Source organism: Kitasatospora sp. NPDC096128, assembly GCF_040303105.1.
GTDB lineage: Bacteria > Actinomycetota > Actinomycetes > Streptomycetales > Streptomycetaceae > Kitasatospora.
Map to the genome: position 1 here is coordinate 173,015 of NZ_JBEOSP010000013.1, position 42,098 is coordinate 215,112.

The 42,098-nt window shown below is 73.3% G+C and carries 35 protein-coding genes, 1 tRNA gene and 1 pseudogene (1 of these 37 cut by a window edge); 9 read left to right on the plus strand and 28 right to left on the minus strand.

The features are described 5' to 3' along the window. The 3 genes from srmL to ABTY61_RS17120 all read right to left on the minus strand — a co-directional run. Positions 1-109, minus strand: the beginning of a protein-coding gene (gene srmL / locus ABTY61_RS17110; RefSeq protein ID WP_350505797.1) for a PheS-related mystery ligase SrmL. Its footprint begins 1,019 nt before the window's first position; only the first 109 of its 1,128 coding nucleotides appear in the window; it begins with the start codon at positions 107-109; its stop codon lies off the left edge, out of view. A 485-nt stretch (positions 110-594) separates the two neighbouring features. After that, complete coding sequence (locus tag ABTY61_RS17115; protein ID WP_350505798.1) at positions 595-2,469, minus strand: FG-GAP-like repeat-containing protein; 1,875 nt, start codon at positions 2,467-2,469, stop codon at positions 595-597. Positions 2,470-2,545: 76 nt separating this feature from the next. Then, positions 2,546-3,268, minus strand: a complete 723-nt coding sequence (locus ABTY61_RS17120; RefSeq protein WP_350505799.1) for a hypothetical protein — start codon at positions 3,266-3,268, stop codon at positions 2,546-2,548. Positions 3,269-3,585: 317 nt separating this feature from the next. Here ABTY61_RS17120 and ABTY61_RS17125 point away from each other — a divergent pair, with 317 nt between their 5' ends. Both ABTY61_RS17125 and ABTY61_RS17130 read left to right on the plus strand, forming a co-directional pair. Further along, positions 3,586-4,731 carry a hypothetical protein gene (locus ABTY61_RS17125; RefSeq protein WP_350505800.1) on the plus strand — a complete coding sequence of 382 codons (1,146 nt, stop codon included), beginning with the start codon at positions 3,586-3,588 and terminating at the stop codon, positions 4,729-4,731. A 43-nt stretch (positions 4,732-4,774) separates the two neighbouring features. Further along, entirely contained in the window at positions 4,775-5,305 is a 531-nt protein-coding gene (locus ABTY61_RS17130) for a hypothetical protein (RefSeq protein ID WP_350505801.1), read from the plus strand. Between the two features lie 80 nt (positions 5,306-5,385). On the opposite strand, the gene ABTY61_RS17135 is transcribed toward ABTY61_RS17130, so the two are convergent. From ABTY61_RS17135 to ABTY61_RS17150, 4 genes are all read right to left on the minus strand, one after another. Further along, positions 5,386-6,912, minus strand: coding sequence for an NHL domain-containing protein (locus ABTY61_RS17135; protein WP_350505802.1), 1,527 nt, complete (start codon positions 6,910-6,912; stop codon positions 5,386-5,388). A gap of 58 nt (positions 6,913-6,970) precedes the next feature. Continuing rightward, positions 6,971-8,497, minus strand: coding sequence for an NHL domain-containing protein (locus tag ABTY61_RS17140; RefSeq protein WP_350505803.1), 1,527 nt, complete (start codon positions 8,495-8,497; stop codon positions 6,971-6,973). Positions 8,498-8,794: 297 nt separating this feature from the next. Beyond that, the gene (locus ABTY61_RS17145) at positions 8,795-8,920 is read right to left on the minus strand and encodes a hypothetical protein (RefSeq protein WP_350505804.1); all 126 of its coding nucleotides are present in this window, start codon (positions 8,918-8,920) and stop codon (positions 8,795-8,797) included. Positions 8,921-9,059: 139 nt separating this feature from the next. Further along, positions 9,060-9,353, minus strand: a complete 294-nt coding sequence (locus tag ABTY61_RS17150) for a hypothetical protein (protein WP_350505805.1) — start codon at positions 9,351-9,353, stop codon at positions 9,060-9,062. Here ABTY61_RS17150 and ABTY61_RS17155 point away from each other — a divergent pair. Further along, positions 9,328-9,576: a hypothetical protein gene (locus tag ABTY61_RS17155; protein ID WP_350505806.1), complete on the plus strand. Its 249-nt coding sequence runs from the start codon at positions 9,328-9,330 to the stop codon at positions 9,574-9,576. The two genes, ABTY61_RS17150 and ABTY61_RS17155, sit on opposite strands and share 26 nt — an antisense overlap. A 95-nt stretch (positions 9,577-9,671) precedes the next feature. On the opposite strand, the gene ABTY61_RS17160 is transcribed toward ABTY61_RS17155, so the two are convergent. The 7 genes and pseudogenes from ABTY61_RS17160 to ABTY61_RS17190 form a co-directional block, all read right to left on the minus strand. Then, a tRNA-Pro gene (locus ABTY61_RS17160) sits at positions 9,672-9,745 on the minus strand. A 150-nt stretch (positions 9,746-9,895) separates the two neighbouring features. Beyond that, positions 9,896-11,254: an MFS transporter gene (locus ABTY61_RS17165; RefSeq protein WP_350505807.1), complete on the minus strand. Its 1,359-nt coding sequence runs from the start codon at positions 11,252-11,254 to the stop codon at positions 9,896-9,898. Between the two features lie 170 nt (positions 11,255-11,424). Continuing rightward, positions 11,425-12,213 carry a DUF1684 domain-containing protein gene (locus ABTY61_RS17170; RefSeq protein ID WP_350505808.1) on the minus strand — a complete coding sequence of 263 codons (789 nt, stop codon included), beginning with the start codon at positions 12,211-12,213 and terminating at the stop codon, positions 11,425-11,427. 192 nt (positions 12,214-12,405) lie between these two features. Next, positions 12,406-13,266 carry an acyl-CoA thioesterase gene (locus ABTY61_RS17175; RefSeq protein ID WP_350505809.1) on the minus strand — a complete coding sequence of 287 codons (861 nt, stop codon included), beginning with the start codon at positions 13,264-13,266 and terminating at the stop codon, positions 12,406-12,408. A 160-nt stretch (positions 13,267-13,426) separates the two neighbouring features. Beyond that, entirely contained in the window at positions 13,427-14,074 is a 648-nt protein-coding gene (locus ABTY61_RS17180; RefSeq protein WP_350505833.1) for an alpha-ketoglutarate-dependent dioxygenase AlkB family protein, read from the minus strand. Between the two features lie 186 nt (positions 14,075-14,260). Next, positions 14,261-14,668 (minus strand): annotated as a pseudogene (locus ABTY61_RS17185) (transglycosylase family protein); the annotation flags it as partial. Positions 14,669-14,766: 98 nt separating this feature from the next. Continuing rightward, positions 14,767-15,546: a transglycosylase family protein gene (locus tag ABTY61_RS17190; RefSeq protein WP_350505810.1), complete on the minus strand. Its 780-nt coding sequence runs from the start codon at positions 15,544-15,546 to the stop codon at positions 14,767-14,769. A 593-nt stretch (positions 15,547-16,139) separates the two neighbouring features. On the opposite strand from ABTY61_RS17190, the gene ABTY61_RS17195 reads away from it, so the two are divergent. Together ABTY61_RS17195 and ABTY61_RS17200 are read left to right on the plus strand one after the other, a co-directional pair. Continuing rightward, positions 16,140-17,060, plus strand: coding sequence for a DUF8842 C-terminal domain-containing protein (locus ABTY61_RS17195; RefSeq protein WP_350505811.1), 921 nt, complete (start codon positions 16,140-16,142; stop codon positions 17,058-17,060). A 115-nt stretch (positions 17,061-17,175) separates the two neighbouring features. After that, complete coding sequence (locus ABTY61_RS17200; RefSeq protein ID WP_350505836.1) at positions 17,176-17,904, plus strand: hypothetical protein; 729 nt, start codon at positions 17,176-17,178, stop codon at positions 17,902-17,904. A gap of 115 nt (positions 17,905-18,019) precedes the next feature. On the opposite strand, the gene der is transcribed toward ABTY61_RS17200, so the two are convergent. The 4 genes from der to ABTY61_RS17220 form a co-directional block, all read right to left on the minus strand. Next, positions 18,020-19,471 carry a ribosome biogenesis GTPase Der gene (gene der / locus ABTY61_RS17205; RefSeq protein ID WP_350505812.1) on the minus strand — a complete coding sequence of 484 codons (1,452 nt, stop codon included), beginning with the start codon at positions 19,469-19,471 and terminating at the stop codon, positions 18,020-18,022. 236 nt (positions 19,472-19,707) lie between these two features. Then, entirely contained in the window at positions 19,708-20,421 is a 714-nt protein-coding gene (cmk, locus tag ABTY61_RS17210) for a (d)CMP kinase (RefSeq protein WP_350505813.1), read from the minus strand. Positions 20,422-20,618: 197 nt separating this feature from the next. Further along, a complete protein-coding gene (locus tag ABTY61_RS17215) occupies positions 20,619-21,794 on the minus strand; it encodes a DUF4419 domain-containing protein (RefSeq protein WP_350505814.1) in 1,176 nt (391 codons plus the stop codon). A 76-nt stretch (positions 21,795-21,870) separates the two neighbouring features. Beyond that, positions 21,871-22,956 carry a prephenate dehydrogenase gene (locus tag ABTY61_RS17220; protein ID WP_350505815.1) on the minus strand — a complete coding sequence of 362 codons (1,086 nt, stop codon included), beginning with the start codon at positions 22,954-22,956 and terminating at the stop codon, positions 21,871-21,873. Between the two features lie 341 nt (positions 22,957-23,297). Between ABTY61_RS17220 and ABTY61_RS17225 the strand changes: the two genes are divergently transcribed. Genes ABTY61_RS17225 through ABTY61_RS17235 form a run of 3 tightly spaced genes read left to right on the plus strand, consistent with a single transcriptional unit; the run spans position 23,298 to position 27,563 of the window. After that, entirely contained in the window at positions 23,298-25,547 is a 2,250-nt protein-coding gene (locus tag ABTY61_RS17225; RefSeq protein ID WP_350505816.1) for a DUF4139 domain-containing protein, read from the plus strand. A 3-nt stretch (positions 25,548-25,550) separates the two neighbouring features. Next, positions 25,551-27,146, plus strand: a complete 1,596-nt coding sequence (locus tag ABTY61_RS17230) for a DUF4139 domain-containing protein (RefSeq protein WP_350505817.1) — start codon at positions 25,551-25,553, stop codon at positions 27,144-27,146. Between the two features lie 54 nt (positions 27,147-27,200). Beyond that, the gene (locus ABTY61_RS17235; protein WP_350505818.1) at positions 27,201-27,563 is read left to right on the plus strand and encodes a DUF952 domain-containing protein; all 363 of its coding nucleotides are present in this window, start codon (positions 27,201-27,203) and stop codon (positions 27,561-27,563) included. 58 nt (positions 27,564-27,621) lie between these two features. On the opposite strand, the gene ABTY61_RS17240 is transcribed toward ABTY61_RS17235, so the two are convergent. From ABTY61_RS17240 to pyrG, 10 genes are all read right to left on the minus strand, one after another. Beyond that, positions 27,622-28,629 (minus strand): helix-turn-helix domain-containing protein, encoded by a 1,008-nt coding sequence (locus tag ABTY61_RS17240; RefSeq protein WP_350505819.1) that lies wholly within the window; start codon positions 28,627-28,629, stop codon positions 27,622-27,624. A 225-nt stretch (positions 28,630-28,854) separates the two neighbouring features. Then, complete coding sequence (locus ABTY61_RS17245) at positions 28,855-30,222, minus strand: pseudouridine synthase (protein ID WP_350505820.1); 1,368 nt, start codon at positions 30,220-30,222, stop codon at positions 28,855-28,857. A gap of 64 nt (positions 30,223-30,286) precedes the next feature. Continuing rightward, positions 30,287-30,880 (minus strand): SMC-Scp complex subunit ScpB, encoded by a 594-nt coding sequence (gene scpB, locus ABTY61_RS17250; RefSeq protein WP_502895340.1) that lies wholly within the window; start codon positions 30,878-30,880, stop codon positions 30,287-30,289. 296 nt (positions 30,881-31,176) lie between these two features. Beyond that, complete coding sequence (locus ABTY61_RS17255; RefSeq protein WP_350505821.1) at positions 31,177-32,055, minus strand: segregation and condensation protein A; 879 nt, start codon at positions 32,053-32,055, stop codon at positions 31,177-31,179. A 141-nt stretch (positions 32,056-32,196) separates the two neighbouring features. Next, positions 32,197-32,721 (minus strand): hypothetical protein, encoded by a 525-nt coding sequence (locus ABTY61_RS17260; protein WP_502895341.1) that lies wholly within the window; start codon positions 32,719-32,721, stop codon positions 32,197-32,199. A gap of 41 nt (positions 32,722-32,762) precedes the next feature. Beyond that, entirely contained in the window at positions 32,763-33,830 is a 1,068-nt protein-coding gene (locus ABTY61_RS17265) for a ParA family protein (RefSeq protein WP_030245868.1), read from the minus strand. Positions 33,831-34,266: 436 nt separating this feature from the next. Next, positions 34,267-35,382: an alanine dehydrogenase gene (gene ald, locus ABTY61_RS17270; protein ID WP_350505823.1), complete on the minus strand. Its 1,116-nt coding sequence runs from the start codon at positions 35,380-35,382 to the stop codon at positions 34,267-34,269. A 261-nt stretch (positions 35,383-35,643) separates the two neighbouring features. Next, positions 35,644-37,809 carry a tetratricopeptide repeat protein gene (locus ABTY61_RS17275; protein ID WP_350505824.1) on the minus strand — a complete coding sequence of 722 codons (2,166 nt, stop codon included), beginning with the start codon at positions 37,807-37,809 and terminating at the stop codon, positions 35,644-35,646. 202 nt (positions 37,810-38,011) lie between these two features. Next, positions 38,012-38,659 carry an NUDIX domain-containing protein gene (locus ABTY61_RS17280; RefSeq protein WP_350505825.1) on the minus strand — a complete coding sequence of 216 codons (648 nt, stop codon included), beginning with the start codon at positions 38,657-38,659 and terminating at the stop codon, positions 38,012-38,014. A 106-nt stretch (positions 38,660-38,765) separates the two neighbouring features. Further along, positions 38,766-40,448, minus strand: a complete 1,683-nt coding sequence (gene pyrG, locus ABTY61_RS17285; RefSeq protein ID WP_502895338.1) for a CTP synthase — start codon at positions 40,446-40,448, stop codon at positions 38,766-38,768. 718 nt (positions 40,449-41,166) lie between these two features. On the opposite strand from pyrG, the gene ABTY61_RS17290 reads away from it, so the two are divergent. Next, on the plus strand, positions 41,167-42,098 hold a 932-nt coding region (locus ABTY61_RS17290), incomplete at its 3' end, for a glycoside hydrolase family 15 protein (RefSeq protein WP_350505826.1).

Sequence of the window (42,098 nt, forward strand, 5' to 3'; positions counted from 1 at the left end):
CGGCATGGTTGAGGACGAGTTGGAGAGCGTGTGGTCCAGCGGCGGGGTCGCTGAGGTCCCGGACGGACAGGTCACGGGCGAGCTGGTCGGCGGAAAGGTGCGCGGGCATGTCGGCCTCCTGGCCAGGAGCAGTGTCGGGGTTTCGGAAACCCCCCAGCCCCTGGGCCTGGCCGCACGGTGGGATCGGTCAGCCGGCTCAGTTCTGGAGACGTGGCGAAGGCCGACCCCTGCGGCACCCTTCGGGGGCCAGGGGGCCGGTAAATCGGCGAGAAATCGCTACGGCGGCCACACCAGGAGCCTAGCCGACCCGACAGAACGACGGCAAGCAACGTCCACCGTTCGAACTCCGCCGGGGTGGGCCGAACTTGCGCGACGACGGCCTGGACGCCGCCGCGGTCAAACGTGACGGCGCCGGGGTGAGCGTCGTCGCCGTCCAGGCGCCGCCTCCGGGAGCACCACGCGGCCGAAGTCGCGCGGGTCCCGGACCGGACCGGGGACGGCGTGGCTTGCAGGTCAGCAGGGAAGCCGACCACCCACTCGATCCTCCGGCCCGGTCCGGCCGCGTCGACGGCTCCTCCCAGGTCCGCGGCGGCGCTAGCGGGTCCGGAAGCGGCGGTGGAGGTTCCGGGCCACGTACACCCCCGGGCCGCCGAAGCCGACGAGGTCGACGCGCCCGTCGCCGGTGATGTCGGCGACGAAGCGGGGGTGCCGATCGACCCGCCAGGCGCCCGAGTCGTCGTTGTACCCGAAGCCGCGGCACACCAACTGGGCCTGCTCGAAACGGCCTTCACCGAGGCCGTGGGACACCCAGACGCCCTCGTCGCCGAAGCCGACGATGTCCGGGACGCCGTTGCCGGTGACGTCCGCGAGGAAGCGGAGGTGCTTCCTGGGCGTCCAGCCCTGCGCCGTCCCGAAGTCGTTCAGGACGAGCTTCGCGGGCTCGAAGGTGCCGTCGCCGCGCCCGCGGGCCACCGCGACGCCCTGCGGGCCGAAGCCGACCAGGTCCACGTGACCGTCGGCGGTGGTCCTGACCAGGAACCGGGGATGCTTCGCGACCGACTTCCAGCCCTGCGCGGTCCCGAAGTCGCCGAGGACAAGCTCGGGTTCGCCGAACGTACCGGACGTGCCGGACGCGCCCTCTCCGGCCTGGCGGGAGATCCAGACGCCCTCGTCGTGACAGCCGACGAGGTCGAGCCGGCCGTCACCGGTGGTGTCGACGAGGAACCGGGGATGCTTATCGAGGAGCCAGCCACCCGCCTCCACGCCACAGCCGAAGGCCTTGAGCACCGGCGCGTCGGGGAGTTCGGCGAACTTGCCGTCCTCGTCCTGGTGGGAAACCCAGACGCCGCCGTCATGGCAGCCGACGAGGTCGAGCCGGCCGTCACCGGTGGTGTCGACGAGGAACCGGGGGTGCCGGTCGGCGAGCCAACCGCCGGCCTTCAGGTCGCTCCCGAAGGCCTTGAGGACCAGCTTCCCGGTGGCGGGCGCGAACTTGCCCTCCTCGCCCTGGCGGGACACCCGGACGCCGTCGGCGGCCAGCACCACGATGTCGGGCTTGCCGCTGCCCGTGGTGTCCGCGAGGGTCCACAGGTCGGCGGGTGCCAGAGCGGGGCCGGTCTTGAGCAGGGGCTGCTCGTCGTCGAAGGTGCCGTCGCCCCGGCTGGACGAGGTCACGGCTCCCTTGGCGGGCTTGAGCCCCACGATGTCGTGCCGCCCCGCCCCCGTGAGGTCGGCGAGGAACCGCGCACCGGGCCCGGCCCACCAACCCGGCTGCCCGGGAACGCGGTTGAGTCCCCCGCCGGTCCACTCCCCGGCGGCCTTGCCGCTGCCGAACTGCTCCAGGACCAGCAGCATGTCGCTGAACGAGGGCGTCGCACCGGGTGCCGTCCGCAGTGCGGTCGACCGGACCAGCGGCCAGGACCGGCGGCCGTTCCAGTGGTCCCGGTGGGCGAAGCGCAGCACGAGGTCGCTGGTGCGCTCGGGTCCGGCGGTGACGAACCGCCAGCGCTGGGTCTTCGAGCCGTCGTCGTACGCGCGCAGGACGACCCGGGTCTCGGCTTCCGGCTCGTCGTCCTCGTCGCGGTCGGGGAGGTCGAGGACGACGCCGTCGGTCGCGCTCTCGATGAAGTAGAGGCCCGCCTCGCCCTCGATGGGGACGACGTGCCACTGCTGGTTCTTCTTGCCCGCGGCGGCGGCCGCTTGGCGCAGGGCCCGGTCCTTGCCGCCGGGGTCGTCGAGCACCTTGCCGCCGACCGCGTTGCGGATCACATAGCCCTGGTCGTCCTGTTCGAACCCGCCCTGCGCGGTCTTCACAGGGGCGAGCTGCCACTGTTCCCGGCTCGGGCCGTCCTTGGCGAGGTCGCGGACGACCAGCGTCCCGTCCGTGTTCGGGACCAGGGGGGTGCCGAGGGTCTTCCCCGTGGCGGCGTTGACGATCTCCAGTTTCAGTTCTTGCGTGGGCACGGGCATCGTGGTGCCTCTTCCAACTCTTCCGGACGGTTCGGGCGTTAGCCCGGGACGGGGGCGGCGCGGCGGTGGTCGCGACTCACGTGAAGACGTGGTGGTAGGGCACGTTCCACTCGTTGGGCAGCCGCGGGTAGAAGGTGTTGATGATCGTCCCGGTGAAGTCCCCGCCCCAGTTGTAGGTGAGGCGTGCCTCGTTCTCGGGCGTCACCGCGTAGTCCTTGAAGCCGAGGATGGCATCGGGGTGGGTGATCGGCACGAAGGTGATCCCGCCCCACGGCGTCACCGTGACGACCCAGAGCTGGGTGTCCTCGGGCGCGCCGTTCCTGCCGCGCCACTTGTCGCCGACTTTGTCGGGCAGGCCCACCTGCACGGTGTCGGCGGTCGCGGCCTTCGGGGCGTCCTGGTGGACGCTGATGCGCCGGCGCTGGGGCTTCGGGGTGCCGTCGTCACCGCGGCCGACGGCGGTGCCGGCCGGGTCGACGGGCTTGGGGGTCACCTGGCCGGCGGCGCTCTCCAGGAAGTAGAGCGGCCGCTGCCCGAAGAAGCCGCCGGGGGTGATGTACCAGAGGTGGCCCTTGGCCTCCTTGGTGTCCGGGTCGAGCGTGGTGGCCAGCTTGACCCCCTTGTCGTGGACCGAGTCCTTCAGGTCGACGGGCCGCAGGTAGCCGCCGTTGAAAGCGTGCACGAGCATGACCGGCCGGTTCTCGACCAGCGCCGCCACGATCGCGTTGTCGTAGCTGTTCACCGACACCGGGCCGCCGACCACCAAATTCGCCATCGCGGTGCGTTCTTGGGTGTACATAGCGGAAACATCACCTGTTCTGAAGCGGGAGTGTTCTGGGATAGGGAGAACAATGCGTCGGGCACCCAGTTCACGGGCATGGCCCGGAATTGCCGAGTTGCCAGGGTGCCACACTCTCCAACTCATGCGCAGAGTACGGTACTTGCTTCACCCGATCGAGTGTCATGCCCGCAACGGCCACTCCGGGGAGTTGGGGCCGTGATAGCTTCCATCGCCGGAACGTGCACAGAATTCCGTTCCCAACCCACCGAATTCGCCGAATTCATCCGAGCGCGGTTCGGCCGCATCAATTCGAGGACATCATCCGAGGACGGGGAATGCCTTCCAACGCGTACAACCTGGATCGGGCCAAGCGCCAGCCGCTGACCAAGAAGAACCTGCGGGAACTGGGCATCGAGCAGACCTGGCAAGCCATCCTGGAGCACCCCAGCCTGGTCTACGTCGACGAGTACGGCGTGCAGCACAAACCCGTCGGCTTCTCCGTCAACAAGGCGAGCTTCGGCACCTTCCCCGGTACGGCCCACCAACTCGGCTGGCTTGCCTACATGAACCTCGGCGAGCCGCTGATCGAGGAGCGGCGCGACATCCAGCAGCCACCGCCCGACATGTTCTCCTCGCGCAACTACGTCAACCGCAGCCTGACGTCCGACATGAGCTTCACCGACACGGTCGACTTCACCGTCTCGAACGCCGTCACCTGGTCGCTCCAGGGGTCGTCCCAGCTGACCTTCGGCGGCAACGTCAGCGCGCAACTCCAGTTGCAGTTGCAGAACCAGCTCCAACTGAGCCTCCAGGGACAACTCCAGGGACAACTCCAGGACCAGCTCAGTGCCCAGCTGCAGAACGCCACGGCCAACAAGTGCACCACCACGGTGACCAACAAGAACAGCAAGGACAACATCGGGGTGGACAACGCGAACGCCACCGAGAACGGCGTGACCAACACGATGTCCAATACGGCGCAGGCCTCCGCCACAGCCTCCGCGACATCCTCGATCACGGACTCGGTGGCGTTCACGACCACGGGCAGCGCCACCGGGAGCGCGCAGCTCAACGCCCAGTTGATGCAGGGCATCACCGCCTCCGTCGGCGGCACCCTGACCACCAGCTGGAAGTCCACCTCGCAGATCTCCGGCACGGTCCCGCCGACCACCCGGATGGCGACCCTGGTCAGCCAGCGGCGCACCCGCAAGCAGTACTCCTACGAGATCCCGGTGACCTTCTCCGGGCTGCTCGCGGTGCAGTACGACGTGCCGGTGGCGGTGCTGTCGCCGCCGCAGGCCGGGGACTACCCCGGCCTCGACCGGCTGGTGGCGCGCGACATCGCCGACCTCGACCTGGCGGGCGGCGGCTTCCGGATGAAGGGGCTGGCCGAGGTGGTCTCCGCCCTGGAGGTCCAGCACACGATGTTCGACGGCGAGAGCCTGACCGACAGCGAACGAGAGCTGTTCAAGAAGCCCTGAAACCGGGCGGGCGGCGCCACCACGACGACCAGAGGTGACAACCATGGTGTTCGGCAACATCTTCGACTCCGCGGGCAAGGGCGCGGGGCTGTTCTCGGTGATCACCGGCGACGGAAAGCCCGTGCCGGGGGCGGACGTCGACTTCGAGGACTCCGACGACGACACGTACGACGACACGACCACGAGCCTGTACACCAGCGGGATCCACGGGGCCAACAACCGCGCGAAGATCGTGCAGGAGCAGTCGCCCGAGGCACGGGCGATCCTCGGCTTCCTCGGCTCCTTCGTCCGGACCACACAGGCGTCGGCCGGGACGCAGGCGCAGTACTCCCAGGACCCCGGCTCGGTCTCCACGGCGGCGGCCGGCGGCATGCGGGCGTCCAGCCCGACGGTGGCGGAGCACAGCGGTCTCCAGAAGGACCCGGACCTGGAGAGCAGGCCGAGGAAGAGCGACTACACCAAGCCGCCCAAGCCGGCCAAGCCGACCGTGGAGGCCCCCGACGCCCCCGCGGCGCCCGAGGCCGCCAAGCCGACTGCCGACAAACCGACCACCGACACACCGCCGCGCTCGTAGCGGCGAACACTTGGCGAAGGGGGGTCAGGGACGCTGCCGTCCCTGCCCCCCCTTCTCCGTGTCTCGGACTTCTCCGTGCCTCAGACGGGGAGCAGCTGCCACTGCCGGTTGCGCTGGTCGCCGTCCGACTCCTGCTGCTTCACCGCCGCGGGGGCGGTGGCGTCGACGCGCAGGAGCAGGCCGCTGTGCCGGTTGGCGATCTCGTACGTCCGCGGGCTGTCGGTCGCGGGGCCCACCGGGATCAGCCGCCACTGCTGGTGGTGCGCGTCACTGCCCTGGTAGGCGCGTTGCGCCGCCACCGCCCCGGCCGCCTCCTCCCCGTCGACGATCTCCAGTACCTTGCCGCTGCGCAGGTTCTCGATCGTGTAGAGGACCTCGCCTCCGCTCTGGCCCGCCACGACCAGCCGCCACCGCTGGTGCTCCCGGGGAACGGCGAGGGACTGGTGGATCTCGGCCCCGTCCTTGGTGGACTCCCGCTGCACGCCCATCCGCAGCCCGCTGCGGACGTTGGCCCAGGAGACGACCGTGCCGGACTTCGGAAGGCCGGCCATCAACGGTGAGGCGATCCGCCGGATCCGGTTGTTGATGTGGTCGGCGATGTAGAGGGTGTCCACGGAGTCCACCGCGACCGCGGCCGGATTGTTCAACTGGGCCTTCACGGGCTGGCCGTTGTCGCCGCTGAAGCCCGCGGTGCCGACGCCGGCGACGGTGCTGATCCGGCCGTCCGTGGCGATCTTCCGGACCCGGTTGTTGTAGTAGTCGGCGAAGTAGACGGCGCCGGTGCTGTCCACCGCCATCCCCATGGCGAGGTTCAGTTGGGCCTTGTCGGCCGGGCCGCCGTCGCCCCCGAAGCCGGCCACACCGGTGCCGGCGACGGTGCTGATCCGCCCGTCCGCCGCGACCTTCCGGACCCGGTTGTTGCCGCCGTCGGCGAAGTAGAGGGTGCCTGCGGCGTCCACCGCGAGTCCGCGCGGGTAGTTCAGTTGGGCCTTGTCGGCCGGGCCGCCGTCGCCCCCGAAGCCGACCGCACCGGTGCCGGCGACGGTGCTGATCCGCCCGTCGGTCGTGATCTTCCGGATCCGGTTGTTGTTGTAGTCGGAGAAGTAGACGACGCCGGCGCTGTCCACCGCCACCGCCAACGGGTAGTTCAGTTGTGCCGAGGCCGCCGCGGCGCCGTTGCCGCTGAAACCCGCGACGCCCGTGCCGGCGAGGGTGGTGATCCTGCCGTCCTTGGTGATCCTGCGGATCCGGTGGTTTGCGGCATCGGCGATGTAGAGGGTGCCCGCGCTGTCCACCGCCAGCCCGCGCACCTGGTTCAACTGCGCCAGCACGGCGAGGCCGTTGTCACCGCTGAATCCCGCGGCGCCGGTACCGGCGAGGGTGCCGATCCTGCCGTCCGTGGTGACCTTCCGGACCCGGTGGTTGTTGCAGTCGGCGATGAGGAGCGTACCGGCGCCGTCCATCGCCAGCCCGATCGGGCGGTTGAGCTGTGCCGCGACGGCAGGTCCGTTGTCCCCGGCGAACGCCGCCGGCCCGGTCCCCGCGACCGTGGTGATCGGAGGGGCGGTCTGCTGGCCCGGAGTCGTCGTCTTGTCGGGAGTGGTCATCGTCGTTCCTTCGCTCGTGGTGCCCGGTCGTCGAGGGTGAGCGGTTGCTCCTGGTGCGTCATACGGGGAGCAGCTGCCACTGCCGGTTGCGATGGTCGCCGTCCGCGCCTTGCTGCGTGACGGCCGCAGGCGTGGTGGCGTCGACGCGCAGGAGCAGGCCGCTGTGCCGGTTGGCGATCTCGTACACCCGGGGGCTGTCGGTCGCCGGGCCCATGGGGATCAGCCGCCACTGCTGGTGGTGCGCGTCGGTGCCCGCGTAGGCGCGCTGCGCGACCACCGTCCCGTGCACCTTGAGCGCTTCGGGAACCTCCAGTACCTTGCCGCTGCGCAGGTTCTCGAACGTGTAGAGCACCTCGCCGCCCTCCTGGCCCGCCACCACCAGGCGCCAGCGCTGGTGTTCCCTGGGCGCGGCGAGGACCTGGTGGATCTCGGCCCCGTCCTTGGTGGACTCCCGCAGGGCGCCCATCCGCAGCCTGCTGCGGACGTTAGCCCAGGAGACCACCGTGCCCGACTCGGGCAGCCCGGCCGTGGTCGGCGAGGCGATCCTACGGATCCGTTGTCCGCTGTACTCGGTGATGTAGAGGGTGTCGACGCAGTCCACAGCGAGTCCCACGGGGTTGTTCAGCTCGGCCTTGTCCCCAGGGCCGCCATCGCCGGTGGAACCCTCGGTGCCGGTGCCGGCGAGAGTGCTGATCGTCCCGTCGACCGTAACCTTCCGGACCCGGTGGTTGCTGTACTCGGCGATGTGGAGGACACCGGCACCATCCACCACCACCCCCGTCGGGACGTTCAGTTGGGCCTCGGCCGCCGGGCCGCCATCACCGGCGAAGCCCGCGGTTCCGGTGCCGGCGACGGTGCTGATCGTCCCGTCCGCGGTGACCTTCCGGACCCGGTGGTTGAGGCTGTCGGCAATGTAGAAGGTGCCCGCGCCGTCCAGCGCCAGCCCGTGCGGGCGGTTCAGTTGGGCCTCGACCGCCGGACCGCCGTCACCGCCGAAACCCGCCGCGCCGGTGCCGGCGACGGTGCTGATCGTCCCGTCCGCCGCGACCTTCCGGACCCGGTCGTTGCTGTAGTCGGCGATGTAGAGGACACCGGCGCCGTCCACCACCACCCAGAACGGACTGTCCAGTTGGGCCTTGATCGCCGGACCGCCGTCACCACCAAAGCCCGCGGTTCCGGTGCCGGCGACCGTGCTGATCGTCCCATCGGCCGTAACCTTTCGGATTCGGTGGTTGCCGGCGTCGGCGATGTAGAGGGTGCCCGCTCCATCCACCGCCACCCCGCGCGGGTAGTTCAGTTGGGCCTTGGCCGTCGGGCCGCCGTCGCCGCCGAAGCCCGCCGTGCCCGTCCCAGCGACCGTACTGATCCGCCCGTCTGTCGTGATCTTCCGGACCCGGTGGTTGTCGCGGTCGGCGAGGTAGAGGGTGCCGGTGTGGTCCACCACGATCCCGAACGGACGGTTCAACTCAGCAGAGATTGCAGGGCCGTTGTCCCCCTTGCGGCCCGCGGACCCGGTCCCCGCGATCGTGCTGATCGGAGGGGCGGGACTCTCACTGCCTGTCGTTGCTTGCGGGGCGGTGCTCATCGTGATCCCTTCGCCGTTCACTGGCCGCCTGTTGCTCATCTCAGGTGACTGTCGGTTGATTCCAGCAAGTCAGAAGGGCAGGAACATGGCAATTGCCCGTACGAGTGCATTCCAGCGCAACAGGTTGACGGGACCTTTGCGTGAACCCGGCCGCAGCCTGGAATGCCCGACTTCACCGGGGGATGGCCATGGACGCCCTCGGCCTCCATGGACCCACCGACCTCACCCGGCTCCCGAGCACCTGCCGCAATGCCGGGCCAGGTTTCCGATCGAGACCCAGGCCCGCTGCGCGCCCGGCTACTTGTACATGGCCTCGACCGTGGCGACGTCGCCGTCGGACAACTCCGTGGCCTCACCCAGGATGACTCCCGCGGGGAGCTTCTGCTTCGGCGTGATGGTGTCCCTGCCGTTCTTGGAGACCACCCGGCCCCGGAGGGGAACCGAGAGCGTGGAATCACCGTTCCCGACGATGCGTCAGGATGGCGCGCAGCCGGGCGCGCAGCCGGGCGCGGTGCCGGGCGCGGTGCCGGGCAGCGACCGGAGGTGCAGTACCAATGACCCGCTACAGCGTCGACCCCGAACGGCACGCGCTGATCGCGACCTGGGGAACGGGCGAGGGCGATCTCGCCACCCGTATCGCGCTGCCCTGGTCGAATCCGCCCACCGCGCCGGCCGCGCCCTGCACGCCATCGGCAACGCGGACCTCACCGACGCCGTCCTCGCCGAAGTCGGCGCCGAGCTCGCCGCCGTGGAGAACGCCGAACTCGGCGGCCTCACCGGCCGCGCCCGACAGGCCGTCCTCCTCAGCCGCGAAGGCGCCTCCCCCGATCGTGTCCAGGACGCTGCGCCACCGCACCCTGTCGACCCCGGCGAACATCTACAGCCACCTCACCCGCCAGGCAGCCCGCGGAGCCGTCGACGCCATCGCCCGCCTCCTCGACAGCGCCGAACTCGCCCTCTACGCCACCCAACGCGCAGACCGGCCACGGAACCTGATCGACCAGTTCCGCGACCACCTCACGAACCGCCGGCGCAGGACCCGCCGCGAACACGCAGCTCAGGCCCCCATCCCGCTGTAACTGGCGCGACCACCATGCGACCACCAGCTGCCCAAACGCCAGAAAGGCCGCTCCCGCCAGAAGCGGAAACGGCCTACGACCTGCAGTTTTGCAAGTCGGGACGACAGGATTTGAACCTGCGACCCCTTGACCCCCAGTCAAGTGCGCTACCAAGCTGCGCCACGTCCCGTGGTCTGGATGCCTTGCGGTGGGGCCTGGGGGGCCTTTCCGGTTGGCTTCTCGACCTTGTCTCCGGTTGTTGTCCCGGCGACGTGGAAAACAATACAGCACGTCGGGGGGTGCTCGCTGCCAGGTTTCGGGGGTGGGGCGGAGTGGGGGGTCAGGGGGTGGGGTGGCGGGCGTCGTAGGTGAGGAAGGCGGGGCGGCGGGCGGCGAGGAGGAGGACGCAGGCGACGCAGGCGAGGCCGCCGGTGATGACGGAGGTGGCGGGGTTGCTGAGGGCGGCGACGGCGCCGGATTCGAAGTCGCCGAGGCGGGGGCCGCCGGCCACGACGACGATGAAGATGCCCTGGAGGCGGCCGCGCATCTCGTCGGGGGCCGCGGTCTGCATCATCGTGTTGCGGAAGATCATGCTGACGGTGTCCGCGCAGCCGGCCACCGCGAGCAGGAGGAGGCCGAGCCAGAGGTTGTGGAGGGCGCCGAAGGCGGCGATGGCGAGGCCCCAGGCGGAGACGGCGGCGAGGATCGCGACGCCTTGGCGGCGGACCCGGCCGACCCAGCCGGAGAAGAGCGCGCCGATCAGGGCTCCGACGGCCGGGGCGGAGACGAGCAGGCCGACGGTGCGGGCGTCCCCGGCGTAGAAGGTGACGGCGATCGCCGGGAAGAGGGCGCGGGGCATGCCGAAGATCATCGCGGCGAGGTCGGCGAGGAAGCTGGTGCGCAGGTTGGGCTGCTCGCGCAGGAAGCGCAGGCCGTCGAGGACGGAGGCGCGGCCCTTGCGTTCGCCCTCCGGCCGCATGGCGGGCAGGCGCCACACGGCGTAGAGGGTGCCGGTGAAGGCGACGGTGTCGACGAGGTAGGCGGTCTGGGCGCCGAAGGCGCCGATCAGGACGCCGCCGAGCATCGGGCCGACGGTGAGGCCGAGGTTCATGCTGACGGTGTTCAGGGCGTTCGCCGCCGGGAGCTGGTGGGCGGGGACCAGCCGGGGGATCATCGCCGAGCGGGCGGGCGAGCTGAGCGCGAAGAACCCGGCTTGGAGAGCGACGGCGGCGTAGAGGAGCGCCACCAGGCTGAGCCCGGCGAGGGCCTGGGCGGCGAGCAGGGCGGAGACGGCGGCCAGGCCGGCCGAGCCGATCAGGCCCAGTTTGCGGCGGTCGACGGTGTCGGCGATCGCGCCGCCGTACAGGCCGAAGGCGACCAGCGGGACGAGCGAGAACAGGCCCACCAGGCCGGTCGCGAAGGCGGAGCCCGTCAGGTCGTAGACCTGGACGGAGACGGCCACCGCGGTCATCTGCTGGCCTATGGAGGACACCGCCTGCCCGGACCAGACCCGGCGGTAGTCGGCGTTCTCGCGCAGCGGGCTGAGGTCCGCGAAGGCCCGCCGGTACCAGGGGACGTCCGGAGCGGAGGAAGGGCGGGAGGAAGGGCGGGAGGAAGGAACGGATGAGGGGGCGGTGACAGGCGCGGGGGCAGAGGCGGCGTCGGCGGTCGGGGTATCAGGAGGTTGGTTGCTGGTCACAACAGTCCATGGTTGCCCCGGCCCCCGCCGCGCCCGACACCGGGTCCCGCCCTGCACACCTCGATCGGCAGGACGGCACGCCCCCACCCGCGCTCGGCCCGCCGCGACGGACCGAGCACGACGGACCGAGCACCAACAGGCCGAGCTCGACGGACCGAACCCCCCGCGGGCTACCTGGTGAGCACCTGCTTCTCCCCCGCCTCCACCGCGAAGTCCAGCCGGTTGCCCGGCGGCGGGAACGGGCAGATGAAGTGGTCCGCGAAGGCGCAGGGCGGCAGGTAGGCCCGGTTGAAGTCGAGGACCGTCCGCCCCTCGTCGTCCGGCGCCGGCAGGGTGATGAACCGGAAGCGGTAGGTGTCGATGCCGCTGGTGGCGTCGGCGATGACGCCGGTGAGGTGCTGTCCGGAGCGGCCGACCGTCAGGGTGCGGTGCTCACCGGCGACAGTGAACTCGATCCGGCCCGTGATCGCCAGCGGCCGGTCCTTGCCGTCCGCGTTCGGGACCAGCACCGACTGCCCCTCCTCCTCGAAGGGGGTGTAGACGGCGGGGACGGCCCACTCGGGCGCGTAGGAGTAGGCGGAGATGCCCGCGAAGCCGGTCCGGCCCGGCGCGGACGGGTCGAAGACCCGCAGGGCGATTTCGCCCTCCCGCTCGATCGGGACGAGCAGCAGGTCGCCCAGGGTGGCGGTGTCGGCGGCCGGGTCGGTGTCCGGGCGCAGCAGCACCTCGCCGTCCACCGGCCCGTCGGCGCCGTCGACGGTGATGCCGTCGCCGGCCGCCGCCCGTACCCGGACGCCCTCGGCGTCGGCCCACCAGAGCCCGGGCAGGCCCGGGACCTCGACCGGCTCGGGCCCCAGCCAGTGCGTGCCGGTGAGTGCGAGCTGGCCGTGCAGCGCGCTCACCGACGCCGCCCGCCCGTCACTCCAGTGCTTCCAGTCCTCCGCGGCCGTCGCCGTCATCGGTCAACCCTCCCGGTCCGGTCCGCGGACGGCCCGCCGTTCGGGCCGTCCGTATCGGTCATCCTGCACAACACCGCCCGCCGGTGCGGATAGTTCCACGGACCGGGCAGGCAGCCGCACCCGAAAGGAGACTGCAATGCGGCGGCAACAGACGGCAGCCGGAGCACCCGGCCCGGGCCGGGACAGCGACGGTCAGTCCTTCAACGGCCGGAACAGTCCCTCCTGCACCACCGACACCACCAGCTGCCCCGTCCGGTCGTAGATCTGGCCGCGGGCCAGGCCGCGCGCGCCGTGCGCGATCGGGGACTCCTGCTGGTAGAGCAGCCAGTCGTCGGCCCGGAACGGCCGGTGGAACCACATGGCGTGGTCGAGCGAGGCCATGTCGAAGTGCCGGGTGCCCCAGAGCGGCTCGACGGGGGCGCGCACAGCGTCCAGCAGCGTCATGTCGCTGGCGTAGGTGAGAGCACAGACGTGGATCAGCGGGTCGTCCGGCAGCGGGCCGTTGGTGCGCAGCCACACCCCGCTGCGCGCCTCGACGTCGACCAGGTCCTTCTTGTTCCAGCGCAGGCGCTCGACGTAGCGGATGTCGAAGGGCTGGCGCCGGCTGATGAACGGGGGCAGCTCGCCGAGCCGGGAGCCCACCTCGTCCAGGGCGCTGGGCAGGCCCTCGGGCGCCGGGACCTCCGGCATCGGGTACTGGTGCTCGATGCTGCCTTCCTCCGGTCTGTGGAAGTCGGCGGTGAGCGCGAAGATCGACCGACCGCCCTGGATGGCGAGCACCCGGCGGGTGCTGAAGGAACGGCCGTCGCGGATCCGGTCGACCTGGTAGACGATCGGCACGCCGGGGACCCCGGGACGCAGGAAGTACGCGTGCAGCGAGTGGACAGGGCGCGCGTCATCGATCGTGCGCCCCGCCGCGACCAGCGCCTGCCCGGCGACCTGGCCACCGAAGGTGCGTTGCAGAGCCTCCTCGGGACTGCGCCCGCGGAAGATGTTCAGTTCGATCTGCTCCAGGTCGAGCAGATCGACGAGGTCGTCGACGGGGGTACCCATGCGCGCGCTCCCTCTCGTGATTCCGATCGAGTTCTCCAGCTCACTCGAATTCTCCAGCGACCCGGGACATTCCCGCCCTCCGACTCCCAACGGCCGATTCACTCGAACGAGTAAACGATTCGATGGGCGGGCGAAACGAGCGGACGCCCCCGGGCTACGCCTACGCCCCCAGCCCGGACTGCCGCACCGTGACGTTGAGCCGCCCGACCAGGTCCAGCCCCAGCCCCGGATCCGCCGTCCCCGGCAGCGTCCGCACCACCCCGTGGTACGCGAACCGGGCCGGCCCGCCGAACACCAGCAGGTCCCCGCTGCGCAGCTCCAGGTCCGTCCACGGCCGGGTCCTGGTCTCGGTGTTGCCGAGCCGGAAGACGCAGGTGTCGCCCAGCGAGAACGAGACCACCGGGGCGTCCGCGCGCTCGTCGCGGTCCTGGTGGAGGCCCATCTTCGCGCCGTGCGGGTAGTGGTTGACGATCGCGGTGTCCGGTTCGTAGGCCGCCGCGCCCGCCACCTCCCCGGCCGCGTCGCCGTACGCCTCCGCCACCGCCCGCCGGGCGAGCTCCCCGAGCAGGGGCGGGAACGGCTTGACCGGGGCGCCGTCCTCGGCGGTCCGCGCGTACCCGTAGGGGTACCAGTGCCAGCCGAGGCTCACCATCCGCACCGACATCACCCCGCCGGTGGGCATCCGCACACTGTGCAGCCCGGCCGGCGGACGGGCCCACTCCCGGCAGGCGGCGACCAGTCGTAGCTGCGCGGCCCGGTCCAGCCAACCGGGCAGCAACACGGCCCCGGGAGCCGGCTCGGACCGCACCCGGGCGGTCCGCTCACCCGACGGCTCACCCGACCGGTGGCCGTCCGGGGCACCCGACCGGCCACCCGACGGCTCAAGGAACTGGTCACCGAACAGCTCGCCCTGGATCACCCCTCCATCCTCCCGCACGAGCCGCGCCCCCTCCCCCGGCCCGATCATCCCCAGCTCCCGCGCGCAGGCCGGCCAGGCCTCCCACCCCTGCTGCCGCAGGATCTCCTCCCCGACGGTGGTCTGCTCCCGCCGGCCCGCGTGGTCGGGCCGGTCGGCGAAGCGCAGCCCGCCGGCCTCCGCCCAGGTGGTCGGCCGGATCTGCAGACCGCCGTAGAACCCGTTGCCGGTGTCGGCCCGCCAGTCGCCGCCACTCTCGCAGTCGGCGAGCTCGTCCCAGATGAGGTCCGCGACCCGCACGGCCGCACCGGCCCGCACGGCCGCACCGGCCCGTACGCCGCCCACCCGCGCGACCAGCACCACCGCCACAGCGGCCACCACCACAGCGGCACCCACCCGGAGCACCGCCCGGAACACAGCCTGAGCTGTCTGATCGTCACACGAATGCGGCACGGCAGCCGACCCTAGGGAGGTCGGCCGCCGCACCGCCCCGACACGCCGGGAACGCCGACGGCCGCTCCCCCGCGTGGCGGAGGAGCGGCCGTGACGGACCGGCGAGCGACCAGGGGTCAGCTCAGCCTGCCTCAGATGCTCAGGGTCTGACCCGGGAAGATCAGGTCGGGGTTGCCACCGACGACCTTGGCGTTGTTCTTGTACAGCTCGTGCCAGTCCAGGCCCTGCGCGGCGGCGATGGAGCTCAGGGTGTCACCGGACTTGACGGTGTAGTCGCCCTTGGCCGGCTTGGCGTCGTTGGAGCCGGTCCAGGACTTGGCGGCGTCCTTCTTCGGCGCGGCGTCCGCCTTCGGCGCAGCGGCCTTCGGGGCGGCCTCGGCCTTCGGGGCAGCGGCCTTCGGCGCGGCGGTCTTGGGGGCGGCCGCGGCCTTCGGGGTGGCGGTCTTCGGCGCGGGGGTCTGCGCCGGCTTGGCGGCGGAGGTGCCGGCCGTGGTGTCGACCGCGGCCGGGGCGCCGCCCTTGGTCAGGCCCGCCTTGACGGAGCAGACCGGCCAGGCGCCGGGGCCCTGGGAGGCGAGGACCTTCTCGGCGACGGAGATCTGCTGCGCCTTGGTGGCCTGGTTGGCCTGGGCGGCGTACGCGGTGCCGCCGAAGGCGGACCAGGTGCTGGAGGTGAACTGCAGGCCGCCGTAGAAACCGTTGCCGGTGTTGATGGCCCAGTTGCCGCCGCTCTCGCACTGGGCGACAGCGTCCCAGGTGGAGACGGGGGCGGCAGAGGCCGAAGTGGCCGTGACGAGGCCGGCCACCGGCAGGGCCGCGACAGCGGCGCCCGCCACGACGGCCATCCGAACGCGGTTGCGCTTGGTGGCGGCGGTGGTGGTGGCAGCGGCGTTCTCGTTACGGAAGGTCATGGGGTTCCTCTCGACAGCCCCGGGCGGGCATGCGGAACCAGGCCCTGGAAAGGGCCTCGTTCACTTGCCGCGTCCGTCGGACGGCCGTGCACGTGTCGGACGTGCCTCTGCCGCCCTGGCCACCCAGCCGCTCGCCGGCGACCTGTTCGAGCGATCGCGTCGGCGGGCACCTGCCGCGCCCGGTCGGAACCGGGGAGCAGTGCGTCGGGGGTGAACCCGGGTGGCGCTCGTTGCGCCGCCAAGAAAGCTAGGTGCCGGTCGGTGGGGAAACCAAAACCCCACCGGTCTTCCCAGCTCAGCGAATGGTTACCGGCGGTAATAGGCGCACAATCATGCCCGAAATGTCCACTTTGGCCATTGATTCCTAGATCAAACATCGAGTCGGCGTGACTCACCTCACCGTTTCAATCCGGCAGTCCTGTCACCGACATCGACAGATTGCGACCACGAGAACACGCGGCGCGGTCGGATCCGGGGCAATTCCCGTCAGCCTCGTCAGGCACCCGTGACGCCTGACACAAGGGCCCGTTGGGCATGGCGACCTCCCCGTGTCCGCCCCCCTGACCCCACCCGCACCCATCCGAGGAGAACCCGTGCCGCGCATGCTCGACGTCAGCGACGAGGTCCGGTCCGAGATCGGCGACGACGAGGCCGACCGCCTGCTCGGCGGCGACCGCGCCCCCGACAGCTACGAATGCACCTCCTGCCGCACCCCCGGCGACAGCCACGTGGAGGCCACCAGCACCGTGCTGTTCGTGGGTGACGAGACAGCGGTCCTGGCCTTCGCCCACGCCCGCTGCATCCCCTCGCAGGTGGTTCCGGTCGCCGAGGAGCAGCTGGTCGGCGCCGTCCGCAGCATCAACCAGACGCAGCCCGCCGCTCCTGGCCTCACCGTCCCCGCCCCGGACCTCACCGCCCCGGACCTCACCACCCCGGACCTCACCACCCCGGACCTCACCACCCCGGACCTCACCGGCCCGGACCTCACCGCCCCGGCGCCGACCGCGCCCGGCGGTCCCGTGACCCAGCCGACCGCCCCGGGCCAGGCCGCCATCCTCGGCATCACCTGCGGGCTCGTGCTGCACGGCAAGGTCGGCCACGCCTCCCTCGTGGTCGAGCCCACCGGCCCGGTCGGCCGTCCCGGCAGCACCTCCGGCGAGGACGAGTTCCTCGACCTGCTCCAGGACGCGGGCTTCCAGCCGGTCGCCGACCTCGACGAGACCCCGGAGCAGCTGCCCGGCTGGTCGGTCCTGGTCGCCATGGGCAAGCTGCACGCGATCCTGCAGCCCGCCGCGGCCGGCGGCAGCACCGGCTGGTGGCAGGCCCATCAGCCGCTCCAGGTCACCGACGCCTGGCGGATGGCCGCCAGCCAGCTCTCCGAGGTGACCATGTACGCCGTCCCGGCCGGCATGGTCGGCCGCCAGCCCCGCGAGGACCTGCTGCGTCAGGCGCTGGAGCGGGCGGTCGCACTGGGCCAGGTGGTCGCCGCCTCCCTCCCGCTCGCCGGCACCTGATCCGCCGGCCCGGTACGACGGGCGGGCGGCCTCGGCCCGGCTACGGCCTCCCGCCCGCCCCTCCGTACGCCTAACGCCCCCGCATCCCCGCCGCCTCTCACTCGTTGGCCCCTACGTGTACAGCTACGACGTCTCCGCACCCGCCGGACGGTCGACCACCGCCCCCCGCTCGATCCCGGGCATGCGCCCGTCGTACGACGCGGAGCACCCGCACTCGACGACCCCGATCTACGACGAGCTGTACTCCGAGTACCGACGGCTGTTCCGCGCCCTGCCCGGCGACCGCTCGGGCGAGGAGGACCTGAGGTTCACCGGCTTCGCGATCCGCGACGGCTACCCGCTGTTCGGCGAGCAGCGCCCGTACCCGTCGGCGCAGCACCAGGCCTTCCCCACCTACCCGGGCCAGCCGTCCGGCCTCCCCCCGTTCATGCCGGCGCAGTCGCACCAACCCCACACCCAGCACCACTCCCCGCACCAGCACCAGCACCAACCCCACGCCCAACCCCACGCCCAGCACCAACCCCACAACCAGCACCCGGCGCACGCCCAGTCCCACAACCACGGCCACAGCCACGCCCACCCGCACCCCCAGCCCCAAGCCCACCCCCACCCCGAGCCCGTCGCCGCCACGACCGCCTCCGCCACCAGCGGCGGTCACGGCCAGGGCTGGGTGGCCGCCGGCTACCTGGGCGCGGCCCCGCAGCACACGGTGCCCGCCCCGCCGCCCGCCCCGTCCCCGGTCCTGGGCACCGCCACCGGCCTCGCCACCGCCCCGCCCCCCACCGGCGGCCGCCACCGCCAGATGCTCTCGCTCCCCCCGGGCCGCACCGGCGACCACCGCTGACGGGCCCGCACGGCACCGACGACCCCGGCTCAGCAGGTCCCGGAACGACCGGAGGGCCCCGCCACCACCGGTGACGGAGCCCTCCAGCTCGTACTGCTCGTACTGCTCCTACTGCCTACTTCTTCTTGCGCTTCTCCCGGACCCGCACCGAGATCGAGATCGGCGTCCCGACGAAGCCGAACTCCTCGCGCAGACGACGCTCGATGAAGCGCCGGTAGCCCGCCTCCAGGAAGCCCGAGGCGAACAGCACGAAGCGCGGCGGACGGATGCCCGCCTGGGTGCCGAACAGGATGCGCGGCTGCTTGCCGCCGCGGATCGGGTGCGGGTGGGCGGCGACCAGCTCGCCGAGGAAGGCGTTCAGACGCGCGGTGGTGATGCGGGTCTCCCAGCCCTCCAGCGCGGTCTCGATCGCCGGGACGAGCTTCTCCATGTGTCGGCCGGTCTTGGCCGAGACGTTGACGCGCGGGGCCCACTGCACCTGGACGAGGTCGCGCTCGATCTCGCGCTCCAGGTAGTAGCGGCGCTCCTCGTCGAGCTGGTCCCACTTGTTGTAGGCGACGACGACGGCGCGCCCGGCCTCGACGGCCATCGTGATGATCCGGGTGTCCTGCTCGGCGAGGGTCTCGCTGGCGTCGATCAGGACGACCGCGACCTCGGCCTTCTCCAGCGCGGCGGAGGTGCGCAGGGAGGCGTAGAAGTCGGCGCCGGCGGTCAGGTGGACCCGGCGGCGGATACCGGCGGTGTCCACGAACTTCCAGGTCTTGCCGCCGAGTTCGATCATCTCGTCGACCGGGTCGCGGGTGGTGCCGGCCAGCTCGTTGACGACCACCCGCTCCTCGCCGGCGACCTTGTTCAGCAGGCTGGACTTGCCGACGTTGGGTCGGCCGATCAGCGCGATCCGGCGCGGGCCGCCGGGGGCGGCGCCGCCGAAGGTCTGCGGCGGGGCTTCGGGCAGCGCGTCCATGACGGCGTCCAGCAGGTCACCGGAGCCGCGGCCGTGCAGGGCGGAGACGGGGAACGGCTCGCCCAGGCCCAGCGACCACAGGTAGGCGGCCTCGGCCTCGGTGGACGGGCCGTCGACCTTGTTGGCGCACAGCACGGTCGGCTTGCCCGCCCGGCGGATGAGCTTGATCAGGGCTTCGTCGGTGTCGGTGGCGCCGACGGTGGCGTCCACGACGAACAGGACCGCGTCGGCCTGCTCGATGCCCAGCTCGGCCTGCGCGGCGACCATGGCGTCGATGCCGAGGACGTCGATCTCCCAGCCGCCGGTGTCGACCACCTTGAAGCGGCGGCCGTTCCAGCTGGCCTCGTAGGTGACCCGGTCGCGGGTCACGCCCGGCTTGTCCTCGACGACGGCCTCGCGGCGGCCGATGATGCGGTTCACCAGGGTCGACTTGCCGACGTTCGGGCGGCCGACGACGGCCAGCACCGGCAGCCGGACGAGCTCGGCGCCGTCCACGCCGTCGAAGCCGTCGAGGTCGAAGCCCTCTTCGGCGGCCAGGGCCATGTACTCGGCGTAGTCGGCGGCGTCCAGCTCGCCGGGGCCGGCGGAGTGCTCTGCGGTCATGTTCGTCTGTTCCGTTTCCCGGCCCGGCCCTTCCCAGGGGCGTGCCGTGCGTACCTGCCCCGCTGGGGCAGCGCGATGGTTTCGTCCGCGGCGCCTGACGGCCCGCGGTTCGTTCAATGATCGGCCGGTCGGCCGATCGGACCAAATGGTCAGCCGGTCGGACCGGCAGGTCGGTCGACCGAGCCGGAAAGCCGGCGGACCGTAAGGTCGGCCGGCCCGACCGGTGGGTCTGCCGATCAGACCGACGACAGCCCGGCGCGCTCCTCCACCAGGGCGGTGATCCGGCCGATCACCTGCTCCAGGGTGAGCTCGCTGGTGTCCACCAGCACCGCGTCCGCGGCCTGGGCCAGCGGCGCCGTCTCCCGGGAGGAGTCGGCGGCGTCGCGGCGCGCGAGGTCGGCGGCCATCGCGGTGATGGTCGCCTCGTCCACGCCCTTGGCCCGCAGCTCGGCCGCCCGGCGCGCGGCCCGGGCTGCCTCGGAGGCGGTCAGGAACACCTTGACGGTGGCCTGCGGGAACACCACGGTCCCCATGTCCCGGCCCTCGGCGACGATGCCGCGCTCGGCGACCTCGGCGCAGCCGCGCTGCAGCTCCACCAGCCGGGCCCGCACGGCCGGCACCGCGGCGACCGCGCTGACCTGCGCCGTCACCTCGGGGCCCCGGATCGGGCCGGAGACGTCCTGACCGTCCACCGTGATGGTCGGCCCGTCGGCGTCCGTGCCGGACACGATGACGGGCTTGCCGCACGCGACGGCCACCGCCTCCGGGTCGTCGACGTCCACGTCGTTGGCCTGCATCCACCAGGTCATCGCCCGGTACATGGCGCCGGTGTCCAGGAAGCTCAGGCCCAGCCGGGCGGCGACCGCCCGCGAGACGGTCGACTTGCCGGAGCCGGAGGGTCCGTCGATGGCGACGACGACCGGGGCGTGCGCTCGGTCGGCAGTGTCCACGGGGGCGAACCTCTCTCTGAGCATGCTGAGAACATGGGAGCCGGACGCCTGCTGGGGCGGACGGCCGGGGATTGTCTCCCTCAAGGTTAATGGACCGCGGCCGGACCCCGTCCCGGACCGATCACCACCCCGTCCCGGGCAGGACGTCCCGTCGGCGCGGACCCGCTGACCTCCCGCACCCGCTCGACCGTCCACCCCTACGGCAGCTGCGCGGCCGCCTGCTCCGCCTGCTCTGCCTGCTCCGCCTGCCCTGCCTGCTGGGCCTCCCGGTCGACGGCCTCCTGCTGCACCTCCAGCACCGCGTGCCCGAGTCGGGGCCGTACGTACTCGCCGTCCCGCTCGATCCCGAGCACCCCGCCGACCAGCACCATCGACCGCTCGACACCCAGGAGGTCCCAGACGAACGGCACCGTGGACAGGTGCGAGGGGAAGTCGTTCACCGCGAAGGCGTCCCGGTGGTACGAGGTACCCGCGGCCTCGCGCCAGCAGAAGGTCTGCCGCAGCCGGGGCCCGTCCGGGGTCTGGGTGTGGGCGAAGAAGGCGGTGAGCCAGCCGGTCACCAGCGGGCCGCCGGACACCGACTCCCACTTGTACAGCGAGCGCCAGAAGCCCTCGTCCACCGGGCCGCCCGCCGCCGTGGCCGCGATCTCCGCCAGCACCGGGCGCAGCTCGGCGAACCACGGCACCAACCAGTCGAAGCGCTCCGCCAGCGCGTCCACCCGGTCCGCGAGCAGCGCCCAGTCCTCGGGGGTGCCCTCCAGCCGGATCCGCGGGATGCCGCAGCGGGTCTCCCAGCGGAAGTCGTAGTAGGGGCTGACCACGTCCATCAGCGCGACCAGCGCCGAGGCCTCGTCGTCCGGCGTGGTGGTCGAGAACCCCGGCCGGAACAGCTCGACCAGCTCCGCGCCCAGGGCCGCCGTCAGCGGTTCCCGGACCAGCCGCACCGACCGCGCCCAGTCGGCGTCCCCGCCCACCAGCGTGTCGTCCCGCACGACGAGCACCCGCGAGCGGTCGGCCGCGCCGAACAGCGCCCGGTAGCGCGGCGGGTACATCCGTACGTGCACCGCGACCTCGTGCACCACCGCGTACCAGAGCACGTCGGGCGACAGGCTGAGCGGCAGGTGCTCCGCGAAGGCGGTGTGGGCAGCGCGCAGCAGCAGGCTCCAGGTCGGCTCGGGCTCGGCGGGCTCCGGCGCGGAGAACTCCGGCCGGGCGGGCCGCGGCCGGGGCCGCTCCACCATCGTCGCCACGCTGCGGTGGCGGACCAGGAAGCCGCCGCCCACCACCGCCCGCAGGAAGCGCTCGTTCCCGAGGTCCACCGGCTCACCGGCGAACCCGTGCCGGGTCTCCCCCAGCGGCAACTCGATGATCACGCCTGCTCCCCCTCACCACCCGGCCCCGCACCACCGGCCGTTCACCGGCCGCCCCTCACCGACCACCCCGGAGCCGTCAGTCCCGGACGCTCCACCCGCCCGCGCGCAGCGCCGCCGTGAGCCGCTTGACCGCCATCGGCGCCACCGACAGCTGGACGAAGCCGACCTGCTGCCCGTCCGAGTGCTCGATCAGGACGTCCTCGATGTTGACCCCGGCCTCGCCGACCTCCCCGAACAGCCGGCCCAGCTCGCCCGGCTGGTCGCCGAGGACGACCGCGACGGTCTCGTACCGGGTGGGCGGGGCGCCGTGCTTGCCGGGGATGCGGGCCTGCCCGGTGTTGCCGCGCCGCATCACCGCCTCGATGCCCTCGGCGCCGGACCGGCGCGCGTCCTCCTCCTCGGCCGCCAGGGCGCGCAGCGCGGTGACGGTCTCGCCCAGGTCGTTGGCGACCTCCGCCAGCACGTCGGCCACCGCGCCCGCGTTGGCGGACAGGATGTCGACCCACATCCCGGGGTTGGAGGCGGCGATCCGGGTCACGTCGCGCACGCCCTGGCCGGAGAGCCTTATGGCCGTCTCGTCGGCGTGCTCCAGCCGGGCCGCGACCAGCGAGGAGACCAGCTGCGGGGCGTGCGAGACCAGGGCCACGGCCCGGTCGTGCGCGGCGGCGTCCATCACGATCGGCACCGCGCCGCACATCGCGACCAGTTCCAGCGCGGCGTTGAGCGTGTCGGTGTCGGTGTCGGCGGTCGGGGTGAGCACCCAGGGCCGGCCCTCGAACAGGTCGGCACGGGCGGCCAACGGCCCGGAGCGCTCGCGGCCGGCCATCGGGTGGCTGCCGATGTAGTGGACGGTGTCGAGGCCGAGCGCGGCGATCTCGCTGCCCGGGCCGGACTTCACGCTGGCCACGTCGGTGTACCAGTGCGCCAGGTTGCGGCGCTGGCAGTCCGCGAGCACCTTGCCGACCAGGGCCGGCGGGACGGCGATGATCGCCAGGTCGACCGGGCCCTCGGCCGGTTCGGTGATGCCGGCGCCGAGCGACTCGGCGGTGCGGGCGGCGTCCGGGTCCGCGTCCTCCAGATGGACGGTCAGCCCGCGTGCGGCCAGGGCCAGGGCTGCGGAGGTGCCGATCAGTCCGGTGCCGACGACGACGGCAGTGCGCATGGCGGGTGGCTCTCCTCGATCACGGTTCTCGACTGGACGGTTCTCACGGCGGTGCTCGAACGACAGGCGGTGCTCGACGACGGACGCTGCTCGACGACAGGCGGTGCTCGACCAACGGGCCCGACCGGGAACGCCCGCGCCCCATCCTCCCACCCGACGCCCCCCGCCGACCCCCGACCCCGGCAACCACCGCGCTCCGCGCCCCGTCCCCCACAGTGCACACGCCGCGCCCCGGCAAATCCGGCGACGCCCGGCCCCGGGCGGGGCAGACTGGCCGCCCGGGGGACGGTGGGGCGAGCCGCGGCACACCGGGCGACCGGACGCGAACGAAGGGGATACGCATGGACGATCAGCACAGCAGTCACACCGGGCCGTCGAAACGGCCGACCGTACCGGCCCACCCGTCGGTCCTGGACTCCGTCGTGGTGTACGCCGAGGGCGCGGTGTGCCGACGCCGGGCCACCGTGCCGGTCCCGCCCGGCGGACGGCTGCGGCTGACCGGCCTGCCCGACTCGCTGCGGGCCGATTCGCTGCGGGCCCGGGTGCTCTCCGGCCCGGCCGGCACGGCGGTCGTCGAGGCCCGCCTCGAAGCGCTCGCCGAGCTCCGAGAACCGGGAGAACTCCCCGAGCTGCGGCGCGAGTTGGATGAGACCGAAGAACGCCTGGGCGCACTGAACGAGCGCCACCGGCTGGTCCTGGCTGCGATCGCCGAGACGGCCGCGCTGCGCGCCGTCCCGCCGCAGCGCCGCGGTGAGGAGCCGCTGCGCCGCACCCCGGCGGACGCCTGGCTGGAGCTCGCCGACTTCGTCGACGAGCGGCTGGCCCGCCTCCAGGAGCGCGCCGAGCAGCTCACCCGGGAGATCGAACTCGCCGACCACGAGCGCCAGTTGGCCGCCGACCGGCTGGACCGGGCATCCACCGCCGAGCGCACCGAGCCGGTCGGCACCACCGAAACCGTCCTGCTCACCCTGACCACCGCCGACGGCACCACCCCCGACCCCGAAACCACCCCCGCCACCGAAACCACCCCCGCCCCAACCCCCGCCCGGATCGAACTGGAGCTGGAGTACGGCGTCCCCACCGCCCGCTGGGTACCCGCCTACCGCCTCAGCCACCGCACCGGCACCGACACCGCCCGCCTGGTCCTGCGCGCCGCCGTCGCCCAGCACACCGGCGAGGACTGGACGGGCGTCCGGCTGGCCCTGTCCACCGCCGACCTCGAGCGCCGCACCGACCTGCCCCGACTCGCCTCGCTGCGGATCGGCCGCAGCCAGCCCGCCCCGCCGCCCTCCGGCTGGCGCGAGCCCCCGGCCGGCCTGTCCGACCTCTTCGCCGGCTACGACACGGCCACGGCCGACCGCCCCACCCCCCGCCGCACCAAGCGCACCGGCGTCCCGCTCCCCGTCCCACCCGGCGCGCCCAAGCCCGGCCCCCGCTTCTCGGCCCGGCTCGGCGGCGCCCGCCCGGCCGGCCCCCGCGCCGAGTTCCTCGCGGACGAGGCGGCGCCCGCCGGCCCGTCCGACGGCGGAATGCTCGCCGTCCCGGAGCCGCCCTCCGTCCCCGTACCGCCCGGCTTCGCCGGCTACGGCGGCCCGCCCGCGCCCAGCGCCCCCGCCCCGGCCGTCAGCCCGGCCGCCGCCCCGGTGCCCCCGGCCCCCGGCGGGCCCCCGATGGCCCAGGCCTTCGGCGGCGCCCCCCGGGAGGAGGCCCGCCGCTCCAGGGGCCGCCGCGGCGCGACCCCGCCGCCCGCCGCCGGCTTCGTCCCCGAGGCCGACCTGCTCGACTACCCCGACCTCCAGCTGGCCGGCCCCGACGCCACCGCCGACCGCCGCGGCACCCTGCGCCCGGACCGGGCCCGGGCCGAGCACGACACCCGGCACAGGTTCCACCCGGGCACCCGCCTGACCGGCCTCATCCTCCCCCGCCACGCCGTCCCGCCCCGCGCGTCGGCCGGCTCCTTCGACCACCGCTTCGACGCCGCCGCCCGCGCCGACGTCCCCTCCGACGGCACCTGGCACACCGTCACGGTGGACGAGATCCCGCTCTCCGTCAGCCCCGAGTACGTCACCGTCCCCGCCGTCGAGGAGAAGGTGTACGCGACCCTGGCGCTGGTCAACCGCACCGACCGCGCCGTGCTGGCCGGCCCGGTCGAGGTCACCGTGGACGACGAGTTCCTGCTCACCGCCGCCCTGCCGACCCTCGCCCCGGGCGGCACCCGGAGCCTGGGCATCGGCGTCACGGAGAGCGTCGAGGTGGCGCGCCGCACCGAGCTGCACGAGTCCGCCACCGGCATGCTGAAGGGCAACAGCACCGTGCTCGACCACCGGGTGCACGTCCAGCTGGCGAACCGGCTCGGCCGCCCCGTCACGGTCGAGGTCCGCGAACGCGTTCCGGTCGCCTCCGACGCCGAGATCCGGATCGAGGAGCGCGCCGACTGGCAGGCCCCGACCGTCCCGACCCCGGAGTGCCCGGCCGGCACCCGGCTCTGGCGGGTGGAGCTGCCGCCGGGCGGCCGCACCGAGCTGGACGGCGGCTACCAGATCAAGATCCCGGCCGGAAAGGCCATCGTCGGCGGAAACCGGAGGAACTGACAGATGACCGAAGAGACCGTTCCCCGCCAAGACCCCCTCCCCGTCCCGCTCCCCCTCCCGCCCTCCGTTCCCCTCCCCGTCACCGCCGTCACCTGCCTGGAGGACCGCGCCCAGGTCGAACGCACGGTGACCGTCGAGCTCGCCGAGGGCGTCCAGCGGCTGCGGCTGGGCCCGCTCACCGCCCTCGCCGTCGACCGCACCCTGCGCGCCGAGTCCGCCGCCCCCGGCACCCGGGTGCTGGAGGCCCGACTGGTGCGCACCTGGTCCCCGCGCGCCCCGCTGCCGCCCGGCCCGGCGGACTCCGCGCTGCGTCACCGGCTGCACGCCCTGGAGGCCGAGTCGCGTCTCGCGGACCAGACCCGCGCCCGTCTGGAGGCCCGGCTCGCCCTGCTCGCCCAGCTCTCCTCTGACCTGCTGCGCGAGGTCGGCGAGGGCGCCGGCGTCGGCGAGATCGAGCGCACCCGCTGGGCCCGCGAGCTGGACCGGGTGGACGCCGAGCGCGAGCGCTACGGCGAGGAGCTGCGCGCCGCCCGCTCCCGGCTGCGCCGGCTGGACCAGGAGCGCTCCCAGGCCCTGCTGGCCCTGGACGAGGCCGAGGAGGAGCCCGCCGAGCTGCACGCCCACCTGGAGCTCACGGTCGAGGCCGGGCGCCCCGGCCCGACCGCGCTGACCGTCCACCACCTGGTGCCCTGCGCGCTGTGGCGCCCCTCCTACCGGGCCGTGCTGGACGGCGCCGGGCTGCGCCTGGAATCGGAGGCGGTGGTCTGGCAGCGCACCGGCGAGGACTGGACCGGCGCCCGGCTGACCTTCTCCACCGCCCGTTCCGCCCTGGCCACCGACCCGCCCGCGCTCACCGAGGACCTGCTGAGCCTGCGCGAGCGCACCGACGAGGAGCGCCGCACCGTCGAGGTCGAGCTGCGTGAGGAGGAGGTCACCACCCTGGGCCCGGGAGCCGCCGTCCCCGGCCTGGACGACGGCGGCGAGGTCCGGGTGCTGCCCGCCCCCGCGCCGGCCACCGTCCCCTCGGACGGCCGGGCGCACCGGGTCCCGCTGGGGGCCTTCACCGGGCCGGCGAGCAGCGAGTACGCCTGCGCCCCGGAGCTGTCCCCGCTGGTCACCCAGGTGGTCCGGTTCCGCAACGCGGCCGGGCACCCGCTGCTGGCCGGCCCGGTCGAGCTGGTCCGCGGCAGCGGCTTCACCGGCCGCGGCGAGCTGCGCTTCACCGCCGCCGGTGCCGACGCCGAGCTGTCCTTCGGCAGTACGGACGGCTACCGGGTGGTCCGGGAGACCGACGAGCGCCGCAGCACCACCGCCCTGAGCGGCCGCCAGACCACCACCCGCACCGTCCGGCTGCACCTGTCCCGCTTCTCCGGCCCGGAGGAGCACGACGAGCAGCTGGTCACGGTCCGCGAGCGGGTGCCGGTCTCCGAGGTGGCCGCGGTCGAGGTGCGGCTGCGCAAGGAGGAGTGCTCCCCGGCGCCGGACTCCTTCGACGCCGAGGGCATCGTCCGCTGGGACGTCCCGCTCGGCCCGGGCGCCCGGCGCAGCCTCACCCTGGTGTACGAGGTCTCGGCCGCCGCCAAGGTGGCCGGGCTGTGACGCCGGAGGGCCCGTGACGACCGCTCAGGACCGGAAAGCGGGTACAAAAGGAACATGATCCTCCATCTCGCACCCCTGGACGACTGGCTGTCCGACCCCGGCCGCCCGTACGCCACCGCCTCGCTGCTCACCGACGGGTTCATCCACTGCTCGGCGGACGAGCAGACGGCGCTCGCGGTGGCCAACTCCTTCTTCGCCGACGCCCCGGACCCGCTGATGGTGCTGCTGATCGAGGAGGCACTGGTGGAGCCGATGGTCAAGTGGGAGGCCGCACACGGCGCCCCGCCGCCCGGCGCCACCCCCGGCGTCCTGTTCCCGCACATCTACGGGCGGCTGAACCGCTCCGCGGTGGTCGGCCTGGAGAAGGTCGAGCGAGGCCCGGACGGCCGCTGGGCCTCGCTCAGCCCCTGGAGCTGAGCAGCCGACCGGAGCCCGTCCCCCGGCTCACGACCACCCCGGTCAACAGCCGTCCCGCTCACAGCCACCCCCGCTCCCGGGCCGCCATCCCGGCCTGGAAGCGGGTGGTGGCGCCCAGCGAGCGCATCAGGGCCTGCAGCCGCCGCTGGGTGGTGCGAGCGCTCCAGCCCAGCGATCGGGCGATCGACTCGTCGGTCAGCCCGGCGGCCAGCAGTCCGAGCAGCTTGCGGTGGTCGGCGTCCGGCTCCGCCGACGCCTCCCCGGTGCCGATCGCGGCCTGCAGCTGCACGGCCCGCTCCCACTCGGCCTCGAACAGCGTGTCCAGCGCCTGCAGCAGCGCCGAGGGGTGGATGACGTAGGCCGCGTCCAGCACGCTGTCGCCGACACTGATCGGGATGATCGCCATCCGGTCGTCCGAGATGATCATCTTCATCGGCAGCGTCGGCCGCACCCGCGCCTCCTCGCCGTCCGCGACGCCGACCAGGATGTTCTTCTCCAGCCGGCCGGGCCAGGCCACCGCCTCCCGGTCGTAGACGGTCCGGAACCGCAGGCCCTCCCGCATCCGCCGCCGCTGCAAGGGCATCGCCGCCACCGGGTCCTGGATGTACGGCGGGCGGTCGAAGCCGCGGACCTGGTACTGGCTGGTCCCGGTGATGTGCTCCAGCCGCTGGGCGATCGCCTCGCCACCGGTCAGCACCTCCACCGAGTGCGCCGGGTCGGTGTACCGCGAGGCCTCCCGGAAGGCGTCCATCAGCCGGTGCATCTCGGCCCGGGCGCTGCGCAGCTCGGACTCCCGGTGGCCGATCAGGGTCCCTATCGCCACGTCCGGGGCGACCGCCAGGTAGCGCTCCCGGTCCACCGGCGCCCGGGTGGCCATCCCCTGCTGCGCCAACCGGTCCAGCGCGCGCACGCCCTGCTGGAGCGTCAGGCCGCAGCTCCCGGCCAACTCCTCGGCCGTGGACTGCGGATTGGCGACCAGCGCCGCGTACACCCGCCCGTCCGGTTCGGCCAGCCCCAACGGGCCGAGCGCGTGTCCGGCGGACCGCCCCAGTGCTGCATCGGACACGACGCCGTCTCCCCCTGTTCGCCGCGGAACACCCCTCCGGCGCCGCTCCTGGCGCAGTCCCGCCACTCGGCGGGGCGGTGGTCCGGTGGCCATCCTCTGCCACGGATCATGGCGCTGACAAGGCCGTGACCAGCGGTTGCGTCCCGGCTCACACACACGTCGGAGGGTCCCCCGCCACCACGGGCGGGAGACCCTCCGACGAACAACAGCCGTACGGCCGGGGTCCTACAGGCCGACCTCGCGCATCAGCTGGCCGACCTCGGGGTTGGTCAGGCGGCGCAGCCAGCCCGACTTCTGGTCGCCGAGGGCGATCGGACCGAAGTGGGTGCGCACCAGCTTCTCGACCGGGAAGCCGACCTCGGACAGCATCCGGCGGACGATGTGCTTGCGGCCCTCGTGCAGGGTCACCTCGACCAGGTAGTTCTTGCCGACGTTGGAGATCACCTTGAAGCTGTCGGCCCGCGCGTAGCCGTCCTCCAGCTCCACGCCCTTGGCGAGCTGCTTGCCCAGATCACGCGGGATCGGGCCCTGGATGGCGGCCAGGTAGGTCTTGGTCACGCCGTACTTCGGGTGGGTGAGGCGGTGGGCCAGCTCGCCGTGGTTGGTGAGCAGGATGATGCCCTCGGTCTCGGTGTCCAGCCGGCCGACGTGGAACAGCCGGGTCTCCCGGTTGGTCACGTAGTCGCCCAGGCACTGGCGCCCGTCCGGGTCCTCCATGGTGGAGACCACGCCGGCCGGCTTGTTGAGCGCGAAGAACAGGTAGGACTGGGTGGCGACGGTCAGGCCGTCGACCTTGATCTCGTCCTTCTCCGGGTCGACCCGCTTGCCCTGCTCGGTGACCAGCTTGCCGTTGACCTCGACCCGGCCCTGCTCGATCAGCTCCTCGCAGGCGCGCCGGCTGCCGATGCCGGCCCGGGCCAGCACCTTCTGCAGGCGCTCGCCCTCGGGCTCGCCGAAGGTCTTGGGCAGCTTGACGGCCGGCTTGTCGTGCCGGGCCAGCACGGCGTCCTCGATCTTGGCCTGGAGCTCGCGCGAACGCTGCGGCTGGCGGCGCGGGTCGCCCGGGGCACCCTGGCCCTCCCGGCGCGGGCGCGGGGCCGGGCCGGGGCGCCGGCCGGTGAAGCCGCCGCGGGCCGGGGTGGCGTTCGGGCCGCCGCCGAACTCGGGGCGGTCGTACTTGCGCTCCTCGGGCCGCAGCGGGCGGTCCGGGAAGCGGCGGTCGTCGCGCCGGTCGTCCCGGCGGCCGCCGTCGCGCCCGTAGGAGCCGCCGCGCGAGCCCGAACCCGAGCCCGAGCCGCCGCCGTAGGAGCCACCGCGCGAGCCCGAGCCGCCGCCGTACGAGCCACCGCCGCCCGAGCCGCCACCGTAGGAGCCGCCCCGCGAGCCCGAGCCGCCGCCGTACGAGCCACCGCCGCCCGAGCCGCCACCGTACGAACCGCCGCCGTACGAACCGCCGCGCGAGCCCGACCCCGAGCCGCCGCGACCGCCGCCGCTGCTGCCGCCGTAGGAGCCGCCCCGGCCCCCGCCCTGTCCGCCGCGAGCGCTGCCGCTGCCGCCGCCGCTGCCGTTCCTGCCGTTGCCACTGCTACGCATCAAAGTGTCCGTACGTCGTTTTCCGTCTGGGATGTGCGGTCGTTTCGGCCGACCTCACCTCCCCCTACCGATCAGGCGTTGCCCGATCGGCCTCGCCACTGCCGTCCGCGGCCTGCACGGCAGCGGTGGCGACCGCCTCCGCGATCATCGTGCCCTCCAGGGACTCCGCTTCCACGTCGTCGACCTCGGGCAGGAAGGGAGCGAGCTCCGGCAGCTCGTCCAAGCCGCGGAGCCCCATCCGTTCCAGGAAGTATTTCGTCGTCCGATACAGGATCGCACCTGTTTCGGGCTCGGATCCGGCCTCTTCCACCAGTCCTCGCTGTACCAGGGTACGCATCACGCCGTCACAGTTCACACCGCGGACGGCGGAAACCCGCGATCTGGACACCGGCTGCCGGTACGCGACCACCGCCAGGGTCTCCAGCGCTGCCTGGGTCAGCCGGGCCTGCTGGCCGTCCAGCAGGAAGCGGTCGACCGCCTCGGCGCAGGTCTCCCGGCTGTAGAACCGCCAGCCGCCGGCCACCAGGCGCAGGTCGAACCCGCGCCCCTGGGCCGCGTACTCGGCGGCCAGCGCGCGCAGCGCCGCGGCCACCTCGGCCCGCGGCCGCTCCAGCACCCCGGCCAGCCGCTCCTCGCCGACCGGCTCGTCGACGACCATCAGGATCGCCTCCAGCTCGGCCCGCAGCCCCGGCCCGGCCGGCTCAGATTCGACCGGCTCGGATTCGACCGGCTCCGGCGCACCGGAAGTCGCACCGGAAGTCGACGGAGCCGACTTCTGGTGCACCACCCGCGGCTCGGCCTCCCCCGGCTCCGGGACGGCCACCGGTGATGCCACCGGTGCCGCCACCGGCTCCGGCAGCAGTTCGAAGGCCGGCTCCAGCCACTCCTCCGCCCGCGGCCGCCCCGGCAGCCCGAGCGGGCGCCGCACCGGCCGCCCGCCGTCGTTCCCGCCGTTCATCGCCGCCCGCCCTCCTCCTCGGCCCGCTCCGGCCCGCCGACGGGCCGGTCGAACTCGTCCGTCACCTCGACCGGGCCCCGGCCCTCCTCGGCCACCCAGCGCACCCGCAGCTCCCCGAGCGCCTCCGGCTGCTCGAAGGCCAGCACCCGCTCCCGGTAGAGCTCCAGCAGCGCCAGGAAGCGGGCGACCACCACCAGGGTGTCCGGCGCGTCCGCGACCAGCTGCTGGAAGGAGGCCTCGCCGAGCCCGGTGAGCAGCGCCGCCACCAGCGCGGCCTGCTCGCGCACGCTCACCGGCGGGGTGTGGATGTGGTCCACGTACACCACCGGCGCCGGCTTCGGCTCCATGGCCTTGGCCGCCAGCCGGGCGAGCCCCTCCGGGCCGATGCCGATGACCACCTCGGGCAGCAGCTCCGCGTGCCGGGGCTCCAGCCCGGCGGTCCGGGGGCGCCGCAGCAGCTCGGCCGCCCAGCGCTCGCCGAACAGCGCCGCCGCCCGCTTGTACGCCCGGTACTGCAACAGCCGGGCGAACAGCAGGTCACGTGCCTCCAGCAGGGCCAGGTCCGCCTCGTCCTCGACCTCGGCCACCGGCAGCAGCCGGGCGGCCTTGAGATCGAGCAGGGTGGCGGCCACCACCAGGAACTCGGTCGCCGCGTCCAGGTCCCAGTCCGGGCCCATCGCCCGGATGTGCGCCAGGAACTCGTCCGTCACGGTGGCCAGGGCCACCTCGGTGACGTCCAGCTTGTGCTTGGCGATCAGGCTGAGCAGCAGGTCGAAGGGGCCCTCGAAGTTGTCCAGCCGCACCCGGAACCCGCCCCGGGACTCCTCCTCGGTGGCGTTCACGGCGCTGGCGGCTGGCTCGACGGTGCTCGGCATGACGTTCCATCTTCACCCGCGCGCACCGGCCGTCCCGCCCGGCGGCCGCCGACACGCCGCCCACCGGCCCGCCGCGGGCCCTCGGCGCGCCACCACGGGCGCCCGGGCGCGCCCCGGGGCCGGAGCCGCCCGCAGACGGGCCTAGCGGCCGCGCAGCCGCCGGACCAGGATCGAGGCCTCGCCGCGCTGCTCCAGGTCGGCCAGGACCACCGCGATGGCCTCCCGGACGATCCGCCCGCGGTCCACGGCCAGGCCGTGCTCGCCGCGCAGCACCAGCCGGGTGTGCTCCAGGTCCATGAGCTCCTCGGCGGACACGTACACGGTGATCTTCTCGTCGTGCCGCTCGCGCCCGCTCGGTCGGCGAGGCGCGCGGCCGCGCGGCCGGGCGCGTCCGGCCGCGCCGGGCTGCTCCTCGGCCGTGCCCGCGTGGGCGCGGCCGGCCGGCGCGGCGGCGCCCTGGCCCCCGGCGGCCCGCTGGAGGGGAGGCTGCCCCGCCGGCGGCACCGCGGCGCCCGACTGCTGCTCCTGGGGCGTCTGCCGGTCGTCCTGGGGCCCCGGGGCGGCCTCGGTGCCCTCGGCGCCGTCGGTGCCGTTGACGGTCCGCGCGGTCTCCGGTCTGGATGCCTCGGCGGCCGGACGCGGGGCGAGGGACGGCGACAGCGCCATCCCGCCGGTGGTCCGGAACAGCTCGTCGGCACCCGGGAGACTCACTCGGCGGGGCGGCACCGGTCGAGCACCTCCCTGGCGAGCTGACGGTAGGCGGCGGCCCCGACCGAGTTGGTGGCGTACGTCGTGATCGGCTCGCCGGCGACGGTGGTCTCCGGGAAGCGCACGGTCCGCCCGATCACGGTGTGGAAGACGTGCTCGCCGAACGCCTCGACGACCCGCGCCAGCACCTCGCGGCTGTGCACGGTGCGCGAGTCGTACATAGTCGCGAGGATGCCGTCCAGGCGCAGCTCGGGGTTGAGCCGCTCGCACACCTTCTCGATGGTCTCGGTCAGCAGCGCGACACCGCGCAGCGCGAAGAACTCGCACTCCAGCGGGACGATCACGCTGTGAGCGGCCGTCAGCGCATTGACCGTCAGCAGGCCCAGCGAGGGCTGGCAGTCGATGATGACGTAGTCGTAGTCCGGCAGCAGCGGCTTGAGGGCGCGCGCCAGCGCGGACTCCCGGGCCACCTCGCTGACCAGCTGCACCTCGGCGGCCGAGAGGTCGATGTTGGAGGGCAGCAGGTCCATGCCCGGGACCGCGGTCTTGAGCAGCACCTCATCGGCCGTCAGGCCCCGCTCCATGAGCAGGTTGTAGACGGTGACGTCGAGTTCCATCGGGTTGACGCCGAGGCCGACCGAGAGCGCGCCCTGCGGGTCGAAGTCGACGAGCAGCACCCGGCGGCCGTACTCGGCCAGCGCCGCGCCCAGGTTGATGGTCGACGTGGTCTTGCCGACACCGCCCTTCTGGTTGCACATGGCGATGATCTGCGCGGGGCCGTGCTCGGCCACCGGCGCGGGGATCGGGAAGTACGGCAGCGGACGGCCGGTCGGGCCGACCCGCTCGCGACGCTGGCGCGCGGCGTCGGGGGCCAGCGTGGCGGCGTACTCCGGGTCCGGCTCGTACTCGGCGTCCGGGTCGTCGTAGGCGCCGTAGGCGAACTCGCCGTAGGCCAGGCCGTAGGCCGCCAAGTCGGCGTCGTGATCGGTCACCGTGGTCACCTGTGCTGTGTTCTGGCGTGCTTCGAAGGTACGGAGTGCGACCGAGCCGACCTCGGCCGAGCCCACGGAGGCCTGCCGGGCCCCGGGCTCCTCACTCGGCTGGCCGGCGGTGAGCTCCGCCAGTCCTGGCTGACCACCCCCGGGAGCAATTGTCGACTCATTCACAAGTCGTCTTACCTCCTTGGGGATCCAGGACTCTATGTCGATTCGTCAGCGTGGCAGCATGCCGACGGTTTGCGACTCTAGGCCGTTCAAGGCGTTCGCAGCAACACAATCCACGGTAGTGGGCACGATGTGTCGACTATCGGGCGGGCTGCTGTCAAGGGATGAGCAGGCCCATGACCCTAACGTTTCTGCGGGAGGCCGAGGGTCGGGTGACGTCACCGACGGAAATTGACGACAGAGCGACCCGCCCGGTCCAACCGCTGTTCACGGGCATGGTGAAGCCCCCGACCCGAGCGGATCGGGTCGGGGGCGAACGACCGCAACGCGGTCAGGGGGTTCAGGCGAGCACGGTCTCCAGCGTGACCGACTCCAGGCCGAAGGCGTCGGCCACGGCCGGGAAGGTGATCTGGCCCTCGTGGACGTTCAGGCCCTTGGCGAGCGCCGCGTCACGGCGCAGCGCCTCCTTCCAACCGCGGTTCGCCAGCTCCAGCACGTACGGGAGGGTGGCGTTGGTCAGCGCGTAGGTGGAGGTGTTCGGGACGGCGCCCGGCATGTTGGCCACGCAGTAGAAGACCGAGTTGTGGACCTGGAAGGTCGGGTCGTCGTGCGTGGTCGGGTGCGAGTCCTCGAAGCAGCCGCCCTGGTCGATGGCGATGTCGACGAGCACGGAGCCCGGCTTCATCCGGGAGACCAGCTCGTTGGTGACCAGCTTCGGGGCCTTGGCGCCCGGGATCAGCACCGCGCCGACGACCAGGTCGGCGTCCAGGACGGCCTTCTCCAGCTCGAAGGAGTTGGACATGATGGCCTTGATCTTGGTGCCGAAGATCCGGTCGGCCTCGCGCAGCTTGTTGATGTCGCGGTCCAGCAGGGTCACGTCGTAGCCCATGCCGATGGCGATGGTGGCCGCGTGCCAGCCGGAGACGCCACCGCCGATGACGACGGCCTTGGCCGGGTGGGTGCCGGGCACGCCGCCGGGCAGCACGCCGCGGCCGCCGGCCGGGCGCATCAGGTGGTACGAGCCGACCTGCGGGGCCAGCCGGCCCGCGACCTCGGACATCGGGGCGAGCAGCGGCAGCGCGCCGTTGCCCAGCTGCACGGTCTCGTACGCGATGGCGGTGGTGCCGGAGGCGACCAGCGCGTCGGTGCCGGCCCGGTCGGCCGCCAGGTGCAGGTACGTGAAGAGGGTCTGGCCCTTCCGCAGCCGGTGGTACTCGGAGGCGATGGGCTCCTTGACCTTCAGCAGCAGGTCGGCGGTGGCCCACACCTCGTCGGCGGTGGGGAGGATGGTGGCGCCGGCGGCCACGTACTCCTCGTTGGGGATCGAGGAGCCGAGACCGGCGTTGTCCTCGATGTAGACCTCGTGGCCGTTGCGGACCAGCTCATGCACGCCGGCGGGCGTGATGGCCACGCGGTACTCGTGGTTCTTGACCTCGCGGGGGATGCCGACCTTCACGACTGAACACGTCCTCTTGCCATGGGGGTCCCGACCGGAGAAGACCGGTGGGCGACGCGCACGTGGGGAAGCCTCCGGGCATGCCGGGGCAGGGGATCGCTGCGCGACTGAGTTCGAGTGTAATGAAGCCCAGGCGGCCTGTCAGCCTTCCAAATCGAATAATTTCGCCGAAGACATTGGCAGGTTCGTAGGCTTCCACTGGAACTTACCTGTCATAGGTGCCGTAGTAGGGCACTTTCGACGATACCTCCGAAACCGCCCTCACCACCCGCCGTCGACGCGTTCCCGCAGGTCCGCGAGGGCCGCGCCGACGGCCTCCCGGCCGCGCTCGTCGCCGATCCGGCGCAGCGCGGCCAGCGCGGCCCGGTACTCCCGGTCGGCCTCGTCGAAGCGGCGCTGCGCGGTGTGCGCCTCGGCCACCCGGGCCAGCAGCCGGGCCTCCGCCGCGTGGTCGCCCAGCGACTGCCGCAACCCGAGTGCCCGCCCGTACCAGTCGGCGGCGCGCACCGCGTCGCCGAGCGCCCGGTGGCAGCCCGCCGCGCCCTCCAGGGCCCGGGCGCAGAGCGGTTCGTCGCCGACCGCACGGGCGTGCTCCAGGGCGGCCCGGTAGTGCCCGGCGGCCTGCTCCCAGCGACCCGCCGACACCTGGAGGTCGCCCAGGTTGAGCAGCGCCGCCGAGGCCCGGCGGGGGCGGCCGTTGCGCTCGGCGACGGTGAGCACCAGCTCGTGCAGCCGGTAGAGGTCGGCCGGGGCGGCCGCGCCGGTCAGCGGCAGCGCCCGCAGCAGCGCGGTGACCAGCCGGCCGGCCGAGCCGTCCAGGTCGCCCTGCCCGATCGCGTCGGCCACCGCGCCGAGCAGCAGTTCGCGCTCGCCGAGCAGCCAGTCCCGGGCGTGCGCGGCCGAGCTCAGCCGCAGCGCGGCGGGCAGCGGGTCGGGGGCCGGGCCGTCGGCCGGGTCCAGCAGGGCCCGGGCCGACTCGGTCAGCCGGACCAGCCGCTCCAGCAGCCGGGCCCGGGCGAGCTCGGTCTCGGCCGGCCGGTCCTCCTGTTCCCGCAGCCGGACCAGCCGCTGGTAGAGCCGCCCGGGCACCCGGTAGCGCGGGGTGCCGTCGGCGGCCGGCGCCTCCTCCCCGAGCAGCTCCCGCTCGGCCAGCGCGGCCAGCGTCGCGGCCGCCTCCGGTGCCGGGCAGCCGACCAGGGCGGAGGCGGTGCGCGGGTCGGCGGTCTGCGCCGGGGCCAGGGTGAGGAGGCGCAGCATCCGCGCCTGGGCGGCCGGCAGGCCGCGGTAGAGCAGGGTGAAGGCGCCCAGCAGCGGATCGTTGTCGGGGACGGGCACCGGCTCGGCGGGCTCCGGCCCGGGCTTCACCCAGCCCGCCGGGCGCCCGGCCGTCCCGGCCGCCGTCGGGTCGGCCGCCGTCGTCCCTGCCGTCGCCGGCCCGGTGGCGGAGCCGGACCCCGCGGCGGAGCCGGACCCGGTGGCCCGCTCCTCCCCCTTCTTCTGCTGCGCCTTCGGCCGCCCCGGCTGCTCCCCGGCCGTCGCGGGCCGCGCGGCCCCGGCGGCCTGCGCCGTCCGCGCGCTCCCGGGGGTCCTCGCCGCCTCGCCCGGCTTCGGGGCCTTCGCGCCCTCCGCCGGCTTCGGCGGCTCCGGCTCCTCCCCCACCACCCGGCCGAGCTCGCGCACCGCGTCCGTGACCGCGACCTTCGGGTTGCCGCGCAGCCACCCCGCGATCAGCCGCAGCGCGGCCGGACCGGCGGCGCAGGCCTCGGCGAGGTCGGCCCCGCCGACCGGGTCGCAGGAGATCCGGGTGCCGCCCACCAGGTCGGCCAGCAGCTCGCCGGAGGCCTGCCGGTCCAGTCCGCCGAGGATCACCGGGTCGATGTCCTCGATCCCGGTGAGCGGCCCGGCCGTGGTGGCGAGCACCAGGCAGCCGGGTTCGTCGGCGAGCAGCGGCCACAGCTGGCCGGCGTCCCGGACGTCGTCCAGCACCAGCAGCACCTTGAGCCCCGCCAGTGCCTCTCGCAGCGCCACGCTGCCCGGCTCGTCCCGCCCGTCCTCGACGGCCCCGGGCAGCGGCACGGCGGCCTGCGGGTCGAGCTGCTCCAGCAGCAGCCGGGCGGCCCGGCCGGGCGGCACCCGCCCGCCGTCCGGGGCGGACAGCCGGGCGAACAGCACGCCGTCCGGGTAGTCGGCGGCGGCGGTGCGGGCGAAGCGGGTGGCGAGCGCCGTCCGGCCCGAGCCGGGCCGGCCGGCCAGCACGAGCACCGGGCAGCGGCCGCTCACCCGGCGGGCGGCGGCGGCCCGCAGCGCGGCCAGTTCGGTGCGCCGCCCGGCGAACAGGGCGGGCCCGGGGGGCAGCCGGTCGAGCCCCGGGACGGCGCCGGCGGGCGCGTCGGGGCCGGGGTCCATCGTCGCCGTCTTCCTCGCCACCCGTGCCACTCCCGACGTCGTCCCGCGGCCGGCGCCCGACTGGTCGGCGTCCGGCGCTCGGCGGAGGCGGCCCGGGACGGGCGCCCTGTCCACGAAGCGTAGTTCGACCGTCCGGCTGATCCGAGGTGACATCCGGTCCTACGAACCGGCAAATCACCCCAAGGAATCAACCCGGGCGGTTCGCGCACGCCTCGACGGGTGATCAGGCCTCGAAGGGGCGCGCCGGCCAGGGCGCCTCCGGGTGGCGCAGCCCGTCCAGGCCGTCCGGGGAGGTCAGCGCGGCGTGCACGGCGAGGACGCCGGTGACCAGGGTCGGGTTGTGCAGCCGCCCGGCCTGGATCAGCCGGATCAGTTCGGGCACCGGCACCCAGGCGACCTCGATCTCCTGCTCCTCGCCCTCGGCCTCGTAGCGCTCGCCCTCGGCGGCCGACAGGTCGGTCGCCAGGAACATCCGCAGCGCCTCGTCGGTGCCGCCCGGGGAGGTGTAGTAGTCGGCGAGGACCCGCCAGGTGTCGGCCTTGCAGTGCGCCTCCTCGTACAGCTCGCGCCGGGCGGCGTGCCACGGGTTCTCGCCGGGCACGTCGAGCAGGCCGGCCGGCAGCTCCCAGAGCCGCTGGCGCACGGGGTGGCGGTACTGGCGCAGCACCAGCACCCGCTGCTTGTCGTCCAGGGCGAGCACGGAGACCGAGCCGGGGTGGGTCTGGTAGTCGCGCCGGGACCAGCTGCCGTCGGGCATCCGGACCTCCTCGCTGCGCACGCCGGTGACCCGGCCCTGGAACGGCGTCGAGCTCGCCCGGACCTCCCACTCCTCGGCCGTGTCGGCGATCACCAGGTCGCTCTGCTCGTCCATCGCTCTCCCCTTTTCGTCAGTACGACACAATCTAACGCCGGACGGCGGCCCCGCGGGAATCGCGGGGCCGCCGTCCGGTGAACGACCTGGGTCGGGAGGAGTACGACTACTCCGCGGCCGGGGCCGTCTTGATCTCGATGGCGGCCTTGACCAGGCCCGCGAACAGCGGGTGCGGGCGGGTCGGGCGGGACTTCAGCTCCGGGTGGGCCTGGGTGGCCACCAGGTACGGGTGCACCTCGCGCGGGTACTCGACGTACTCGACCAGGTCGCCCTTGGGCGAGAGGCCGGAGAACTGCAGGCCGGTCTTCTCCAGGTCCGCGCGGTAGGCGTTGTTGACCTCGTAGCGGTGGCGGTGGCGCTCCTCGACGTACGGCTCGCCGCCGTAGACCTCGCGGACGATCGAGCCCTCGGCGAGCTTGGCCGGGTACAGGCCCAGGCGCATGGTGCCGCCCAGGTCGCCCTTGCCGTCGACGATCGCCAGCTGCTCGGCCATGGTGGAGACGACCGGGTGCTTGGCGGCGGCGTCGAACTCGGTGGAGTTGGCCTCGGGCAGGCCGGCCAGGTTGCGGGCGGCCTCGATGACCACGCACTGCAGGCCCAGGCACAGGCCCAGCAGCGGGACCTTGTTCTCGCGGGCGAAGGTGATGGCGCCGACCTTGCCGTTGACGCCGCGGTCGCCGAACCCGCCGGGGATGCAGATCGCGTCGACGTCGCCGAGCTGGGCGCGGGCGCCCTCGGGGGTCTCGCAGTCGTCCGAGGTGACCCACTTGATCTCGACCCGCGCGTTGTTGGCGAAGCCGCCGGCGCGCAGCGCCTCGGTCACCGACAGGTAGGCGTCCGGCAGGTCGATGTACTTGCCGACCAGGGCGACCTTGACGATGTGCTGGGGCTCGTGGACGCGGCGCAGCAGGTCGTCCCAGGTGGTCCAGTCCACGTCGCGGAACGGCAGGTCCAGGCGGCGCACCACGTACGCGTCCAGGCCCTCGCCGTGCAGCACCTTCGGGATGTCGTAGATCGACTTGGCGTCGATGGCCGCGACCACGGCCTCCTCGTCCACGTCGCACATCAGCGAGATCTTGCGCTTGATCGCCTGCGGGACCTCGCGGTCGGCGCGCAGCACGATCGCGTCCGGCTGGATGCCGATGTTGCGCAGCGCGGCGACGGAGTGCTGGGTGGGCTTGGTCTTGAGCTCGCCGGAGGGGCCGATGTACGGCAGCAGGGAGACGTGCACGAAGAACACGTTGTCCCGGCCGACCTCGTGCCGGACCTGGCGGACGGCCTCCAGGAACGGCAGCGACTCGATGTCGCCGACGGTGCCGCCGACCTCGGTGATCACGACGTCGACGTCCTCGGTCGCCATCCGGCGGATCCGGGACTTGATCTCGTTGGTGATGTGCGGGATGACCTGGACGGTGTCGCCCAGGTACTCGCCGCGGCGCTCCTTGGCGATGACCGTCGAGTACACCTGGCCGGTGGTGACGTTCGCCGAGCCGTGCAGGTTGGTGTCGAGGAAGCGCTCGTAGTGACCGATGTCCAGGTCGGTCTCGGCGCCGTCGTCGGTGACGAAGACCTCACCGTGCTGGAACGGGTTCATGGTGCCCGGGTCCACGTTGAGGTACGGGTCGAGCTTCTGCATGGTCACACGCAGGCCGCGGGCCTTGAGCAGCGCGCCGAGGCTGGAGGCGGTGAGCCCCTTGCCGAGCGAAGAGGCGACACCCCCGGTGACGAAGAGGTGCTTGGTCGTCACGGCGCGGCCGTTCGCTGCCTTGCCGGAATGGGGCTGTGCCAAGAGGGGGCTCCCGTGGGTCGCGTGTCGAAGGTGACGTGGGCGGGAGGCTCGCGGCTCGCCGGGCGACGGAGGCCCGCAGCTGTGCGGGGCTCGTAGGGTCGTCGGTTCGGCTGGTCCGGGGCGTTTGATCCCGCCGGTCCACGGGATACCAGGGTAACAGTGACCCGACCGGGACGCCTTTCGGCCCGCGCTCGGTGCTCCGGGAGCGTGCGCCGGGCGCACCACCGGCGCATCATCCGCCGCACGCGTCACACCGGTCGCACCACCCGCCGGACCGGGCCAGCCGGGGCGCTCCGACCGGGCCATGGCGGCTCCTCCGTTACGGCCACCCGGAGCTGATCCTTCCGGACCATCCTGCGCCACGCCCCCGCGATGCACGGCATTTCCGCCGAATTGCGGCGCCACACGAAGCTGCGCCCGCGTGCTTCGCCCCTTTCGTCCGTCGTAAGCTGCACGGACGCATCGCGACAGCACGAGCACGCGGAGGGCGTGGGAGCGTCAGGACACTCCCGGTCCCCGATGCGCGACCGGACCTCCCCGTTATCCAGCTCCTCCCCACCCACCCTCAGGGGCTCGCCCGAGCCTCGCGCGGACACTCCAGCAAGGCCCGCCACCACCCCCCGGCGGGCCGGACGTCCCGGGGTGAACCTCCGGCCCCGCAGACCGCTCGCTCCCGGGTTCGCCGATGCCCTGACCACATTGCGAACTGGAGATCCACGTGGCCGGCCGTATCGAGGACTACGCACTCATCGGGGACATGCAGACCGCTGCCCTGGTCAGCAGGGACGGGGCGGTGGACTGGCTCTGCCTCCCCCGCTTCGACTCGCCGGCGGTGTTCGCCGGCCTGCTGGGCACCGATGAACACGGCTTCTGGCGGATCGGCCCGGCCGAGGCCGTGGCGACCGAGCTCCCCGCCCCCGCCGCCGCTCCCGCCCGGGCCGACCTGCCCCGCTTCACCGACACCGCCGCCCTGCGCGTCCCCCCGCCCACCGCCGCCGCCCCCGCCGTGCCCGCCGACCGGCGCCGCTACCGGGGCGACTCGCTGATCCTGGAGCAGGAGTGGGACGCCCAGGGCGGCACCGTCCGGGTGATCGACTTCATGCCGCCGCGCCCGCTGGCCGGCAAGGACTCGGTGCCCCAGATGATCCGGATCGTCGAGGGCGTGGCCGGCACCGTGCGGATGCGCTCGGCGCTGCGGATGCGCTTCTCGTACGGGCGGATCGTCCCCTGGGTGCACCGGGTCGAGCAGGCCGACGGCGGCCACCGCACCGTCGCCGTCGCCGGGCCCGACTCGGTCTGGCTGGACGGCGAGGCCGAGACCTACGGGCGCGACCTCACCACCTACGCCGACCTCACCGTCCGGGCGGGCGAGCGGATCGCCTTCGCGCTCACCTGGCAGGCCTCCCACCTGGAGCCCCCGGCCGTCCCGGACGCCGAGGCGATGCTCGACGCCACCGCGGACTTCTGGCACGACTGGGCCGACCAGTGCACCTACCAGGGCCCCTACCGCGAGGCCGTGGTCCGCTCGCTGATCACCCTCAAGGGCCTCACCTATGCCCCCACCGGCGGCATCGTCGCCGCCCCCACCACCTCGCTGCCCGAGGACATCGGCGGCGAGCGCAACTGGGACTACCGCTACACCTGGCTGCG

What these genes read in the sequence shown, in the direction of transcription:
- ABTY61_RS17115 (WP_350505798.1), bottom strand. Translation starts at nt 2,469, where the DNA reads ATGCCCGTGCCCACGCAAGAACTGAAACTGGAGATCGTCAACGCCGCC.
- ABTY61_RS17120 (WP_350505799.1), bottom strand. Translation starts at nt 3,268, where the DNA reads ATGTACACCCAAGAACGCACCGCGATGGCGAATTTGGTGGTCGGCGGC.
- ABTY61_RS17125 (WP_350505800.1), top strand. Translation starts at nt 3,586, where the DNA reads ATGCCTTCCAACGCGTACAACCTGGATCGGGCCAAGCGCCAGCCGCTG.
- ABTY61_RS17130 (WP_350505801.1), top strand. Translation starts at nt 4,775, where the DNA reads ATGGTGTTCGGCAACATCTTCGACTCCGCGGGCAAGGGCGCGGGGCTG.
- ABTY61_RS17135 (WP_350505802.1), bottom strand. Translation starts at nt 6,912, where the DNA reads ATGACCACTCCCGACAAGACGACGACTCCGGGCCAGCAGACCGCCCCT.
- ABTY61_RS17140 (WP_350505803.1), bottom strand. Translation starts at nt 8,497, where the DNA reads ATGAGCACCGCCCCGCAAGCAACGACAGGCAGTGAGAGTCCCGCCCCT.
- ABTY61_RS17170 (WP_350505808.1), bottom strand. Translation starts at nt 12,213, where the DNA reads ATGACGGCGACGGCCGCGGAGGACTGGAAGCACTGGAGTGACGGGCGG.
- ABTY61_RS17175 (WP_350505809.1), bottom strand. Translation starts at nt 13,266, where the DNA reads ATGGGTACCCCCGTCGACGACCTCGTCGATCTGCTCGACCTGGAGCAG.
- ABTY61_RS17190 (WP_350505810.1), bottom strand. Translation starts at nt 15,546, where the DNA reads ATGACCTTCCGTAACGAGAACGCCGCTGCCACCACCACCGCCGCCACC.
- der (WP_350505812.1), bottom strand. Translation starts at nt 19,471, where the DNA reads ATGACCGCAGAGCACTCCGCCGGCCCCGGCGAGCTGGACGCCGCCGAC.
- ABTY61_RS17220 (WP_350505815.1), bottom strand. Translation starts at nt 22,956, where the DNA reads ATGCGCACTGCCGTCGTCGTCGGCACCGGACTGATCGGCACCTCCGCA.
- ABTY61_RS17225 (WP_350505816.1), top strand. Translation starts at nt 23,298, where the DNA reads ATGGACGATCAGCACAGCAGTCACACCGGGCCGTCGAAACGGCCGACC.
- ABTY61_RS17230 (WP_350505817.1), top strand. Translation starts at nt 25,551, where the DNA reads ATGACCGAAGAGACCGTTCCCCGCCAAGACCCCCTCCCCGTCCCGCTC.
- ABTY61_RS17235 (WP_350505818.1), top strand. Translation starts at nt 27,201, where the DNA reads ATGATCCTCCATCTCGCACCCCTGGACGACTGGCTGTCCGACCCCGGC.
- ABTY61_RS17245 (WP_350505820.1), bottom strand. Translation starts at nt 30,222, where the DNA reads ATGCGTAGCAGTGGCAACGGCAGGAACGGCAGCGGCGGCGGCAGCGGC.
- scpB (WP_502895340.1), bottom strand. Translation starts at nt 30,880, where the DNA reads ATGGTCGTCGACGAGCCGGTCGGCGAGGAGCGGCTGGCCGGGGTGCTG.
- ABTY61_RS17255 (WP_350505821.1), bottom strand. Translation starts at nt 32,055, where the DNA reads ATGCCGAGCACCGTCGAGCCAGCCGCCAGCGCCGTGAACGCCACCGAG.
- ABTY61_RS17260 (WP_502895341.1), bottom strand. Translation starts at nt 32,721, where the DNA reads ATGGCGCTGTCGCCGTCCCTCGCCCCGCGTCCGGCCGCCGAGGCATCC.
- ABTY61_RS17280 (WP_350505825.1), bottom strand. Translation starts at nt 38,659, where the DNA reads ATGGACGAGCAGAGCGACCTGGTGATCGCCGACACGGCCGAGGAGTGG.